The organism is Enterococcus sp. JM9B (assembly GCF_009933265.1).
Classification (GTDB): Bacteria; Bacillota; Bacilli; order Lactobacillales; family Enterococcaceae; genus Enterococcus_C; species Enterococcus_C songbeiensis.
In genome coordinates this window covers 12,781-70,451 of sequence record NZ_MAEK01000034.1, presented here as the reverse complement: position 1 = coordinate 70,451, position 57,671 = coordinate 12,781, and the positions used below count along the sequence as shown (strand labels likewise).

At 40.4% G+C, this 57,671-nt stretch carries 53 protein-coding genes, 1 pseudogene and 1 riboswitch (1 of these 55 running past the window's edge); of the genes and pseudogenes, 11 read left to right on the top strand and 43 right to left on the bottom strand.

Translation table 11 applies throughout. The features are described from left to right. The 3 genes from BAU16_RS11065 to BAU16_RS11055 form a co-directional block, all read right to left on the bottom strand. Positions 1–393: the 5' portion of a QueT transporter family protein gene (locus tag BAU16_RS11065; RefSeq protein WP_161527091.1), read on the bottom strand. The gene continues 117 nt to the left of window position 1, outside the view; 393 of the gene's 510 nt are visible here — the first part of the coding sequence; it begins with the start codon at positions 391–393; the stop codon falls past the left edge of the window. A 164-nt stretch (positions 394–557) separates the two neighbouring features. Then, positions 558–1,328 carry a 3-oxoacyl-ACP reductase gene (locus tag BAU16_RS11060; protein ID WP_442896823.1) on the bottom strand — a complete coding sequence of 257 codons (771 nt, stop codon included), beginning with the start codon at positions 1,326–1,328 and terminating at the stop codon, positions 558–560. Continuing rightward, a complete protein-coding gene (locus BAU16_RS11055; protein WP_048604524.1) occupies positions 1,307–1,531 on the bottom strand; it encodes a DUF2829 domain-containing protein in 225 nt (74 codons plus the stop codon). The genes BAU16_RS11060 and BAU16_RS11055 overlap by 22 nt, the downstream gene beginning before the upstream one ends. 212 nt (positions 1,532–1,743) lie before the next feature. Here BAU16_RS11055 and BAU16_RS11050 point away from each other — a divergent pair, with 212 nt between their 5' ends. Further along, positions 1,744–2,475 (top strand): MIP/aquaporin family protein, encoded by a 732-nt coding sequence (locus BAU16_RS11050; protein ID WP_048604525.1) that lies wholly within the window; start codon positions 1,744–1,746, stop codon positions 2,473–2,475. 48 nt (positions 2,476–2,523) lie between these two features. Here BAU16_RS11050 and BAU16_RS11045 read toward each other — a convergent pair whose 3' ends face one another. The 4 genes from BAU16_RS11045 to BAU16_RS11030 are packed head-to-tail and all read right to left on the bottom strand — an operon-like array spanning position 2,524 to position 5,961. Continuing rightward, positions 2,524–3,420: a metallophosphoesterase gene (locus BAU16_RS11045; protein ID WP_161527089.1), complete on the bottom strand. Its 897-nt coding sequence runs from the start codon at positions 3,418–3,420 to the stop codon at positions 2,524–2,526. Between the two features lie 3 nt (positions 3,421–3,423). Then, positions 3,424–3,795 carry an iron-sulfur cluster biosynthesis family protein gene (locus BAU16_RS11040; RefSeq protein WP_048604527.1) on the bottom strand — a complete coding sequence of 124 codons (372 nt, stop codon included), beginning with the start codon at positions 3,793–3,795 and terminating at the stop codon, positions 3,424–3,426. Positions 3,796–3,843: 48 nt separating this feature from the next. After that, positions 3,844–4,410, bottom strand: coding sequence for a GNAT family N-acetyltransferase (locus BAU16_RS11035; protein WP_161527088.1), 567 nt, complete (start codon positions 4,408–4,410; stop codon positions 3,844–3,846). A gap of 6 nt (positions 4,411–4,416) precedes the next feature. Further along, on the bottom strand, positions 4,417–5,961 hold the full coding sequence (locus BAU16_RS11030; protein ID WP_161527087.1) for an amidohydrolase: 1,545 nt from the start codon (positions 5,959–5,961) through the stop codon (positions 4,417–4,419). Positions 5,962–6,100: 139 nt separating this feature from the next. On the opposite strand from BAU16_RS11030, the gene BAU16_RS11025 reads away from it, so the two are divergent. Then, the gene (locus tag BAU16_RS11025; protein ID WP_048604530.1) at positions 6,101–6,550 is read left to right on the top strand and encodes a YueI family protein; all 450 of its coding nucleotides are present in this window, start codon (positions 6,101–6,103) and stop codon (positions 6,548–6,550) included. Positions 6,551–6,567: 17 nt separating this feature from the next. Next, positions 6,568–6,975 (top strand): hypothetical protein, encoded by a 408-nt coding sequence (locus BAU16_RS11020; RefSeq protein ID WP_048604531.1) that lies wholly within the window; start codon positions 6,568–6,570, stop codon positions 6,973–6,975. A 53-nt stretch (positions 6,976–7,028) separates the two neighbouring features. Here BAU16_RS11020 and gshAB read toward each other — a convergent pair whose 3' ends face one another. The 12 genes from gshAB to BAU16_RS10960 form a co-directional block, all read right to left on the bottom strand. Then, entirely contained in the window at positions 7,029–9,281 is a 2,253-nt protein-coding gene (gene gshAB / locus BAU16_RS11015) for a bifunctional glutamate--cysteine ligase GshA/glutathione synthetase GshB (RefSeq protein WP_161527086.1), read from the bottom strand. Positions 9,282–9,538: 257 nt separating this feature from the next. After that, positions 9,539–10,546, bottom strand: coding sequence for a signal recognition particle-docking protein FtsY (ftsY, locus tag BAU16_RS11010; protein WP_048604533.1), 1,008 nt, complete (start codon positions 10,544–10,546; stop codon positions 9,539–9,541). A gap of 15 nt (positions 10,547–10,561) precedes the next feature. Continuing rightward, on the bottom strand, positions 10,562–11,392 hold the full coding sequence (locus BAU16_RS11005) for a Cof-type HAD-IIB family hydrolase (RefSeq protein ID WP_048604534.1): 831 nt from the start codon (positions 11,390–11,392) through the stop codon (positions 10,562–10,564). After that, positions 11,393–14,980, bottom strand: coding sequence for a chromosome segregation protein SMC (gene smc, locus BAU16_RS11000; RefSeq protein ID WP_161527085.1), 3,588 nt, complete (start codon positions 14,978–14,980; stop codon positions 11,393–11,395). A gap of 21 nt (positions 14,981–15,001) precedes the next feature. Then, on the bottom strand, positions 15,002–15,688 hold the full coding sequence (gene rnc, locus BAU16_RS10995; RefSeq protein ID WP_048604536.1) for a ribonuclease III: 687 nt from the start codon (positions 15,686–15,688) through the stop codon (positions 15,002–15,004). A gap of 398 nt (positions 15,689–16,086) precedes the next feature. Beyond that, positions 16,087–18,186 carry a DUF5054 domain-containing protein gene (locus BAU16_RS10990; RefSeq protein WP_161527084.1) on the bottom strand — a complete coding sequence of 700 codons (2,100 nt, stop codon included), beginning with the start codon at positions 18,184–18,186 and terminating at the stop codon, positions 16,087–16,089. A 4-nt stretch (positions 18,187–18,190) separates the two neighbouring features. Continuing rightward, positions 18,191–19,027, bottom strand: a complete 837-nt coding sequence (locus BAU16_RS10985; RefSeq protein WP_161527083.1) for a carbohydrate ABC transporter permease — start codon at positions 19,025–19,027, stop codon at positions 18,191–18,193. Beyond that, the gene (locus BAU16_RS10980; protein WP_161527082.1) at positions 19,027–19,917 is read right to left on the bottom strand and encodes a carbohydrate ABC transporter permease; all 891 of its coding nucleotides are present in this window, start codon (positions 19,915–19,917) and stop codon (positions 19,027–19,029) included. The genes BAU16_RS10985 and BAU16_RS10980 overlap by 1 nt, the downstream gene beginning before the upstream one ends. A gap of 167 nt (positions 19,918–20,084) precedes the next feature. Next, on the bottom strand, positions 20,085–21,335 hold the full coding sequence (locus BAU16_RS10975; RefSeq protein WP_161527081.1) for an ABC transporter substrate-binding protein: 1,251 nt from the start codon (positions 21,333–21,335) through the stop codon (positions 20,085–20,087). Positions 21,336–21,352: 17 nt separating this feature from the next. Then, the gene (locus BAU16_RS10970) at positions 21,353–23,770 is read right to left on the bottom strand and encodes a glycosyl hydrolase (protein ID WP_161527080.1); all 2,418 of its coding nucleotides are present in this window, start codon (positions 23,768–23,770) and stop codon (positions 21,353–21,355) included. A gap of 13 nt (positions 23,771–23,783) precedes the next feature. Continuing rightward, positions 23,784–24,686 carry an ROK family protein gene (locus BAU16_RS10965; protein WP_161527079.1) on the bottom strand — a complete coding sequence of 301 codons (903 nt, stop codon included), beginning with the start codon at positions 24,684–24,686 and terminating at the stop codon, positions 23,784–23,786. An 11-nt stretch (positions 24,687–24,697) separates the two neighbouring features. After that, positions 24,698–26,398 carry a class I mannose-6-phosphate isomerase gene (locus BAU16_RS10960; protein ID WP_161527078.1) on the bottom strand — a complete coding sequence of 567 codons (1,701 nt, stop codon included), beginning with the start codon at positions 26,396–26,398 and terminating at the stop codon, positions 24,698–24,700. Positions 26,399–26,532: 134 nt separating this feature from the next. On the opposite strand from BAU16_RS10960, the gene BAU16_RS10955 reads away from it, so the two are divergent. The 4 genes and pseudogenes from BAU16_RS10955 to BAU16_RS10940 form a co-directional block, all read left to right on the top strand. Next, positions 26,533–27,255 carry a GntR family transcriptional regulator gene (locus BAU16_RS10955; RefSeq protein WP_161527077.1) on the top strand — a complete coding sequence of 241 codons (723 nt, stop codon included), beginning with the start codon at positions 26,533–26,535 and terminating at the stop codon, positions 27,253–27,255. Between the two features lie 35 nt (positions 27,256–27,290). After that, positions 27,291–27,887, top strand: coding sequence for a class I SAM-dependent DNA methyltransferase (locus BAU16_RS10950; RefSeq protein ID WP_161527076.1), 597 nt, complete (start codon positions 27,291–27,293; stop codon positions 27,885–27,887). 225 nt (positions 27,888–28,112) lie between these two features. After that, on the top strand, positions 28,113–29,042 hold the full coding sequence (locus tag BAU16_RS10945; protein ID WP_161527075.1) for a cation transporter: 930 nt from the start codon (positions 28,113–28,115) through the stop codon (positions 29,040–29,042). A 53-nt stretch (positions 29,043–29,095) separates the two neighbouring features. After that, a pseudogene (locus BAU16_RS10940) lies at positions 29,096–29,338 on the top strand (helix-turn-helix domain-containing protein); the annotation flags it as partial. A 96-nt stretch (positions 29,339–29,434) separates the two neighbouring features. Here the strand turns inward: BAU16_RS10940 and pknB are convergent. The 13 genes from pknB to BAU16_RS10875 form a co-directional block, all read right to left on the bottom strand. Beyond that, a complete protein-coding gene (gene pknB, locus BAU16_RS10935; protein WP_161527074.1) occupies positions 29,435–31,570 on the bottom strand; it encodes a Stk1 family PASTA domain-containing Ser/Thr kinase in 2,136 nt (711 codons plus the stop codon). After that, entirely contained in the window at positions 31,567–32,307 is a 741-nt protein-coding gene (locus BAU16_RS10930; protein ID WP_137605932.1) for a Stp1/IreP family PP2C-type Ser/Thr phosphatase, read from the bottom strand. Before BAU16_RS10930 ends, pknB begins: the two co-directional genes overlap by 4 nt. Positions 32,308–32,322: 15 nt before the next feature. Then, the gene (rsmB, locus tag BAU16_RS10925; protein ID WP_137605931.1) at positions 32,323–33,678 is read right to left on the bottom strand and encodes a 16S rRNA (cytosine(967)-C(5))-methyltransferase RsmB; all 1,356 of its coding nucleotides are present in this window, start codon (positions 33,676–33,678) and stop codon (positions 32,323–32,325) included. Then, positions 33,671–34,624: a methionyl-tRNA formyltransferase gene (gene fmt / locus BAU16_RS10920; RefSeq protein WP_161527073.1), complete on the bottom strand. Its 954-nt coding sequence runs from the start codon at positions 34,622–34,624 to the stop codon at positions 33,671–33,673. Before fmt ends, rsmB begins: the two co-directional genes overlap by 8 nt. Next, positions 34,617–35,108, bottom strand: a complete 492-nt coding sequence (gene def, locus BAU16_RS10915) for a peptide deformylase (RefSeq protein ID WP_161527072.1) — start codon at positions 35,106–35,108, stop codon at positions 34,617–34,619. The genes fmt and def overlap by 8 nt, the downstream gene beginning before the upstream one ends. A gap of 11 nt (positions 35,109–35,119) precedes the next feature. Continuing rightward, positions 35,120–37,522: a primosomal protein N' gene (gene priA / locus BAU16_RS10910; RefSeq protein ID WP_161527071.1), complete on the bottom strand. Its 2,403-nt coding sequence runs from the start codon at positions 37,520–37,522 to the stop codon at positions 35,120–35,122. Between the two features lie 225 nt (positions 37,523–37,747). After that, positions 37,748–38,053: a DNA-directed RNA polymerase subunit omega gene (gene rpoZ / locus BAU16_RS10905; RefSeq protein ID WP_161527070.1), complete on the bottom strand. Its 306-nt coding sequence runs from the start codon at positions 38,051–38,053 to the stop codon at positions 37,748–37,750. Positions 38,054–38,057: 4 nt separating this feature from the next. Continuing rightward, positions 38,058–38,672, bottom strand: coding sequence for a guanylate kinase (gene gmk / locus BAU16_RS10900; protein ID WP_161527069.1), 615 nt, complete (start codon positions 38,670–38,672; stop codon positions 38,058–38,060). Between the two features lie 182 nt (positions 38,673–38,854). Then, positions 38,855–39,136 carry a hypothetical protein gene (locus tag BAU16_RS10895; protein WP_048604555.1) on the bottom strand — a complete coding sequence of 94 codons (282 nt, stop codon included), beginning with the start codon at positions 39,134–39,136 and terminating at the stop codon, positions 38,855–38,857. Between the two features lie 56 nt (positions 39,137–39,192). Then, a complete protein-coding gene (locus BAU16_RS10890; RefSeq protein WP_048604556.1) occupies positions 39,193–40,077 on the bottom strand; it encodes a YicC/YloC family endoribonuclease in 885 nt (294 codons plus the stop codon). A gap of 79 nt (positions 40,078–40,156) precedes the next feature. Next, complete coding sequence (locus BAU16_RS10885; protein WP_048604557.1) at positions 40,157–40,375, bottom strand: YdbC family protein; 219 nt, start codon at positions 40,373–40,375, stop codon at positions 40,157–40,159. Positions 40,376–40,378: 3 nt separating this feature from the next. Continuing rightward, the gene (locus tag BAU16_RS10880) at positions 40,379–42,031 is read right to left on the bottom strand and encodes a patatin-like phospholipase family protein (RefSeq protein WP_161527068.1); all 1,653 of its coding nucleotides are present in this window, start codon (positions 42,029–42,031) and stop codon (positions 40,379–40,381) included. A 98-nt stretch (positions 42,032–42,129) separates the two neighbouring features. Further along, positions 42,130–42,849, bottom strand: coding sequence for a class A sortase (locus BAU16_RS10875; protein WP_137605926.1), 720 nt, complete (start codon positions 42,847–42,849; stop codon positions 42,130–42,132). Between the two features lie 241 nt (positions 42,850–43,090). On the opposite strand from BAU16_RS10875, the gene BAU16_RS10870 reads away from it, so the two are divergent. Further along, a complete protein-coding gene (locus BAU16_RS10870; protein ID WP_048604559.1) occupies positions 43,091–43,864 on the top strand; it encodes a hypothetical protein in 774 nt (257 codons plus the stop codon). A gap of 43 nt (positions 43,865–43,907) precedes the next feature. Here the strand turns inward: BAU16_RS10870 and thiT are convergent, their stop codons facing one another. The 3 genes from thiT to BAU16_RS10855 all read right to left on the bottom strand — a co-directional run bounded on the left by thiT (position 43,908) and on the right by BAU16_RS10855 (position 46,832). Continuing rightward, entirely contained in the window at positions 43,908–44,489 is a 582-nt protein-coding gene (thiT, locus tag BAU16_RS10865; protein ID WP_161527067.1) for an energy-coupled thiamine transporter ThiT, read from the bottom strand. Positions 44,490–44,548: 59 nt separating this feature from the next. Beyond that, positions 44,549–44,650: riboswitch (TPP riboswitch) on the bottom strand. 198 nt (positions 44,651–44,848) lie between these two features. Further along, entirely contained in the window at positions 44,849–45,145 is a 297-nt protein-coding gene (locus tag BAU16_RS10860; protein WP_048604561.1) for a rhodanese-like domain-containing protein, read from the bottom strand. Then, on the bottom strand, positions 45,120–46,832 hold the full coding sequence (locus tag BAU16_RS10855; protein ID WP_272927846.1) for an FAD-dependent oxidoreductase: 1,713 nt from the start codon (positions 46,830–46,832) through the stop codon (positions 45,120–45,122). Before BAU16_RS10855 ends, BAU16_RS10860 begins: the two co-directional genes overlap by 26 nt. 289 nt (positions 46,833–47,121) lie before the next feature. Here BAU16_RS10855 and BAU16_RS10850 point away from each other — a divergent pair, with 289 nt between their 5' ends. Beyond that, a complete protein-coding gene (locus tag BAU16_RS10850) occupies positions 47,122–47,382 on the top strand; it encodes a metal-sensitive transcriptional regulator (protein WP_161527138.1) in 261 nt (86 codons plus the stop codon). Positions 47,383–47,396: 14 nt separating this feature from the next. Then, complete coding sequence (locus BAU16_RS10845) at positions 47,397–47,711, top strand: DsrE family protein (protein WP_161527065.1); 315 nt, start codon at positions 47,397–47,399, stop codon at positions 47,709–47,711. 27 nt (positions 47,712–47,738) lie between these two features. Here BAU16_RS10845 and BAU16_RS10840 read toward each other — a convergent pair whose 3' ends face one another. The 8 genes from BAU16_RS10840 to BAU16_RS10805 all read right to left on the bottom strand — a co-directional run bounded on the left by BAU16_RS10840 (position 47,739) and on the right by BAU16_RS10805 (position 56,095). Next, positions 47,739–49,169 (bottom strand): glycoside hydrolase family 1 protein, encoded by a 1,431-nt coding sequence (locus BAU16_RS10840; protein ID WP_161527064.1) that lies wholly within the window; start codon positions 49,167–49,169, stop codon positions 47,739–47,741. Positions 49,170–49,175: 6 nt separating this feature from the next. Next, a complete protein-coding gene (locus BAU16_RS10835) occupies positions 49,176–50,273 on the bottom strand; it encodes a PTS fructose transporter subunit IIC (protein WP_237579240.1) in 1,098 nt (365 codons plus the stop codon). A gap of 4 nt (positions 50,274–50,277) precedes the next feature. Beyond that, positions 50,278–50,598 (bottom strand): PTS fructose transporter subunit IIB, encoded by a 321-nt coding sequence (locus BAU16_RS10830; RefSeq protein ID WP_161527063.1) that lies wholly within the window; start codon positions 50,596–50,598, stop codon positions 50,278–50,280. Positions 50,599–50,610: 12 nt separating this feature from the next. Beyond that, positions 50,611–51,060, bottom strand: a complete 450-nt coding sequence (locus BAU16_RS10825) for a PTS sugar transporter subunit IIA (RefSeq protein ID WP_161527062.1) — start codon at positions 51,058–51,060, stop codon at positions 50,611–50,613. Between the two features lie 92 nt (positions 51,061–51,152). Then, complete coding sequence (locus tag BAU16_RS10820) at positions 51,153–51,311, bottom strand: CAT RNA binding domain-containing protein (protein WP_161527061.1); 159 nt, start codon at positions 51,309–51,311, stop codon at positions 51,153–51,155. Between the two features lie 415 nt (positions 51,312–51,726). Then, a complete protein-coding gene (locus tag BAU16_RS10815) occupies positions 51,727–54,606 on the bottom strand; it encodes a DEAD/DEAH box helicase (RefSeq protein ID WP_161527060.1) in 2,880 nt (959 codons plus the stop codon). A gap of 1 nt (position 54,607) precedes the next feature. After that, positions 54,608–55,012, bottom strand: coding sequence for a (deoxy)nucleoside triphosphate pyrophosphohydrolase (locus BAU16_RS10810; protein ID WP_161527059.1), 405 nt, complete (start codon positions 55,010–55,012; stop codon positions 54,608–54,610). Between the two features lie 180 nt (positions 55,013–55,192). Further along, a complete protein-coding gene (locus tag BAU16_RS10805) occupies positions 55,193–56,095 on the bottom strand; it encodes a helix-turn-helix domain-containing protein (protein WP_161527058.1) in 903 nt (300 codons plus the stop codon). Between the two features lie 92 nt (positions 56,096–56,187). Between BAU16_RS10805 and BAU16_RS10800 the strand changes: the two genes are divergently transcribed. After that, a complete protein-coding gene (locus tag BAU16_RS10800) occupies positions 56,188–57,423 on the top strand; it encodes a S41 family peptidase (RefSeq protein ID WP_161527057.1) in 1,236 nt (411 codons plus the stop codon). Positions 57,424–57,671: the final 248 nt, after the last annotated feature.

Genomic DNA, 57,671 nt, shown 5'->3' with positions numbered 1-57,671 from the left:
TAAAATAGTCAACTGACCGGCAACGGTAAACATAGAGACAGCAAAAACCAGCGCTGTGACCACCATTTTATTTTTCATTGATTTCATCCGCTTTGTCAGCCATTGATTAAACAACAGCACAAAAAGCGTGCAGATACTCCCTACCACGACATCGATCAATCCATTGGGTGAAGCGATGTTGGCGATTGCCACGCCAACGGTTACTGCCCAAATGTATCGCTTATTGTACAACGCCAGATAATTAAACATTTCTGATAAGCGAATTTGTACCGCACCAAAACTGATGACTGCCAGAAAAACCGTGACTACCACATATAAACTGGCAACCAGCGCCATCTTAGCAGTTTCTTTCGTGGTCCAGCGAGAAGCTGAACGTACCTCGTGATTATTCATTTTTCGACACTCCTTTACAAGTCAATGACTTGGTAATAACTGCGACCAAAGGATTGAAGTGCCGCAGTGCGGAAATTTTCCGCTATCTTTTATCTTAATCAAAAAACCGCATCTGGCAAGAGCAGATTGCCAAAAAAGATTGGCTTCGCTGTTTTTTTCTTCTTTTATTTTAACAGCCAGCCGCCATCGATCGGCAGGATATTTCCCTGAAGGTAGCTAGCCTGTTCACTAGCCAAAAATAAGGTTAGATTGGCAACCTCTTCCGGCTGTGCCCAGCGTTTGACTGGTGTTTCGTCGGCGACCCATTTGGCCATCTTTCCTTCACCGGCAAAATCCGCTGCATTCATCGGTGTTTGAATTGCACCAGGAGCGATTGCAGCAACGTGAATACCGCTGGCTGCGTAATCCAGCGCTAATTGCTTGGTAAATCCGGCAATCGCATGTTTAGAGGTTGTGTAGGCAATTCCGCCACCACCAGCCACAAGACTGGCAATAGAAGCCATGTTAATGATCGTCCCATTTTTTCGGGCAAGCATCGTCGGCAAAACGGCTTTTGTTAAATGGAACATGCTATCCAGGTTTGTTCCTAAAATATGACGCCATAGTGTTTCGTCGGTTTCCATCAGCGGACGGTAATCGTCCAAAACGCCGGCGGTATTCAGCAAGATATCAATCCGACCAAATTTTTCCAGACATTGCGCAACAGCTTGTCGGCAAAATTCGGCTTCTTCAAGATCACCCATTAGAAAAAACGAGGTGGCGGGGAATTCTTCCTTTAATTCGGCTCCCTGTGGTTTTTTATCCACACCAAAAATGATTCCTCCGGCAGTTAGAAAAGCTTTTGCCTGTGCCAAACCAATGCCTGAAGCTACTCCCGTTACGAAAACGACTTTTCCGGTAAATTCGTTTGGCTTCATGGGGTCACGATCTTCCAATCCTCTGCTAAAATGTCACAAACTGTCGGTGCAAAACTTGAAAAACCTTCGTCTGAGGTTTTAATCAATAGATACGGTGTTACTGGATGTCCTTCAAATTCATCCCCGGCAACGAATGTCACGTATAATTCAAAACCACCCCAGCCTTCCCGGATGATTTTTGCTCCCTTTTTTAGTTGGGGTAAAATCTCTTCAAATGTCATCTTTTTTTCCTCCTTTTTTCTTTGTTCCCACTATACCTTTTCCCTTCACAAAAAACAATTTGCAATTTTAATGTATTTCTACTTGAAAATTTTCAGAAATTTTGGTTACATAGTAATGTTTGGTGTTTTCCGAGCGATCATTTGATTTTTTCTATTTGCACTGATTGCATTGCTCTGCATCACTGACAAAAAATATTAGGAGGAAGTATATTTTGGATTATTCATTAATGACTCGTCTGGCAGCGGAATTTGTCGGAACTGCTCTGTTAATTATGTTAGGAAATGGTGCAGTAGCAAACGTAGACTTGAAAGGCACAAAAGGATATGGCAGTGACTGGATGCTGATTGCTGTAGGGTATGGCTGTGGGGTTATGATTCCAGCTATGATGTTCGGTTCGATCAGTGGAAACCACATCAATCCCGCTTTTTCGATTGGTTTAGCCGTAGCCGGTATGTTCCCTTGGGCAGAAGTTGTTCCTTATATCATCGCACAATTACTTGGTGCCATTGTTGGTCAATTAATTATTGTTGCCTGCTACAAACCGTATTACGATCAAACAGAAAATCCTCAACACATTTTGGGAACTTTCTCGACAATCAATAGTGTTGGTTCAAAACTCAACGGATTCGTTAATGAATTTGTTGGTTCATTTATTTTGTTTCTTGGTGCCATCGGAATCACGAAAGCACCTTTCTTCCAAGACAATTTGGGAACAGCCCACTTTGCTTTAGGTTTCTTGGTTTGGACACTGGTTGCATCCTTAGGTGGACCAACTGGCCCCGGCTTGAACCCAGCTCGTGACTTCGGTCCTCGTTTGGTTCACGCTTTACTGCCTTTGAAAAATAAAGGCGATTCCCAATGGAGCTATTCATGGGTACCCGTTGTTGCGCCGATTTTAGCCAGCATCGTTGCAATTCTATTTTATAAAGCACTCTTCTTATAAAATTTAGCCAGAAAAAGGCGTGAAAATCTGCGGATTTCCACGCCTTTTTTAGTAGGGGACAAAGGTGATTGCCTGCTGAATTTCTTCTACCAGATGTTGTTCTTTGTATGCATCAAAAAGCGGCTGGTTTTGTCGAATAATCCCGCGAAATTTCAAGGGATTTATCTGATCAATCAACTGGTATTCCGACATAAACTGTCGGGTCAGCTGCCATTCATAAAAATAGCCGAAGGGACGACAACTGTATTCAATCCCATTAATCGTTTTGTCGGCAAAACGCCGATGAGTATGCCCAAAAATCACTTGTTTTACATTTGGATAGTGATCCAAAACTTCCCCGATAGCTTCTGAACCCAGAAAAGCATTCAGGGCATTCCATCGTGAAAAACTAGGATCGGTTTGATAAACGATAAATTCCCGTCGCGGCACAAAATGAGTCGCCAAAATAATTTGTTTCTTTTGTTGAGACAACTGATCCAAGGATTGTCGCAATTGCGTGATGATTTGTTGCGTAATCTCAGGATCGCTGGCTTTTCGCTGAATCATACGGTCATACCAATACAATCGCTTCATTCGCAAAATCTTTTGTGGGTCCAAATTTGTTGCATACTGGTAATCGTACCAGCCATTCATCCCTAAAAGAACAGTATTTTCAGAAAGAGGTAGTGTTCGAAAATTCAAAAAGCGTGCATCGTCAAATTCTTCGATCCCGCTTTCTGAGAGATCTGCCATTTCATGATTGCCCCAATTAAAGGTCGTCTGCCAGTGTTGTTGAAAAAAATCAAACACGGCCAATGCCGCATGAATGTGATTGGCGGTATCGCCGGCAAAATGTACTCGGGTGGTTTGAGCAGCCTGCAGGACCCCAGCAATTTTTTCCAAATCTTCAGTGGTCAGGCGATTGATATCTACATGCAGGTCACTGATTACGGCAAGTTTTCCCATTTTTCAGCCTGCAAACTTCTGATCGACGGAAATGATCGGAACATTATCTGCCAATACACCACTTTTTCCTTTAAGCTGAATCGTTCCATAGGCAGAATTAAAAACAGCTTCGACTTCTGGTTCCAAATATTTTTCTGCGGAATGCTTAAAATAAATTTCCCCAATCTCAGTCGTCAATCGTTCGTCATAGATGGCCGTATCACTGCTGTGTCCTTGCGCCACCAGTAAAAAACGAAAGCTGACATCCAAACGACAAGTGATAGCCGTTGCGGCAAACGGTCCTTCTCCATCTTCAAAATCAAGAAAGAGCCGATCACCGGCTTGTTTTTTATCAGTCAGTTTTTTCTGAACTTCTTTGCTTAAATGTAAAATCATACGCTTCCTCCTTTGCTTTTTCACAAATAAAAATTTAGAAAACTTCTGTTAAACGATGGCTTGTTGCATCCAACGCTCGTGGGTGATGGCGTGAATCGCCACATCCAGAATTTCCCCTTTACGGATTCCGGCAGAGGCAAGGACCCCTTCTTGCTTCATCCCAATTTTTTCCATCACCCGCTTGGACGCCTGATTCCGAACATCCCGCAAAGCAAAAATCCGTGCCAGATTCATTTCTTCAAAGCCTAATTTCAACAAGACTTGCACCGCTTCCGGCACGTAGCCTTTTCCCCAATAGGTTTTGTTCAGTACATAGCCAAGTTCGGCGGCACTTTTTTTGACCCGCAGATCAATCGTCCCAATCAATTTTCCCGAACCAGGTTCTTCAATGCCATATTTGCCAAAAGGAGCCGCCATAAAATACGTAGCAATGGCTTTTCTCGTGTCTACAAGCGTTTGGTGGGCCAAAAAAACAAAACGAGTGGTTTCTTCGTCACCGGCATAGGCAAACATGTCTTGGGCATCTGCCAATGTTACTGGACGCAGGCGCAGACGTGGTGTCACTATTTCCTGATGCTCTGCAAAAACCAATGCCCTATTTTCTTCTTGTTCCATAAATTTTCACACCTGCTTTCCTTGTAAATACAATGCCTCGACTGTCAGAGCCGGCCATTTTTCCGCCGTTTCTTCAAAAATATCTTCGGATAAGACAATGAAATCCGCCGATTGTCCGACTGTCAGTTTTCCAGTGGCCGTTGTCGGAACAATTGCTGCCGCAGCCGTTGTATAAAGTCCCAGAGCTTCTCGTAAAGAGAGACGCTCCTCCTGATTTAAGTCTTCACCCTTTGCTCCTTTGCGGGTCACTGCCGCGGTTAAACTCGTCAATACATCATCCGGCGCCAGCCATGCAGTTGCCGGAGCATCGGAAGAAAGTGCGGTTGGAATGCCGCTTTTTTTCATACTCTTTAACCGATACGTTTCCCGCAACCGTTTGGTGTCTAAGTTTTGAGAATAAGACGCATATTCTGCATACAAAAAAATAATTTGTGTGACAAAGGCAAAATTCATTTTTGCGTTGGCAAATGCTGCCAATAGTTCATCGGATAATAGCGTGGCATGTTCAATTCGAACGGAAGGAATCGCAAGCCAAGGTTCTTTTTTTCCTAACGTATCTAAAATCAACTGAAGAGAAGCATCTCCCATCGCATGAATCGCAATTTGGCAATGATTGGCTTTGGCAAAATCATAGGCATTAAGTAAATCTTCCTGCGTGTTGATGGTAAAACCAGTCGTTTCTGAATTTTTAAAGGGTTCCTTCATATGGGCAGTTTGGTTGGAAATCGTGCCGTCCATAAAAAGTTTGATTCCTGCCACATGAACCTGCGGATGGGTAGCTTGCGGCAGGTTGCCGTTTTTCACCTCATCCCAGGAATAATACAAATAAACTGTTTGTGGCAGGCCTTGACGACACGCCTCACTATAAATCTCACCGTAATCAAACGGCTGGCGTAAACTGATCATATCGGAAATCACACCAATTCCTCGCTGCCGGTAATGGCTGCCCAACTGTAAGGTACGAGCAACTGCCGCCTCAAACGTCTCCTGATTTTTGACTTTTTTGATCAATTGACTAGCACCATTTTCAATCATGACCCCATTGGGCGTGCCGTCCGAAAACCGCCCAATCTTGCCTCCAATCGGCTCCGGTGTTTCCTGTGTGATTCCCGCCAACTGCAATGCTGCAGAATTGACGACACAAGAATGGCAGTCAGAACGCATCACATAGACCGGCTGTGTCAAGGAGACTTGATCCAAATCGTGGCGAGTTGGCGTACGTCCTTCGGCTAATTTTGATTCGTCATATCCCCAGCCTTCAATCCAGCCACTTTGATTGGGGGAAGCCTCTTTTAAGGCAGCGATCATTGCCTTGATACTAGTCACATTCGGCGGTGTGCATGCTACCCCGTTTAAGGTTTCACTGAGCCAAAGGGGGTGCGTGTGGATATCCCAAAAACTCGGTAAAACCGTTTTTCCTTGCAAATCAATGACTTCATCTGCCGCAGCTTCCGGCTGATTTCCCAGCCAGATCACTTTCCCGTTTCCCACCATCATCGCTGAAACAAAACCTTCTTCTTGATAAATTTTGCCGTTGATAAATAGCTGCATAAAAGAAAATCTCCTTCTTGGCTTTTTCTTTCATTATACTGAAAGCAGAAAAAAACTCACGTCTCATCCCTTATTTCTGTCATTAAACTCCGATGGAAATCATGGTATAATAAAGTATCTGAATGAGAGGGGGAAGAAAATGGCTGAAGATCAGTTGCAACAGCATTTAGATAAGGGACGGTATGGCGCACCTTTAGTCAAACCCGAAGAACAGCACAAATACATGGGAACTTTTCGTGAACGCTGCTACCTTAGCATGACCATCGCCGAAATGAAAAAGAAAACAAACCAAGAAAAATTGGTGCTTGAATTGGACAAACACCAAGATGTCACGATTCTTTTAAATGGACAGCTCCCGGCTACTCTACAAGGAGAATACATCCAATTAGCAACCAAACATCAAGCCAAGTTTACGATCGTCAATGACGTGGACAACAAGCCCGACTCTTTCGGTTTGCTGCTCACCGCCAAAGAAGCGGTCAATGAACCAGAGATCGATGTGGAGAAAAAATATCCAGAAGAACCCGTGAAGGAAACGGAGCCGGAAGACCCCGACAAAGAAAGTTTTTGGAAAAAATTGTTTCACTAATGTCAGGAGGAATTTGTATGCCCAGCTATACGGTTTTAAAAGAAGAATTGTTGAAAGCGCTTGATACTCACATTGATATTTTGAAAGACGTTTCTACTATCGATTCAGAGCATTTGGACGGAATTACTTTCATGATGCGCAGCTTCGGTTTCATGCTTGACCGCGCACCAAAAGTTTTGCAAGAAGAAGACCCGGAAGAAATGAATTACCTGATGTTTCAATATTACAGCTTGTTGACGGAGCTGAAATACAACCTTGCTTTGAATTTTTCTTACGCCCAGCTGAATCATAAAAGTCTATTGGCGATCGTCAATGATTTTCCAACTACTTATGAAAAAGAAATGAAGCAGTGGTGGGAATCCTTGACTGGTCTGGAAGTGGAAGAAACCAAGCAAACCATTGAAATCAAAAGTTTTGAATTTTAAAAAAATCCTTTGTCAGTCGCCGGTTGGAAATGGCGCCTAACAAAGGATTTTTTTTAATTTATTTCTGGAAAGAGAAAATTCAGAACCTTCAGCGTTAACCGTTGTCCTTTACCGGCATAAGGATACACGTGCATATGCATCGCCGGATTAAAGTTGGCTTCGATAATTCCGTAAGCCTGCTTTTCATTTGCTGGATGGGTTTTATCCGGGATCACTAGGTCGATACCACTGATTTTCGCCCCCAATGCGTTGACGGCGGCTACAGCGATTTGTTTGTAATCGTTAGAAAATTCGTCGGTGACATCGATGGAATCTCCACCCGTAGAAACATTGGAGTTTTCCCGCAGATAGACCACGACCTCTTTTTCCGGTATGCTCTCTGGGGTGTAGCCTTGCGCTTTTAACATCAGCTTCTCGACTTCTCCTAATTTGATTAATTCCAGCGGTGCCCGGTGATTCGTCCCCCGCAATGGATCCCGATTTTTTTCTGCCACCAATTCCGCGATGGTTTGCTTACCGTCCCCCACAATATTGGCGGGTACCCGCAGCATAATTCCCTGAACTTTGCCATCTAAAACAAAGAAACGATACTCTGTTCCCGGCAAAAATTCCTCCACTAAAATTGCGCGGTCTTCCGCAAAAGCAATCGCAACCGCCGTTTCATAATCTTCTTCACTGACTCCGTCTTTGAAAATCGAAATTCCCAAACCGTAATTCGTCGATTTTGGCTTCACTACGATCCCTTGCTTGGCAAAACGGGGATAGGCCCGCAAAGCTTCTTGCTTCTCCGTGAACTCTTCTCCCTCCGGCACTCGAAAACCGGCTTGTGCCAACACTTTTTTCGTCACCGTTTTATTAGCCATCATCAATGGAACGACATAGCGATCCTTGCTAGTCATATTGGCATTTTTGACATATTCCACATGCTCGGCAAACTGCAACTTCAAAAATTGATCCTGTTCGTCTAAAACTTCCACGAGAACTCCCTTTTGAATCCCATCAAACATAAAAATTTGTGTAGACAATTCCATTTGTCGAAATCCTGCCAGCTGATAAGGTTTTTTCCAGGCATTTTCATGGTTTTGCTTTGCTAAAGCGGTGGCTACTGCCGTTTGTGATGTTTCTTGGCTGGCATGGTACAAAGCTGCCGCCAGTGTTTGACTAGGGTCTTGCAGGGCTTCCTCCATAAATTGGAAAAAATCAGCCTTCAACGGTAAATGCAGTGCCGCTGCCATTTGTTTCATCTCAGAAAGAATCTGTTGCCCTTCTGCCAAATATTCAGTCGCCGAAGCGGGATGTTCCAATGCGACGCGATTATTTCTTTCATTGCCTTCTGCAACCCATTCATCGGCAGTTTTTTCTTCTTCCTTCCACAACATGAAAAGCATAAAAATGTGTAGAAAATCTACCTGCTCCTGATCGATTCCATAAGGGGCAAAGGGATTTAGGTCGATGTTTCGCAATTCAATATAGCGAATACCGGTCTCTTTCAAATCGGCAACTTTTTTTCCCCCACGCAAACGAACCGGTGCATAAAATTCTTTTTCCTCCGAAAGTTTGCCTTCTTCCACCATTTGCGCAATATTTTCTAAATAGGTCGGCAAACTACTATAAGAAACTTGTACATTCTCATGATTGGTATACCCATACTCACTGCTGCGAATACTGCGAACAGGTTCTTTGGGACCATCCTTTAGGAAATAACGGGCTTCACTTACCGGCGATGCGCCGTATAAATAAGTAATCAGCCAACGATAACGCAAATAATTACGGGTTACCCGTAAATACAACTCCGTCTTAAACGCTTCACATTCGCTGATTTCTGTCTGCTGGTCAAAAAGCGCCATAATCAGCTTTTCGGCAAATTCAAAATTGAAGTGGATGCCGCTGACCATTTGCTTGCGCCGACCATATTCTTTTGCCAGATATCGGCGATACAGCACGTCTTCAAAAGCATCCAGTTTTGCCAAAATAATTGCTTCTTCTTTTTCCGGCAATGCTGGCGGCATACTCAAAGGCCAAAGCATCTCAGACATAGAACGATAGGCGACATCATGGATTGCTGCCAACCAGCGCATCAATTCGCTGGAAGACGTAGCGACCGGAGTAATCAGCTCCATTTGTGTTTCAGCAAAATCAGTTTGGATATACGGGTGATACGAACGATTACCCAAGATTTGCGGATGGTCGGTCGTTGCCAAATTTCCCTCTAGATCGATTCGCTGACTTTCCTTTTCTACACCAAACCGTGCTTGCAGCAGGTAGGGTTGGACGAATTCATTTTTTAATAGTTGTTGATAATTCATATATTTGCATCCTTCGCTGACTTCTTTTGCTCACCGCTGCTCATTTTTTCTGTGCAAAGGGAACATTCCCTCACAGTATAGAGGAAAAAAACGAGAAACAAAACGGAATTGCTCAAGATTTTTTTATCTAAGTTGTTCCCATTCTACCATAAAATAAAAAGGAGCAACCCAGTGTTTTGATAGAAAAAGCAATGGTATGAAAAAACACCTCCTTCTCCAAACAACGAAAAATCGTCTTGGAAAAGAAAGTGTCCTGCTTATTCGTCTTGCAACAATCCTTTAAACAGCCCAACGACAAATTCATTGGGATCAAAAGGTTCTAAATCGTCGATTCCTTCTCCCAGACCAACTAATTTGACCGGCAGATGCAATTCGTTACGAATCGCCAACACGATGCCGCCTTTTGCGGTTCCGTCCAATTTAGTCAAAACCAGTCCAGTAACATCGGTGGTTTCTTTAAACTGCTTTGCTTGAACCATCGCATTTTGTCCCGTGGTGGCGTCTAACACTAGCAAAACTTCATGGGGGGCTTCCGGAATTTCCCGTTGGATCACCCGTTTGATTTTTTCTAGTTCATTCATCAGATTGATTTTGTTTTGCAAACGTCCCGCTGTATCTACCAGCAAAACATCCGCCTGCTGTGCCTGAGCTTTTTTGATTGCGTCAAAAACAACGGCTGCCGGATCACCGCCGGCTTTTCCACGGACAACTTCTACATCGGCCCGTTCTCCCCAGACCACCAGCTGATCGATCGCACCGGCACGAAACGTATCGGCTGCTGCCAGCAACACTTTTTTGCCTTCCTGCTTGTATTGATGGGCCAATTTCCCGATGCTGGTCGTTTTCCCTACGCCATTGACACCAACAAACAGCATGACTGTCAATCCTTCTGGCTGCAGATTCAGGTCGTTTACTTCATTCACACCTTCTGCTTCATACAAATCAACCAGTTTTTCAATGATTGCATTTTGGATTTCTCCCGGCTTCTTCGCATTCCGCAACTTGACTTCCTGCCGCAATGATTCGCTGATTTTGATGGCTGTCTCAAAACCGACATCCGCACCAATCAACGTCTCTTCTAATTCTTCAAAAAAATCCTCATCGACTGTCCGAAAATTGGCAAACAGTTCATTCATTCGTTCGCCAAAGGTTTTTCGGCTTTTTTCCAGTCCTTTGTCGTATTTTTCCTGAACCGCATCTTGCTCTTCCACCGATTCTGTCGTTTCGCCGGTAAAAGCTTTTTTGATCTTGTCAAAAAATCCCATGAGACCCCTCCTATTTTAGGATAAAATTTCTTCTGCTTTATTCAGTACATAATTTTCAATAGCTAAAGCAACTCCGTCGGCTTCGTTGGAAGCTGTGACGATTGTTGCTGCTTCTTTCACGATTGGCACCGCATTATCCATTGCCACTCCGATGCCGGCATACTGGATCATCGGCAAGTCATTTTCTTCATCCCCAATCGCCATTACTTCGGCTTGTTGAATGCCCAAATCTTTTGCCAACAAAGCAATTCCATAGGCTTTGGTGATTCCCTTTGGCATGAATTCCAACAAATTGTTCCGGGTTTTGATGATTTCATAGGCTTCCCGAAAAGCTGCCGGAATTTTTTTGATCTGTTCATCTAAAAATTCTTGGTGATAGGCAATGACTGCTTTGTTGTACAGTCGATTTTCCGTTAAATCGGCGATTTCACACGGACGACAATCCAACAACGGATTCAGTGAACCGTAAATCGATGGATGGTTGGTGGATGTCGGCAAATTCAAGACGATTTCATCCGACAACACATCCAAAGACAGATCCAATTTTTCTGCTAAAGTGATTAAATGCTGCACATCTGCTAGTTGCAGTGCCGCTTTTTCCATTACTTCACCAGTATCATTTTTTTGGACAAGCCCACCGTTAAAGGTGATGCTGTAATCTCCGGCATCCTTTAAATTCAATTCTTCCAAATAAGGACGAATCGCCCGCAATGGCCGTCCGGTACAAATCACGACCTTGATTCCCCGCGCTTTAGCTTGGGCCAAGATTCGCCGATTTTTTTCCGATATTTTTTTCTCATTATTCAATAAAGTGCCATCTAAATCGATAGCGATCAATTTAATCAATTAACTTACTCCCTTTTGCTGGATTTTTCCGCCTTCATTGACTTCTTCCAACCGAACCGAAACGATCCGGGAAACCCCAGACTCTTGCATCGTCACTCCGTACAACACATTTGCAGCTTCCATCGTTCCTTTACGGTGAGTTACCACGATAAACTGCGTGTCATTTTGAAACTCACTGAGGTAGCGACCAAACCGATTGACATTGGCCTCATCCAGTGCCGCTTCCACTTCATCCAAGACACAAAACGGAACTGGACGTACCTGAATAATTGAAAACAGCAAAGCAATTGCCGTCAACGCTCGTTCGCCACCGGAAAGCAGACTTAAATTCTGCAATTTTTTCCCTGGAGGCTGAGCTTCAATCTCAATACCGGTATTCAACAAATCAGTCGGATCAGTCAACAACAGCTCTGCCCGACCGCCGCCAAACATATTGGGAAAAACTTCCTTGAACTTTTGACGAATACCAGCAAAAACCTCTGCAAAGCGGATTTTAACTTCCTCATCCATTTCCGACATCGTATCAAACAATTGATCCTTTGCCGCTACGAGATCGTCCCGCTGACTGGTCAAAAATTCATGACGTTCGGCAACCTGCTGATACTGCTCAATGGCGTTGAGATTGACTGGTCCCAACCCTTCGATTTCCTGTTTTAATTGTTTAATGTCCTGTTTGATGCTTGCTTTTTCCGCTAAAGAATAGCTTGGATAGGCAGCAGCTGCAGCTTCAAAGGTCAAACTGTATTCCTCTTGTAAATAATGCAGCAGATTGTCCAATAAAACATCGGAACGGCTTTTCTTCACTTCCGCCTGCGTTTTTTGTGACAAAAGTTGCTTTTGCAGTTGATGTTGTTGACTAATTTTTTCGTCTGTCTCGCTGATTTTCACTTGAATCAATCGCCGGTCTTGTTGCCGTTGCGTCAGTTCTGTTTGAATTTCGTCCCTTTTTTCTCGAAGGGATTGGACTTGTTTGTCCAGCGATTCTTCCGTCACTTCATGACTGGAAACATCCATCGTCAAGGCTTCCAGTTGACTTTTTAAGACTTTCTCCCGCTGTTCGGTTTCCCCAAGACGTTCCTCGTTGCTTTCCAACTGTTGGCGAAGATGAGCAATCTGTTCTTTAGCAACTGCCATTTCAGCACGTAGTTTGGCTAATTTTTGACTGGTTTCCAATCGTTTTTCTTCAATCAGATCTTCTTGCGCACTAAGCTGCTGGATTTCTTGATTGATGGCTTCGCGCTGTGCTTCTACTTCTTTTTGCCGTTGCAGATAATCAGTCTTTTGTTCCTCATATTCGGCTAAAAAGAGCTGGATTTCACGATTTTCAAACGCAAATGCCGCTTGTTCTTTTTCCAGTCGTGCCAATTCATGGGTCACGTTTTGCACTTGATTTTCCAGTTCTTGTTCCTTCAGACGGGCCGTTTCACCTGTCGTCCGCAAAACTTCCACCTGAGTTTGGTTTTCCTTGGCTTTTTTTTCAAAACGCTGCACTTGTTTTTCTGTCGTTTGCAGTCGTTGTTCAAAACTAGCGACCTGCTCGATCAAAAGCTGCAATTCGTTGGTTTGGGTAAATAAACTGCTCTGCCCTTTTTTATTGGTTCCCCCGGTCATCGACCCGCCGGCATTCATGACGTCTCCTTCCAAAGACACCACCCGATAGCGATAATGAACAGCTCTTGCCAAAGCATTTGCACTGGCTAAATCTTCGGCAATCAGTACACTCCCCAACAAATTTTCGCAGATTTTTCGCAGTTCATCCGACACCTGCACCAAGTCACTGGCAACCCCCAGATAACCGGCGACACTGGCAGCTTGATTTTCCACTGCCGCAGAAACTTTACGAGATTGAATCGTCGTCATCGGTAAAAAGGTCGCTCGACCCCCCCGTTGCTGTTTTAAAAACGTGATTCCGTTACGGGCATCCGCTTCTTTTTCAACAACGATATGCTGTGCCGCACCACCCAGTGCCGTTTCGATGGCTGTGGTATACGCAGTGGGTACCTCAATCAATTCCGCGACCGCCCCCACGATTCCAGTAAGTTGTTCTTTATGTTTCAGAACGTAGCGAACACCTTGATAAAAGCCTGCATAACTTTCCTGAATCTCCTGCAGGCTCTTTTGTTTCCCCCGTGCCTGTTGTAACTGGCTCATCAGCTGATACATCTTTTTTTGTTCCTCAGCAAATTGCTGTTGAGACTGTTTAGCAGCCTCCTGTAGTTGAAGGTATCGACTGCGCTGCTCCTTCAGGGTTTGTTTCGCCGACTGCAATGCGGTCTGTGTTTGTTGCTGTTGTTGACGGAATTCTTCGATTGTTGCCGTCAGTTGTTCTTGTTTTTTTACCGCCTGCTGATTTTTCGCAGTTTCTTGCAAATATTGTCGTTCTAAATGCTTCAATTCATTACCGACATTCGCATGTTCCTGCATTTTTTCTACATACTGCCCGCGTAATTCTTCGATGACTTCCTTCGTCGATTTCTGATACTTCTCAAATTCCGTTTGCATCTGCAACGTTTGTTCTTCTAGTAACTGAAATTCCCGATTTTTTTCCGACATCTGATGGATTAAGGTCGTCTTGCTTTCAGACAGTTGGTCAAAGCGCTCTTGATTTTCCGCCAAAGCGGTTTGGTATTCCTGTGAACTCTTTTGTGTATGCTTTGACCGTTCAAGGAGAACTTCCCGCTGTCCCTCTGCTTGTTTTAATGCTTCGGTTAAATGCAGTAACTGCTGATTGGCTTCCTCTAACCATTCGTCCAATTGTGTCCGTTTCCGTCGCTGTACTTGAACCTGTTCTTCCCCCGTTTTCAAAACAGCGGCAAGATGGTCAAGCTCTTGATCCACTGTTGCTAGCGCCTCAGTTGCCTGCTCCCAGTCTGCCTTGCTTTCCTTGATTTCTGTTACCGTAAAGGCAACATCTACCTTCGTCAGTGCTGCTTTTAAACGCAGAAATTCCTTGGCTGAGCGGCTTTGTTCTGCCAACGGTGCCAGTTGTTCTTCCAGCTCATAGATGATGTCTTGCACCCGACTAAGATTGTCTTCGGTTTCAAACAACTTCTGTTCCGCTTTTTTCTTTCGTTGCTTATATTTCAAGACTCCGGCGGCTTCTTCAAAAATTCCCCGCCGATCCTCTGGTTTGCTGCTGAAAATTGCTTCGACCTTTCCTTGTGAAATAATCGAAAAGGATTCCTTGCCCAATCCTGAATCCATAAATAAATCTTGGATATCCTTTAACCGGCAGCTTTGTTTGTTGATAAAAAAATCACTTTCTCCCGTTCGGCGTAATCGGCGGGTCACGCTGATCTCCGTATAATCCATCGGCAAATAGTGATCACTATTATCTAAAATGACAGTCACTTCCGCAAAATTCAGCGGCTTACGGGAATCGGAGCCAGCAAAAATAATATCCGGCATTTTTCCTCCCCGTAAACTTTTAGCAGATTGCTCTCCTAAAACCCAGCGAATCGCTTCCGTGATATTGCTTTTTCCGCTACCATTCGGACCGACGACGGCTGTAACACTATTTTCAAAATCAATGGCTGTTCGATCCGCAAAAGATTTGAATCCGGCAATTTCAATTCGCTTTAAATACACGAAAGCTTCCTGCTCCTTTCCTTACCCAAGATGTGCCAGAGCGTTTGCTGCAGCATCTTGTTCCGCTAATTTCTTTGATTTTCCTTGGCCTTGACCAATTAATTTTCCGTCACAATAAACTTCTGTCCCAAAAATTCGTTCGTGAGCAGGACCATCTTCTTTGATTAAACGATAATCAATCACGACATCCCCTGATTTTTGAAGAACTTCTTGCAACCGCGTTTTGTAATCCATCTCATGTGAAAAAGCACCTGCTTGAACTTTAGGAAAAACTACGACTTCCAGGAATTTTTTTACGGTTTCCAAATCTTGATCCAAGTACAATGCACCTAGAAAAGATTCAAATAAATCACATAACAAGGAAGGACGTGTGCGCCCACCGGAAATTTCTTCTCCCTTGCCTAATTTGATATACGAATCAAAATTGCATTCCCGCGCAAATTGCGACAAACTTTCTTCCCGAACGATGGCTGCCCGTAATTTTGTCAACTTTCCTTCCGGCAGCGGCAATTCGCGATAAAGATATTGCGAAACCAATAATTCCAATACTGCGTCGCCTAAAAATTCTAAACGTTCGTTATCTGACAATTGCAAATGACGATGCTCATTCACATAAGATGAATGGGTAAAGGCTTGTTCCAATAAATTGACATCGTGAAAAACGATGCCGAACTTTTCTTTTAGTTCTGTTGTCAACTGGTTATCCATGAATCACAGTCCTTTGATTTTTATTCGACACTCTCCTATTATACTGATTTTTCGCCATTTAGGAAATGTTTCAAGAAAGAATTCCCCCGTCTAAAGGAAGACTTTCTTATCTCGTCGAAACAAAAAAGATAGGTCTGCGGGTAAATAGAAAAATCAAGTTCATTTCTTTGCCGAACTATCAGGCTACTGCGCTTTGCAACGATTACTTATTAGTCGCATATAAATTATCAACAAGTACATCGTTTCTTCTACTAAAAAAGTAAGCAAACTAACGAGTTCCCGCTACTTCGCTTACTTATTTTTTGATTTTTAGATAAATTGGGTTTGTAAATACCTGTCACAATGATTCTTTGCTCCTGAGTATCTCATGTCGTCATCTAGCTTACTATTGTCATCTTTTAGCAGCCAAAAGTTTTTATTGGCGCTAACTTGAAGGTTACTTCTGCTAGAAGATTCCCTTCATACCAAGCTGGAAAATTGGTCCCCCAAACATTATTATATAAATTTATAAATAGTCCATCATTTAAAGAAGAACACTGATTATCGAAATTCAACAACTTTCTTTCCCCGAATGAAAGCAGAGGCGTATATTTAGAAATCATTTGATAGTTTCCATCTGCCGACGAATAGTGTAACGCAGTTTGATCTAGTGCATGCATCTCTCTATTTCCTCGACTGATTACATGGTACGGTGATAAAGATTGTCCAAGTTTAGACATTTTCCAGTTGTATGGATTAGCTACATTTAAACTTGTTTCTAACCAATAGCTTTCTGGCATTCTATTCCGTTTCTTTTCCTTTGCGAGCAATTGCAGTGTTAACTCATTTCTTGTCAAATTAAATAAATATTGAAGAGTTATTTTCTGAGGTAATCCATGAAAAGCACTTGGCCCTTCTTCAAAGGATAAGGACATGTGGACAGCTACCTGATTGTTATCTTTTTTTATAGTAGCTGCCTCACAATACGGTTTTAACCAGCGATGCTGTATTTCAGGAATCGCTTCTATACCTCTTTTGGCAAAATCTACAAAAACCCAGCTTCCTGTGTCCTCATTAATACGACTATATTGATTAAGGTATTTTTGGAAATCTATCGCATCATATGCTTCATAAGATAATTCACCAAGTTTATGGTTAAGCGCAAGCAAACATTTTCCTTTTAAATTAAGCTTCTCTATTGCACCAGATGCCCCAAAAGCCACCTCAAAATCGCCAAACTGATAGATTTTCCCTATAGTCAAACGTTCTTTAAATAAATCAGCTTGTGAAATCATCGGCAAATACATTTCAGAAAAAGCTTGCTGCACTTCCTGACGATGCATCTGGGATAAATGTGCAATTGCTTTATCAAGATATCTCCGTTGCTCCAGCCATGAATTTTCATATTCTACATAAGAAGCTCGCTCATTTGCTTCGCCATTCCTAACATACATATTAATAGAGGTCATTAGCTGGCTATAGGTCAGTGATTCAAAGCTTTCTTTAAAATCAAAGATACTTTTGCTACGAGCCTGTTTAAAATCTTCGATTAAATAATTATTATAATCTGGTAAATACAAATTGGCATTGACTCCCCAAGTATGTTCTGGGATTAGAAGTAGTTCTCCCGAAAAATCCGTATATTCTTTGCTATTCAGCTTCATTGAACCTTCTTCTAGCCAGTTATTTCTCAAATCAAGCAGCAGCTTAAATTTAGCCATTTTATCTGGATCGGAAACACCCCCATGAATCCAACTATCCCCAATTTCATCGGATATAACAGGAAGACTTGCTTTCTTTTTCCATACATATTGGGCAAAATTATCTAAAGTTGAAATCACAATTTCTGTTCCCGGATATTTTTTCTGCAGTTCAGAAAGAATTTCTTTTACTTCATTCGCATCTCTTGGTGGCCCATAATTATCATTACTATGAGCGAAATAAAGACCTTCCTCCCAATCCTCCTTGACAAAATCACCCCCATAGCTCCCATCATAATGAACAATCACTTCGCTGCCGTCTCCTGCTTGCCAAAGAAATATTTCTGGTACTTCAGGCACAGCAGAGCTCGGATTGACCCCAATATGAAAATATTTAATTCCAACTTGCTTCAATTTAGGAACTATTCCAATGGTATGACCCGGTACGTCAGTCATTTTTGCTGAGATTGTCTTTCGATTGAAGCGCTTATCTAGTTTTTGAGAAATAGACAATCCATAGACAAATAACTTTTCGTCCATCAATTCTGTATGAGTAGTAAAGGGTAATCCATGCCAACAGATATTGCCTGCTTCAATTGCTTGGATAACGGCTGCTCTTTCATTTTCGGAGATCTGTTCGTTGTTCAAGAAATAGTCAATCAGCCAAGATCCCGTTGTCCATATAAAATCTGGATATTCCTGACTAATTTTAACTGCCCGGGGAATAAAGTCTTCCATGTACTGCTGAATAACAGCTTCAGATTGATCAGTAAACCCAATATCTAAGTGTGTTTTGAAAACAACATGCAATTTTTTCATAATACTATTTTCCTCCTACAACAAAGCCAGTCTCTAAGTTTTTATTTAATAATGCATAGATTAAAACAGTAGGAATTGAGGCCAAAGCACAAGCTAATAGAACAGCCGGTGTATTTGTTGTAGCACCATTTGGTCCATTCAATTGTGATAAAACAGTCATAATTGGTCGAATATTTGCCGATTTACTAAAAGTTAAACCAAATAGCAAGTCATTCCAAATAAATGAAAACTGAAATAAAAAGAGAGCGGATATTGGTGCCTTAGCCATCGGCAAATAGATTCGATAAAATATTTGAAAATCTGTGGCGCCATCTATTCTAGCTGCCTCACTTTGTTCATTACCAATATCATTAAAAAAGTTTCGCAATACAAATGTGCAAAATGGAATTGAAATTGCTGTATAGAAAATAATCATTCCAATTTGGGTGTCATAAAGACCAAATTGTGCAAACATTTTATACACGGGTACTAAATACATTTGGAACGGAAAAATTGTGCCGCTATAAATCAGAATAAACCAGAAAAACCTACCTTTAACTTTTAATTTAGTAATTGAGTAAGCAGCTAATGCTGAAAGTACAATAGCTAAAATTGCGGAGCTTATCCCATATAATAAACTGTTGCCGACACCTGCACTTAAGGATACCCGTTCCGAAATGAATTCTAGTGAATTAGCAATAGAGAAGCCTTTCGGTATATCCCAGAAATTTCCTTTATTATATTCTGCTCCTGATTTCACACCATTTACCAGAACAAAGGTAAACGGAAAAATCCAGATAAAGGATAGGATACATAAGGAAATATTCAAAAATTTACTTTTCGATTTATTTAATCTTCCCATTACTGCTCCTCCTTAAATGTTCGTCTCAAATAAAAAATGGAGATGAATAACACAATCAACGATAGAACAGTAGCCACAGCAGAACCATAACCGTATGCTCCATTGATAAAAGTTTCTTTATACATTGTTACTGCTAATGTTTCCGATGTTCGATATGGACCTCCCCCGGTCATTAGCCAAATACTATCAAATGTTTTAAAACTATTAATTAATGCCATCAAAATGACAATTATCAAAGTAGGTTTCAAAAGTGGAAGTACCACATTTCGATAAAGCTTTAACCCTGATGCCCCATCTATCTGTGCCGCCTCAATAGGTTCAGCCGGAATATTGTTTAGACCGACAATTAGCAGTATCAGATTCGTTCCGATACCCTGCCACACGCTAGCACCGATCATTACAAAGGTATTAACATATGGGATACCGAGCCAGTAGGAATTATTTTGTGCCATTCCTGCAAGCTCTAGCAATTTCGGTAATCCATAATTAGAAAGTAACGATGTCATAATTAATGCTCCGATAGTTGGAGAAACTGCGTTTGGCAAATAGAATAAATTTTTAAAAATTGTACCCCATCTACTTTTAGAAATAATAATCGCTAAAAATAATGGGATTAATACAGGAATAATCAAAGCAGCAAATACCCAAATCAATGTGTTAATCATTGATTGTACAAAATATCCATCTTTAAATAATTGGAAATAATTAGCTAATCCTACAAATTTTATCTCCGATAATCCGTTCCACTCAGTAAAACTAAGTCCCAAAGTAAAAACGGCAGATGCGATAAAAAATACTGTAACCAAAATAGCGGCTGGTAGAATATAGAAGTACGGAATCCATTTCTGTAAATTCTTTTTTTTACTAACATATTGCTCACGTTGTGCCATTGTCACTACGCCCCCCTAATTTTGCAATCAAAAAACGGCTGCAACACAGAATATTTGATAAATAACTGAACATAATATGCAATATAGATAAATTGTGTTAGTTAATTTTTTGGCTGGTTGATATTATTTATTTATCTTAATCCTCTTGTGTACAGCCTTATCCATATTTATTGAGCGTCTTCCCAGGCTTTTTGTATCGTTTCCAAACTTTTATCAACTTGATCTTTTGTCGGATTCGCAGCTATCTTCCAGTATTCATCAATAGATAAATTAACAACGCTTGGTGTAAACTGTTCATAGTAGCGCAGTTTTAGGCTAAAATTGTCTTCATCGCCAGCACTCTCAGTTAGAAATTTGCTAATCGGATCATTGAAAGAAACATTTGTTGTAGCTGACATTCCTGTCTTATCAGCATATTCTTGTTGTACATCGGTTGAAAAATACGCTTTCAAAACTTTTTTTGCATTATCTTTGTTATTGCTATTCTTCCCAATAACTAACGGCGCCACTTCATAAAATATCGTTCCCTTAGTATCTGTTTTTTCCGTTGGTAAATTAAAAACTTTCATATTTTCCCCAGATACCATACCATATTCTTGATTCAAACTAGTCAAAAGATTCGTTGCTTGATACATCATCGCAATTTTTCCGCTAGCAAAATCTTTCACTTGATCTTGTTCTACATCAGAAAAATAACCTTTATCAATCATGTCTGCCCATTGATAGAAAATTGCCTTTACACGATCATCTGTAAATTTCACCTCACCACTGGTCCATTGATCATATAAATCAGGATCAAGACTCCCCATTAGCGCCTGTGGCCAACAAAATGACTGCCATGTGTTACCTAGTCCAATTGCTACCTCACCATTTTGGGTTAGCTTCTCACAAACGTCCAAGAATTCAGCAAAGGTTGTTGGTTCTTTAATACCATATTTATCAAAAATCTCAGCATTGTAATAAATGCCATTGTAAAGAATATTCAGTGGTGCACCATATATCTTTCCATCTACAGACAAAGCATCTTTAATCTGATCACTGACCCCTGCCTCAACATATGCATCCCATTGATCAGAGATATCTTCTATCAAATCATTGGCTACTAATTCCTTTAGTTGGCTACCAGTCCACCATGTAAACAGGCTCGGAGCCTGACCTCCTTGTAAAGATTGTTGAATATTCGTTTGATAAGCACTTAAATCTGGTGTATTAACATATTTAACATTTACTCCCGATTGTTCTTCTAATATCGGAACAATACTTTTCGCTGCTCCGGTTCCTTCACCTTTATCATTTAAAATTTCTATCGTATCTCCATTGCCAGTTTCTTTACTAGAATCAGAACCTTTTCCACATGCACTAATACTCAATAACAATGCTCCGGTCAAAAAAAATGTTAACAGATACTTCTTTTTCATGAATATTCCTCCTTTATTTAAATGGGTACACCAATAATTCCTTGTGATTGCTCTGCCATCAATTCCTTTGTTGTAGCTACATCAAATGCTGCATCAAATAAGTTAATTGAATAGTTAAATTCGTAAAATCCTCCTAAATCTGCTTTAAAGTTTGTCTCCCAGAAATTATTCATTACCCACGAATAAGCTACTTCTTGATTCTTGTCATTGCTCCATCCATTCGACAGCCTTATTTCGTGAGCATCAAGTTCACCAAAAGTCACCAATGGTGCATCTTGACATAGAATCATAAGTGTTTTGCCCTGATTATTATAGGTAATTCCATTTTGTGTAAGATAGAATTCCATATTAGTTCCCGGTAATTGATCAATTCCAGGTCTTATCATACAACCAGATTTATCAACGTAACACTCGGCATCTGGTAATTTAAATGGTAACGATACATAGATATTTTCTGGACTCCAGATACTTTGTTTATGGATTCTAATTGTTGCATCAATACGCTCTATCAACTTGTAAACTTTAAGATAAACTGAATAAATTTCAGTTCCCAACAATTGAAAATCTAATAGAAGACCGGTGAACAGCTGACCATCTTCAATAATTTCCATATTTTTTAGTTTAGCAGCACTCCGTTCAACAAAAATGCCTTTACGATTTCTTCCCATCAAACGACGTTCTTCTACCGGATTCGTTCGAACAGGCGTCTTTTCATAAATTCCGACAAAGGGTGCATAGATATTTTCTGAGTGAAGAATCGATAGATCAGCCGCTCTTAAAGTAATATTCTTTATCCCTTCCGTATGATCCAAGTCAATTGACCATATATTATTTTCAATTTTCCAGTTATTTGCTACTGGCTGATTCGTCAATAGCTGAATATCTTGAATTCCCTCTGAACCACGAATAAGATTTAAATCATACAATTGAGGTGCCTCATCCACTAATTTCAGTTGAATGATTCTTTTCTCCTCAGCTTTAAGTTTTACTAACACCTTGACTTCAGTAGCCCTAGCAGTTTGTTGTGCTTGTGTTGGTAATTCTTCATTGGTTGTCGTATCAATTGCTACGATATTTTTGATGTTAAACGCGTTGATATAGCTGCCCTCAATATCTTCCCAATGCTCCACTAGAACAGTCGCAATCTCTTGGGTTTCTCGCAAATGCGGATTAATGATTTTATACAATTTTTTCCTATTTGGTGAAATAGACACTTCCCCTTGTTCCGCAAGAAGATTGTCCAAGGCCTTAGATATAGCAACATGTGCCTGAGTTGCATAGCCAGTTTTTCGGTATTCCAAGTCGTTAACCAGTGTATTCCACGGTTCTGAGATAGAAGAAGAATACCCCCAAGTATGTTCCGCATACATCATTAAATTATCTTGGGCTTTTTCACGTAACTCTATATTTTCAGTTAGTGTTTGTTTCTCTAACTTATCAACTAAATGATATTTTCTTTGAGCATCTTTATAAATTTTTGTAGCCGTAGGTGTAGAACCAACTCCATCTGCCCACCAGTCATTCCAGTCACCCGTATAAACAGGAACATCTTCTTTTTTGGCTATTTCAAAAAATTCTGTCAGAGTTTTCATTTCTAATTCAATTTCTGTGCCAAAATTTTCATTCCACCATTGAATGGATTCCATTAATTGACCATTTGCTGGTGCGTTATCCGTTAATACTCCTGAAATCATTATAGGAACATAATCATAGACATAGCCACTAGCCTTTAAGGAGTTGACATACCGGTAAATTCTTTCATGAGTAATCTCTCTTTGATCCAAGTCTGTACGGTTCTCAAACTCATCTTTCAAGTGATAAGTAAATCGTGTGTTAGGAATTAACAAGAATTCATTTCCTAACATATAATGTCCACCGTTCCAAACAAAAAGTTCCTCACCCTCAGGTGTCTGCCATTTAAATGGTCTCTGTTGGTATCTTAAGGGCGCTAATCCATGATGACCATGTACACAGGAAAATAAATTTCTAATGCCGCTCCGATAAAGAGCCGTGGAATACCCCCAGCTATAACCATTTACATCAGCAGTCATAGCTGATCTACCCGTAAAGCCTATTTTCTTTGCCCAAGCTACTCCTTTAGTCAATTTTTCTTCCAAAATGTTGCTATCAACTAATTCCGTCATATTTAAATAGTTTAGTGAAACATCAATTCTTCCAGTCGCAACATAATGATAGAAATCTTTTTTTTCAGTGTCATTTGAATGATTTAAAAAATTTTCTACCTGCCAAAAATTTTCACACGTCCATTTGAAGCCTTTCCATTCTGGATGTTTCCCATCATCAATTGCACGATTAAGTGCAATAACTTGTTTAATAAAATCAACATGATAGCGTTCAATTTTTTCCTGACGGTCGGTATAACCAATATCTGTATGGGAATGTGAAATCAAATAGATCTTAAACTTATTTTTCATCCTTCTTTTCCTCCTATTTATCTAAAAAAATAAACAAACCTTCCAGTGTCCTTAACGTCGTATCTTCGCTGATTCTCACTGTGATTTTTTGATTTTCTTTTTCTAGTACATGAATCAGTGAGTCTTTAAAATAATTGAAACTTTTGCTTATTTGTCCGCCAAGCACTATTTCATCTGGACAGAAGCTTGAAACAAAGGGTGAGATTGCTTCTCCGACCGTACTTCCAAAATCATTAAAAACTTCTAAAGCAGCAGAAGTGTCTTCCTCTGCTTGTTTAAATAATTCAGCTCCAGTCAAATTATTGAAATAGTAATGCTGAATAATCTTCTTTAACCCTCTGGCTGACACATAATCATCAATAATGCTATCTTTAAATGGCTGATTATAAATCATACCTATTTCAGGTATCCCTTTTGTACCAGCAACAACTTTTTTATTTTCAATAAAGGTGGAACCTAACCCAGTTCCTAGCGTAAAATAGGCGCCTTTTTTTACCCCAGAATAATGATTCTCACCAAAAGCAAAGGCTTCGGCATCATTTTTGAAAAAAATCATTGCGTGCTTAATTTTTCTGTTTTCTTCTTTTTGTTGTATTTTTTTGAATTCCTGTAATAAATTGATCTTGTACAATGAAGCAAACTTTCCTAGTCCTTTAATCAAACTGATCCCATTCTCGTAATCAAAGGGGCCTGGAAATGCTACTGCGATCTTTTCTACATACCAGTCATTCTCATCATAATTAAAAAGCAAATCCGAAAATACATACTCAAAATTTTCTACTATTTTTTCCTTCGATAATTCTGATTTTGCTGGATAATAATGGATTTCTGTATATTTATTTTCAAACTCGGTTGAAAATAAAGCTCCTTTGATATAGGTTCCCCCAACATCCAGGCAAATTGATACTTTTTTCATCTAATCATCCTCTATCTAATGTACGCTTTCATTACCTTGCAAGGTTTATTCTCGTCATCTGGAGTGAGAATAAATTCCTTGATTGCCTCTGGGATAATGAACGTTTCCCCGTAAAAAACTTCAAACGGTTTAAAATCATCTTTTGGTGAAGTGATGATGATCCGCTCTCCTTCAACCAAATTAAGCATATTGACACTACCAGCTGTTGACTGAAGGATTGGTTTATCAAATGTCAGCCGACGAGTTTCGATAGCTTCTAATTCATGCAATCCTGTTTTTTCTTCTGTAAAAGTTTCTTCTTCATGAAGTATGGTGATTGCATTAAATAGTTCTTTTCTTGCAAATGTTTCATCGAACTTTTCATTGATAACATGTTTTCCATGATCAATAGCAATTGGTCGTGGCTTTCCGTCTAAATCCGTTCTTCCCCAATCCCATAGTTTAAAAGTGAAACGATTTGGTGTAGAGCTGATTTCTAAAACGACACAGTTTCTTCCGCTTGAATGAACCGTTCCCGCCGGAATCAACAAATGGTCATGCTTTTTCACCGGAAACTTGTTTACGAATTTTTCCGTATCAAAACTCCCTGATTCTTGTGCTGCCTCAAGGGAAGCAACCAACTTATCTCTCTCCGTTTGATCCTTCACTCCAAGATACACACAAGCATCGTCTTTACAATCCAAAATATAGTAACTTTCATCTTGAGTATACTTGGCACCAAATTTTCTATAGGCATAATCAATTGTCGGATGAACCTGTAAACTTAAATTTTGCCCATTCATTGTATCCAAGAAATCAAATCTAATAGGAAAATCTCGTCCGTATCTACCGAACACTCGATTGCCCAATAATTTTTCGGGATACATATTCACTAAGACCTGAGCCGGCATTTCAACTTCGATACCATTGATATTAGCAATAATACTATTTTCCTCTGGGACACCATCAAAACTCCAAGCAAGATTTATTTTATCTTGACCAACAGAAAATTTTTCCTGCATCCAATCTCCACCCCAAATTCCCGGATCAAAATAAGGAACCAAGCGAAATGGTTGTTTGGTAAATGTTAAGACCGCCGTTCTTAAATCTTCTGTTCTAATCAACTTAGGTCTGTCGCTAACTGTGGCATCAATATAATATTCACTCTTGTCTAACAAATAACTTCTTCTATAATCACCTGCAGGCCAATCAAAATAATACGCTCGTTTCAACTTCTCAGAGAAGCCTTCTTCTCTGTAGCCCATCCAATTGTTTAATCCTTTTTTATATCTTAGTTGAACCTCCCAACGTGTGATATCTGCATAAATAAGGGTATCATAGTGAATAATATCGGCTGCTCCCACGCCTATTACGATAACGTTTTCATCTATCGACTGAAGAAAGGGGTGCTCTTTAATTTTTTTGAAATCAAAAAACTCATTAAAATCCTTGTGGGAAAAGCGACCAAAAGACTGATCTTCTGTCAAATCATCCTGAATAATTGTAAAAATCTTTTGTTTTGAAAGAAACAAATTATCAGTATCAATCACTTTATACTCCGAGTAGTGTGTTTGGATTTCGTCAATAAAAATTTTTTTGTCTACTCCTGGATAGGTTTCAATGGCGATTCGTTTTCTATGCCCCATTTTCAATAATTCAGAAAAAATTGCTTTCTCTCCAATTGTTACTTCTAAAGATGTTGGTACTTCTACATTAGGACGTAATCTATACATAATTTTTCTCCTTGTATCTTTGTTATGACAATAGTATAATACTATCGTAAATCGCTTACAATATTATTATGTGTATATTTTTAAACCTTGATACATCTACATTTTCAGTTAATGTCATAACATTAGGAGGGCATATGAGAACTACAGCTGAACCATTATACATTCAAATTGCTGAAGAAATGCGACATAATATTCGCATCGGAAAATGGAGTGAAGGAAAAAAAATCCCTACAGAATTTGAACTTTGCGATGTTTTTCATGTTAGTCGAATCACTATAAGAAAAGCCGTTGAAGAATTAGTCCGAGAAAATCTGTTGACTCGAAAAAAAGCTGTAGGTACTTTTGTCAAACATAGAAAATTGCTTGATGATAGTCAAAATTATACAATTGTCAAAAGCTTTACTAAAGAAATGCTAGAATTAGGTATCCGCATTGAGACCTTAAAAGTGAATGTTATCGTTTCACATGCTGATTATACGATCGCTAACTTTCTAAAAATTTCACCGGGCGAAAAAATTATCATTCTAAAAAGATTACGTGGCATCAAAAATAAACCTATTGGGTACTTTATTACTTATTTCAAATATGAAGAGTTCTTTTCATTAGATATCAATAATTACAAAGAGTCATTTTATGAATACTTGAATTCACTGGGAATAAATATCACGAATAATAGTGAAGTTGTAGAAGCAATTCTTCCAACAAAAGAAATTTCAAGTATTCTAAAAGTCAGCAGCAGTACACCCATTCTAAGAAGATGTCGTTTTACTTCAGATGCGCATAACCATTTCTATGAATACACAGAATGTTATTATATCGGCAGTGAATACAAATACTTCATCGATTTTACTGCCTAACCCTATAAATAAAAAAACAAGATAGGAGTTATACCATGACCCAATCCATTTTTGATCACATAGCAGAAAACTACGATACACCTGACAGAATTGCACTCGCTAATGTAATTGCAAAAAAAGTTAAAGAGAATTTGAAAGAAACAACAGACAAAACCATGATTGACTACGGCAGCGGAACTGGCTTAGTCGGATTACAATTGACAGAGCAAGTCCACTCACTACTGCTTTTAGATGCTTCCGAAAAGATGACTAGCATTGCAAAAAAGAAGCTCGCACAGCAAAGTTTTCCTAACGTTCAAGCGCAAACGATTGATCTAACAAAAGAAAACAGTCCTGTAAAAACGGATATTCTTCTCGTTTCTCTTGTATTACTTCATATTCCTGACACAAAGCAGATTTTACAAAAACTTTATGATACTTTAGAAAACAACGGGCGTTTGCTGATTGTTGATTTTGTAAAAAATGAAGCAATTCAGCATCCATTAGTTCATAACGGTTTTTCTCAGGACGAATTAGAAACCCAGCTGCAATCAACTGGGTTCCACTCTATTCAATACGATGTTTTTCACCAGGGTGATTCTCTCTTTATGAATCAAGCTGCATCTGTCTTTTTGGCAGAAGCCGTAAAATAAAAAAGGCTGTTGAAATGACCCGCAAAAAAAAGTTGGACCAAAAAGCTAACTTTGGAGGGTTACTATAAATACAACTTTCCGAAGCTTCTATAAAACAAAATCATTTTTATTTACTATGTTTTTTAATAAAGTCGATTATTCATTCTATTTTAGATATTGCGAAGCTTCCTTTTCTATGTCAAAATGGTTATATGTTATTTAATTCATTTTTAGAAAGAGGTTCCCGTGTCTGAAAAACAAAACATCAAAAAATTTTTACTGCAATCGATTGTCGCTGGCAGTTTATATGGTAGCTTTGCCCTTGCCTTTGGTTTGCTCGCCCAGGCAAATGTCTTGCTTTTAGATGGTAGTTACACGCTAATTGGTGTGTCCATGTCCTTGATTACACTTTACGTTGCAAAATATATCGAGAAACAAGATTTTGACAAATTTCCTTTTGGTAAGGAATCCTTGATGCCATTGATTATCTTTGTCCAATATAGCATTGTTTTGGTCATTTCGCTTTACGGTGTCATGGGAGCGGTCAATACCCTGCTGCATCCCCCGCTTACCGCTAATTTGTCGGTTGGTTTATTTTTTTCCTTATTTGGAACTCTCTACTGTTTTGCTTTTTGGTCTCGTTTCAAAAATCAAAAAAATAGCCATCCCTTTTTTAAATTAGAGATGGAACAATGGCGTTTTGCTTTCTTTTTTAGTCTGGGAGTTTTTTCTTCTTTTCTTTTGTCTGAACTTTTTTCCCTTGTTGGTCTGTCTGCAATCGGTAGGTATATTGACCCTATTTTTGCTCTCTTGATTACTATTGCCTTTATCCTCAAAGCAATCCAAGAGCTGAAAAAAGCCATTTTGGAGTTAACTTCTGCTACACCAAAAAAAGTTCTGCGGGAAAAACTGCACCAGCTGATCGACAACCGCCTACAAAAAGAAGATATCGACTCTTACCTTTTACGAACTGCAAAAGTCGGCAATCAATTGATCGTTGAATTGGATGTAATCATTCAGCCTGATTCCTTTTTGGATACCGTGACTCAGCAGGATCATTTACGAAAAAATCTTCTTCAACTGGTGGAAACAGCCGCCGCTGATTGGAAGCTTTGGCTAAATGTCAGTTTTACCGCCGACGTCCGTTGGGCAATCGGAGAAGAAAAGGCAAACTGATCGACTAAAAATCCTTTTCACTGCCAGCTATCAAAAAATGAACACAGCAGCAGTTAGGAGAACTCGTCCACGTGTCAAAGGTTTCTATTTCGGGGTACGAACGGGGAGATCGCAGCCCAGACCGCGAAACGTTGACTGCCTTAGCAGACTATTTTGACGTGTCCATTGATTACTTGCTGGGACGGGAACAAACAAGTGATTTCTTTTCTGACAAGCAAAAAAAATCGCCAGCCAAATCGACGAAAATACCACAAAAGAAGAACTGGAAGACATTTTGGATTACATTTCTTTTGTAAAACAAAAACATGCGAACAAAAAACAGAAGCCGTGATTCTTCAACAAAAAAAGTGAAGCAACAACCGCACTTGATGCGACTGTTGCTTCACTTTTTATTACGAACCTGAAGAATAAATAATTTTTACTGTGGATCCTTTTTCTACAGAACCGCTTGCCGGCTCTGTTCGGATTACTTGATCTTTGGCAACAGTTGAACTTGCTTCGGTCGATTCCGTATATTTCAAACCCAACTCTCTCAAATAGGTTCGAGCATCGCTCTTGGAATATCCACTGATATCATCCAACGTGACTTTATTGGAACCGCTGCTGACAGTCAGTATGATCTGCGTATCGCCAATAACGACTTCCCCATTTTTATCAGGGGATTGACTGATGATGCTTCCTTCGTCGACTTTGTCACTGGCTTCTTCTTTGCGGGTAATCTGATCGTCTGAGATACCCTTGGCAGCCAGACTGCTTACCGCGCTTTCATACGTAGAACCAACATAATCCGGCATTTTGATTGGTTTTGGCGGTTCTTTTCCAAGACTCACAGTCAAGGTGATTTTCGTTTGCCCCGGAATTACTTCACTGCCGGCATTAGGTGATTGATCCATAATTATTCCTGCATCAACCGTATCGCTGTATTCTTCCTCTTGCTGAATCTGCCCTTCTTCGATTCCCAAAGTTGTCAACTCACTAACGGCATCCGAATAGCCGTATACTTGGCTGACAAAGTCCGGCATCTCCACCGGTTTTACACCTTGACTGATGACCAATGTCACCGAATCTTCTTTCGGTGACACCTTTTCTCCGGCCTCTGGAGATTGGCGAATGACTTTATCTTTTTCCACTGTATCACTGTATTCGTATTTTGGTTCGATGTTCTTTTCAGGAAAATCCAGATTTTTTAAATCCGTCAATGCCTCATCATAAGTCCAGTCCTCATAATCCTTCATTTCGATGGTTTCACTGCCGGAACTCAAATAAATCGTTACTTCAGTGCCTTTTTTCACAACATTCCCGCTGATTGGGTCCGTCTTGACGACTCGACCTTCTGCAACTTCATCACTGGCAATTTCTTCGGTTTCCGTTGCCGGGGTCAAGCCGACTTCCCGCAGTTTTTCCCGTGCAGCTGCTTCAGTAATACCGACTGTATCCGGCACAGCAATTTCCCGCTGTCCACCACTGGAAAGAAAGGCTACCAGTCCGCCAGCTAATGCCAAAATCAATAGAACGAGAAAAACCAATAACCATTTTCGTTTCTTCTTCGATTTTTTTGGTTTTTTTGATTCTTTCGATGGTTTCTCTTGTGGCTCTTCGATGTTTGGTTCCGGTTCTTTCGTGAGCATTTCATCAGAAATCGGTGTAAGTACTCGTGTAGCATCTGCCATTGCATGAGGCTGCCAACGAGGTTCATTCAATCGTTCCGGTGACAAGACGGTATCTAAGTCTGCACTCATTTCTTCTGCTTTTTTATAGCGGTCCGCCGGTTCTTTGGCGGTAGCATGCAACACAACATTTTCCAACGATTGAGGAATATTCGGATCATACATTCTCACAGAAGGAATTTCCTCTTGAAAATGCTTCAATGCGATGGTCACTGCGGATTCTCCATCAAACGGCACATTTCCCGTCAGCATTTCATACAAAATGATTCCGATAGCATAGATATCCGACTGACTCGTTGCCATACTGCCCCGTGCCTGCTCTGGTGAAAGATAGTGCACTGAACCCAACATCGTATTGGTTTGTGTAATTGAGGTTTCCGAGAGTGCAATGGCAATCCCGAAATCGGCGATTTTGATCACGCCGTCTTCATTGATCAGAATATTTTGCGGCTTCAAATCCCGATGGATGATTCGGTGTTGATGAGCCAATGCGATTGCAGACAAAATCTGCTGCATGATTTCTACTACGGTTAAATAGGGAATCGGGTAATGGGATTGAATATAGCGTTTCAAATCCATTCCTTTGACATATTCCATCACAAGATACTGCATTCCGTCTTCTTCGCCAACGTCGTAAACCGTGACGATGTTAGGATGGACCAGCTCCGTTGCTGCCAGCGCTTCTCGTTGAAAACGGCGAATCGCGGTCTGATCATTTTGGAAGTCAAAGCGCAAAACCTTGACTGCAACTTCTCTATCCAAAATCAAATCGTGGGCCAGATAAACATTCGCCATTCCACCACTGCCGATATTTCCAAGAATTTGGTATCGTCCACTTAGTTTTTTGCCGATTTCAATCATGGGCGTTCTCCTCCGATTTCAATCAACAATACCGTAATATTGTCGACACCACCGGCTGCATTGGCTTTGTCGATCAGCACTTGGATTTTTTCATCCAGCACTAAATCCGATGCCAAGACCTCCGTGATTTCTGCCTCGCTGACCATATTTGTCAGTCCATCTGACGCCAAAAGCAGGTAATCATCCACTGCCAAGAAATGGGTATCCACATCTACCTCGACCTCTCCCGGCATGCCGACAGAGCGGGTCAATACGTTTCTACGGGGATGATTTGCCGCCATTTCTTTGGTAATCTCCCCAGACTTCACCAGTTCGTTGACCAATGAATGATCTTCCGTCAATTGGATCAATTCTCCCTCTCGGAAAAGATAGACCCGGCTGTCACCGACATGACCTAACGTAAACTGGTCATCAAATAAAATGACTGCTACGACAGTAGTGCCCATTCCATTCATTTGGGGATTTTCTTGTCCCTTTTCAAAAATCGCGGTATTTTCAGCTTGGATTTTTTCTACCAGCCATTCTTCTGCGGTATCAGAATCCTTAATGCTTCCCTGTGCCCAAGCATCCCCTAACTCGTGGACTGCTTGTTTACTAGCAACATCCCCTGCCAAATGACCACCCATACCGTCCGCTAACAAAGCCAACGTATAGCCGGCTTTATTTTTGAATACGGCGGCGTAATCTTGATTGGTATTGCGCTTTTTACCAACATCGCTACGAAATCGAATTTCCATTGTGTTCACCTTTCGTTACTTTTTTCGAAGACAGCTGATAAAAAAGCCGTCCGTCATAAATTGCTGCGGATAAATCGTCAATAGATTTTCTTGAAGTGTCTCTCCAACGAGCTCATTGACAGCGACAGGAATTGACTCAAATTCAGGATGATCTGCCAAAAATTTAGCCACTACCTGCTGATTTTCTTCTTCTGTTACTGTACATGTACTATATACCAAAATACCGTTCCTCTTCAAGGTGCCGGAAACACTCGCCAAAATTGCCAGTTGGATTTTTTGCAGCTGCAGAAAATCTTCCGGTTTCTTATGGTATTTAATATCCGGTTTGCGGCGCATCAGCCCTAATCCAGAACAAGGAGCATCCACTAAAATCCGGTCAAAACTTTCCGGCGGGAACTGTTCATGGGCCTGCCGTGCATCCATCTTTTCCCCTACAACTACATCGTCAACACCTAAACGTTGCGCATTTTCTTCAATCAATTGGACCTTGTGCTGGTGAATATCCAAAGCAATTACTTCTCCACCCTGTTCGTGTTCCAAAAAAGTGGCAATATGGGTTGTTTTTCCTCCCGGTGCCGCACATGCGTCCAATACTTTGTGGTGAGGCTGCAATTGCAAAGCTGGGGCAACCAGCATCGAGCTTTCATCTTGTGCAGTCAACAATCCTTCATGAAACAAAGTACTTCCTGCTAGATAGCCTTTTTCTGCAACCACGCCATAGGGAGAAACCACGCTGTTTTTGGCGATGATTTCTTCTTCAGCCAAATTTTCCAACACCGCTTCTCTGGAAATTCTCCGCAGGTCGACTCGGGCACTGACATGACTTGGGGTAAATAAAGATAAACCTAAACGACGGGTTTCTTCTTCACCCAGCTGTGCCACAAATTTTTGAGTCAACCATTTCGGCATACTGATTTCTGTCGCCAAGCGTTGGATTGGGTCAGAAATTTCAGAAATATCTGCGACTCCTTGCCGCTGCACATTTCGTAAAACAGCATTGATAAATTTGCTCACCCCGACACTGCCTTTTGCTTTGGCGATTTCTACTGCTTCATTTAAAATCGCATGGCTGGGCACTTTATCCAGATAAAGCATTTGATACAAAGATAGACGCAGCAGACGTTGAACCCACGGCTCCACTTTTTTTGCATCTTTGATAAATTTTTTTAAATAAAAATCCAATAAAAGCTGACGGCTGATGGTTCCGTAGACTAATTCTGTCAATAAACGACCATCTTTTTCATTCAAGCGACCGTTTTTGATGCCCTCATTGATTAGCAGATTGGAATAGGCACCACCTTTTTCCACCCGTTCTAAAATCTGCAATGCCGTGTACCGAACGGAACGTTTTACTTTGGGGGTTCTAGCCATTGACAACGCCTACCTTCTTGCCGACGGTAGCGGTTTGCCCTACCCCATTTAAAAATGCCTGAATGGTTTGTTTGGCTTTTCCTGCTGGCTGTAACTCATTGATTGCTAAAACCGTCTGCTTCCCGCAGGCGATCCAAAGCTGTTTTTTGTCACGATAGATAATCGTTCCCGCTTCGGCTTCTGTGGTTTCTTCCAGAGGCGTGACTTGCCATAATTTCCAGCGGGTATTTTCAAAAGTAGTAAAGGCAATCGGCCACGGACGCATCCCACGAACCTGCTGATCAATCTGGGTTGCCGTTTTTTGCCAATCAATGGCTTCTTGTTCCCGAGTGATATTCGGCGAGAAAGTGACCTGACTTTCTTCTTGAGGGATTTTTTCCAGTTTCCCGGCTATTAATTGTGGCAAAGTTTCCAACAAAAGATCCCGACCAACGAGACTTAATTTGTCAAACATTGAGCCCACATCATCTGTTTTACTGATAGGAATTTCTGCTTGGGCGTAAATTCCGCCGGCATCCATTTTTTTGATCATTTCCATGATCGTCACACCAGTTTTTTCTTCCCCATTGATGATGGCATAATGAACTGGCGCCCCGCCACGATATTTTGGCAGCAAAGAGGCATGAACGTTGATCGCACCAAGGCGGGGGATCTGCAATAATTTTTCTGGTAAAAATTGTCCGAATGCCGCCGTCACGATCAGATCTGGCTGCAAGCGGTCGATTTCCGCCATTTCCGGTGAACCGGAGATTTTTTCTGGCTGCAGTACTGGAATACCGTGTCTTAACGCCGCTTCTTTTACGGGAGGCGGTGTGATGGTTTTTTTGCGCCCGACTGGACGATCTGGTTGGGTAACGACCGCTAAAATTTCATAGCCCTCTGCCACCAAACCATCTAAAATCGGCACGGAAAAGGCGGGGGTGCCCATAAATACAAGTTTAGTCATTTTCATGTTCCTCCATGTATTGGTCTAATTCACTTTCAGGAATTTTGTCGATTATTTTTTCCGTAAAAAGAATTCCGTTTAAATGATCGATTTCATGCTGCATCGCCCGTGCCAAATAATCAAAGGCTTGGACCTCCATCTCGTCCCCTTCGCGATCGTAATAACGGACAGTGATCTCTGCTGCCCGCTCAACGGTTCCATACACATGGGGAATACTCAGGCAGCCTTCTACGTCAATGGTCGTGCCGTGGCTTTCAATGATTTGAGGATTGATTAGTTCAAAACAATCTCCTTCTTCGACTTCCACCAGAGCAACTTGAATCGTTTTTCCTATCTGAGGTGCGGCAATGCCGACACCATCATGAGCCACCATCGTTTCATAAAGATCATCTAATAAATCTACCAGCTCATCCGTGATGGATTCAATTGGCTGACAGGGGGTCTTCAACCGCTTATCCGGCTGAAGAATAATTGGGTATCGCATGGACTGCTCCTTTAAATAAAGTGTAGGGGTTCTTTGTCAATAGTCACCAAAAGTCCTTGTCGTTGTTCCTTCTGACTGACTGTCAAAATCTTCTGCAAGGCTTGGGCTAGCTTGGGTTCATTTTTGTACTTGATAATCAATTGGTAGTAGTAGCGGTTTTTCACCCGCAGAATCGCTCCCGGAGTTGGTCCCAACAGAATGCTTTGGTTCCCAACTGTCTGCTGAATCTCCCGAGCGATTTGAAACATCTTTTGTGCCGCCTGTTGTTCTTCTTCATGACTGGCGGTAAGTTTCACCGTGAAATAAAATGGCGGGTAGCCGCCACGATGACGAACGATCATTTCCTGCTGATAAAAAGTTTCATAGTCTTGAGCCTGCGCCAACTTGATTGCATAGTGCTCTGGATTAAAAGTCTGGATAACTACTTCACCGGGCTTTTGTGCGCGACCTGCCCGACCACTCACCTGCGTCAACAATTGGAATGTCCGTTCACTGGAACGAAAGTCTGGCAGATTCAATGCGGTGTCTGCATTTAAGACACCCACCAAAGTCACTTCCGGAAAATCCAATCCTTTCGCAATCATTTGAGTGCCTAATAAAATATCGGCTTTTCTTTCACCAAAAGCAGCTAAAATTTTCTCATGGGCGCCTTTGCGCCGAGTCGTATCGACATCCATTCGCAAAATCCTTGCTGTTGGAAAAACATCTTTTAGTTCTTCTTCCACCTTTTGGGTGCCGGTTCCATAGTAGCGAATCCGATCTTCGCCGCAATTTGGGCAGCGGTGAGGAATTCGTTCTTCATGCCCGCAATAGTGACAGCGCATGGTCTTGGTATCCATATGAAGTGTCAACGAGATGTCACAGTTCGGACAAGGCAAAACAAAGCCGCAATCCCGGCACATGATAAACGAAGAATAGCCTCGCCGATTCAATAGCAAGATCACCTGTTCTTGGTTTGCCAAACGTTGGTTGATTTTTTCCTTCAACGTCAGCGAAAAGGAACTGGTATTTTTCTTCGCAAATTCTTCCCGCATATCCACCACTTCAACCGTTGGAAGATTGGCTGCCGGATTTGCCCGCTGGGTGAGAGTTAGCAATTGGTAGACTTTTTTTTGCGCCCGTGCCCGCGATTCCAATGATGGAGTAGCACTGCCCAAGATGACAGGACAATGATGGTAGGCTCCCCGCCAAATAGCTAATTCCCGCGCGTGATACCGTGGGGTTTCTTCCTGCTTGTAGGTAGCTTCATGCTCTTCATCCACAATAATGACACCAATATTTTCTAGGGGAGCAAAAACGGCTGAACGAGCTCCCACAACGACCTGGGCTTCTCCTCGTTCAATTTTCCGCCACTCATCATACTTTTCTCCTTGCGACAAACCGCTGTGTAAAACAGCAACGGCATCTCCCAATCGACTTTTGAAACGGTGAACCATTTGTGGCGTCAACGCAATTTCCGGTACCAGCATGATTGCCGTCTTTCCTTTTTGCAATACTGAAGCGATGGTTTGCAGATAAACCTCGGTTTTTCCGCTACCGGTGATTCCTTCCAACAAAAAAGTTTTGGCTTCGCCTTGTGCTTCAGCACTCAGCACCGCTTGAACAGCGTATTCTTGTTCTGCATTTAGTTGTAACGCCGTCGTTTTTTGAAACTGATGGTCGCTGAAGGGGTCCCGGTATTCTTCCACTTCTTCAAATGCCAACCAGTGATTTTTTTGTCCTTGATTTAATTGAGCGGTCGAAATTCCAGCTTCCGTAAAAAAGGTGACGGGAAGTAATTCCTTTTGCTCCGCTAAAACCGTCAGCAACTGATGCTGACGAACAGCGGTTTTTCGCAAGGTTGTTTGATGAGCCGCCGCTTCTTTATGATCCAACAAGCTGCGAACCATTCGTCTGGTCTTGACGTTATTTTTCTTTTTGACTAAATATTGGATATCAACAATTTGTTTTTCCCGTAAGCGCATCAGTGCCGGCAAAATACCTTTTTCCTCTGCTGCTGACCACGAAATAACCCTCTCTTCCCCAAAAAAAGAGTTTGCCGTTTCATTGTCTTCCGCCAATAAAACGATTTGCTTTTCATAAGAGGCCTTTAAAACACTAGGCAGCATCGTTTGCAGGCAGGTGATTTTAAAGGCAAATGTCGTTTCTTTCATATAATCGGCTAATTGCAACAGCTCTGTGTTCAAAACCGGTGCCAAGTCTAAAACCCGAATGATGGGTTTCAACGAGTCCACACGATCAGAGATGGTTTTGTTTACTACAAAGCCTTGAATATGTCGATTGCCATTACCAAATGGAACTTCCACACGCATGCCCACTGTCACGACATCCGCTAGTTCATCCGGAATGTAATAGGTAAATGGTTGATCGGTCTGCATCGTTGGTACATCAACAATGACTTCCGCTAATTCCATGCATGGGTCCCTCCTTGTTAATTAGTGATGTTTCTTTGCTTTTTGACTCTTGCTTTTGCGGTTGTTCCTCGTCCAAAACTTGGTCCACGCAAAGCATCTTGCTCTATTTTACTAGAGAAATGGTCCTTTGTCTGTAGCTTGGCGCGGCTGAAATAAAAACTTAATTTCCCTTTTTGCACAAAAAAGAAAGATGAAAGCCAGTTTCAGCTTTCACCTTGAAAATGTCTATAATTTTTGTTCGTCGCGAATCCGTGCTTCCAGTTCTTTTTGACTTCGATCTTTTTGTGCTTCTTTTTCTTCCTTTTCCATTTTCAAACGTGCTCGTTTGATTTCTGGATGAGGATCACTGATAACAGTTCTTGCATCGATTTCTTCCAATGCTTGTCCGACACTTTTAACAGAATCGAAGCTATCCAAGGTTGCTTGCCCGCCGGCATCTAATTCATGAGCTCGTTTGCTGGCAAGGATTACTAGGGAATACTTGGAATTTACTTGATTTAACAATGAGTCGATAGAAGGTTTCAACATCATAAGACTACATCTCCTTTAACATTCTGATATATTTTCCGATTACTCGATCAACACGATAATGTTCGCTTTCAATGATCTTTTTGATTCGTTCCACAGCCTTTGGTACTTCGTCATTAACGACGGCATAGTCGTACAGCGCCATCATTTCGATTTCTTCTCTGGCCACCTGCATGCGCTCTTCGATCACATCCGGTGCATCTGTTCCCCGACCGACGATTCGTGATTTCAATTCATGAAGATCTGGTGGGGTCAAAAAGATGAACACACCATCCGGCACTTTTTCTTTTACTTGCTGTGCGCCTTGGACTTCGATTTCTAAAAAGACATCTTTGCCGTCATCCAGCGTTTTTTGAACATAGGAAAGCGGGGTGCCATAGTAATTACCGACATACTCGGCGTACTCCAGCATCTCTCCTGATTCGATCAATTTTTCAAATTCTTCTCTTGTACGGAAAAAATAATCTACACCTTCTACTTCCCCTTTTCGCATTTCGCGAGTGGTCATGGAAACAGAATAGTGAAAATCATTGTCCTTGCTTTCAAAAATGGCTTTGCGTACAGTGCCTTTTCCAACACCTGAAGGCCCGGATAATACGATTAATAAACCTCGATCTGACATAGGGACGTCCTTTCACTGGTCATTTGCTTAACGTCTATTTTGCACTTTTTTTCTGTAAGTTTCAAGAGTTACTTTACTATTATAGCGGTATTTTCCACAAAAAGCCACTTTTAAAAAAATGGCAAAAAGAGAGAAGCCTGTTTTTCCAACAAGCTTCCCATCTTTTGACAAACAACCAATAATCAAAAACCCATATTTGATAAGGCGTTAATCACACTGGTCAATTCGTCTTTGCGCTCCATCGCTTCGTCAATCGGGTCTTTGACTTCTTCGATATCAATACGGGCAAGGTATTGCCGTTTGACTACGATATACGTCTCATTTACCAGCAACTGCAATTCATCCTCCGTGATTTTCACACAGGCGTCTTCCCAAGCGTCAAAGGGATCTTTTTCAGAGGGAACCGTTCGTTTGATGATTCCGCGACCGCTTAATCCTTGAAATGTCACATCATAATACTTCATTTTTTGTTCCTCCTCTTTCTTCGCATTAAACTTCTTTGATAAAAGTAAAGCTGGTTTTATTCAATATTTTGAACTTGCTCACGAATTTTTTCCACGATTGTTTTCATCTGTACGACCAATTCTTTGATTTCAATCGGACTGGATTTTGAACCAATCGTATTGATTTCTCGGTTCATTTCTTGAATCAAAAAATCAAGCTCCCGGCCAACCGGGATATCCTGTGCGACTAGAACGGCAAATTTTTTCAAATGAATCGCCATACGATCAATCTCTTCGTGGATGTCGCTGCGTTCCAGCAGTAACACCATTTCCGTCAGTAGTCGTTCCTGATCAACACTTTCTCCCAAATATTCCTGCAGTTTCTTTTCAAATCGCCCCCGGAAATCCGTTTCATATTCGGCTGAAAATTGCATTAAATCTGCTAATCGATTGGACAACTCGGTACCATTTGCCGCAAGCACCTGCCGTAATTGCTCCCCTTCCGTTGTGCGGGAGCGGACATTTGCGGCCAAGGCTTGGTCAATTGCCTGCAAAACCAACGATTCCAACAACTCATCTTCTGCCTTTTTTTGCTTGACCTCGACAAAATCCGGCAACACCGCCAACTCTTCCAACAACCGTGCCGGTGAAAAATCCGTTTCCCCAAAGCGTTCTTTGCTGCCTTGCTGCAGTTCTTTGACCAGTTGCTCGATCAAGGACCAGTGCACTTGGATTTCTTTGTCCGTGTCACCTTTTTCGGTCAGAGTCACGTAAATTTCTACCCGTCCTCTTTGCAGATGTTCCTTTACCTTTTGCCGAATTGCTCCTTCAAAACTGTTCAGTTGCTTAGGACTGCGCAGCTGAATATCCAAAAAGCGGTGGTTGACACTTTTGATTTCTACTTCGATTTGATACTGGTCCGATTCGCTGATTGCTTTACCAAAACCGGTCATGCTTTTCATGGACAAGGCTCCTTCGTATTCATTTTTTACTAAAAGATTTCCCCTTTTCCTGTTGGTTAAAGAAGAGGACTGCTTACCGTTACATTGCCTGAATTGTTTTTTTCAACGCATCAAATTCTTCGTTGCTCAAGGTGACACCTTTCCCCATCTTTTCATGTTCCGGGCTCCAATCCCGCAAATCAAATTTTGGCGGACGGCCGTTCCAACTGACTAGATTCAGCTCTTTTCTCCACCCTTTTGGATTCTCAGATAAAACTGCGATTTCTTCTACGATCTCGTAACTAAATTCTTGCGCCATGTTTTATTCTCCTTCGTCTAAATACATCAAAAATCTTGCCGCAATCAGCGGAATCGGCAGCCGCTCCAATAAATGGACCGGCAACTCCTGTCTTTGTTCCCGGAACATTCGGTAAAAATAAATGAATTGATTGACTTCTGACCAAGCAATCAATCGTTCCCGATACATCCGCAGCCATTCTTGAACCGAATAAACACCTTCAAGGGGCTCTTGTTTTTCCAAAGCGGTGAACAAAGCCCGACAAAAATCTGTTTTTCGATAAACGTGTGCCGGCTCCAAAGACAGCAGCAGACCCATCCATTCCATTAGCGCCAGACCGGCTGTTTCAAAAGTAACCTTGCCCTGATAAAACTTACGCATTTTTTGCCACGTTTCTTTTCTTTTAATCAAGCGCCACAGTCGAGGTTGCGTTTTACGGATTTTTTGGCAAAACTGCTGCCAATCGTTTTCCAGATTTTCTTCGTTAAAAAAAGTATACCAGTAGCCTTGAAAACGCGCAAAATACTTTTGGGTCTCATAATAGCCTAACTGATAATTTTTTTTGGACCGATCCCCGTCAAACACTAAAAAACTGCCCAGCGTCCATGGGGAATGCAGTTCAATAACTGCCACAGATTGCGGGACAGCGGTTTTTTTGACAAAACCCGGTCCCTGCACATCCACCAGAATACATTCCGTTGCCCCTTGCGCAAGCGCCACATCCACCGGCAAATTATTCCGATAGCCGCCATCCATGTATAGTTGCCCGCCAATCTCCTTGGCCTTCATTGCCGGATAAAAAGAGGCCGACGCAATCAGCCAATCCAAGCTTTCCGGCAAATTTTGCCAATCAAAGGGCACCACTACCTCAAAAAAATCCGGCAATCGGGTACTACAAACGTATAGCTGAATTTTTTGTCCTTGGTCTTTTTCTGGAGAAAAATTTTGCTGGATCAACTGCATTAACGGCTCCGTGCTTGTTCCGTTTTCCCGCAAAGCCGTCGCAGTCAATGAACGAATCTGATTCAACAAAGCCACTAAGGTGCGACTTTCTGCCGCTGCCGCCGGAAATTGCAGCACTGAGCCGGTGTTGATCTGCCACCAAAGATTTCGTGCCGCTTCACTGTCACCTTGCAGAATCAATCCGCCATTCAGCGCCCCTACAGAGGTGCCGGTAATCAATTGAATGGCAACTCCTTGTTCCTTTAATGCCTGCCACACGCCGATCTGATAAGCTCCCCGCGCACCCCCACCGCCAAGAACCAATGCAGTATGATACTGGCAACGTTTGACGAGTGTTTTTCCTTCAACGGTATAGCCATAAACCGTTAACCAACGCTGCAAAGTCTTTTCCACTGTGACCTTCAACTGGATTTGTTTGCTGAAATTTTTTTTGGCAAACACTTCAATGCTGTCAAACGTTTCCTGCCAAGTCACTTTTTCTGCCGGATGCTGCAACAAATTGGTCACCACCAACGCCTCTTCGTGAAGAGTGCCGCTTAAATAAAAGGTATGCTGCTGCACGGTGATTTGCCAAGCGGTTCCCTCTTTGACCGCCTGTAAAAAGCCCGCCCGTCCCGCAGAATGACTCGTAAAAAAAGGCAGTGCCAATTGACTTTTCTGAAAATTTGTTTGGTATTCAATAAATTCTGAAGGATAAATTCGTTCAATAATCATCAAATTCCCTCCCCTTTCCAGTATAACAAAAAAGCAGATAGCTGAAAAAAGATGCGAAGAAAACTGTTTAAAGGTTTCATTCGCATCCGTTATTCAAATCAATAGGTTTTTTGTTCTAAGTTAAAGGCATCTTTCATTTCTTTGGTCGCCTCATTAATGGGGGTAATTTCTTGTAATTCGCCCTGCACAACGATTCGATTGGTGCCCGCATCATCGTTACAAGTAATCAATGTTGCCAATTTTTTTCCGGGAATGATGTCCAGCCACTCCACCGCTGTTGGGGCGACAGTTTTTTTGATTTGGGTTTTATAGGTGTACACCTTGCTCAAGTCCGTCAGATAAAAAATATCACCGACTTTGACATCTTCCAACGGGCGAAACAGCAGTCCTTCTTCCAATGCCCGGTGACTGGCAAGGGCGTAGTTGCCTTCTCCCATTTTTTGCGCAGGGTCTAAAGTACCTGCTCCCCACAACAGCGCCTCATTCGACAGTCCTTTAAAAATTGGCAGATTGACCTTGACACGCGGCACAGCAACTCCCCCAATCACCGGTAGACGTTTATTGCTGAATTGCGCCCGCAAGACCGCTTCCGGTGAAACGGATTCGATCGCATCAAAATCAAACGGCGCATCTGCCTCCAGATTTTTTTCCACTTCTTTTTGCGTCATCGCCGAAACGGCATACTTTTCTCCATTGGACTTGATCAAAAAATTCTTGATCTGATTACTGAAAACCAGTGCCAAACCAACGACCAATAATAAGACTAAAAGCAGATTGATCAGCCAATTTTTCACACGAGATTTTTTTTTCTTTGCCATCCTTTTACGCTCCATTTTTTTGATAGGCTAACTATATCATATTTTCCCATTAAGAGCCTACTTAAGCGTATTTCTCCCATTAAGGAGCAATCATTTGTTTTTTTAATAAAATGAAAACAAAAAAAGAAAAATTTCATAAAATTGTCCTTTTGTAATAAAATTTTAAAGGAAAAGAAACAAGCTTTTATAGCGGCTTTGTTGTAAAATAAAAGCACACAGTGAAAAGGAGGAGTAGGTGAAAATGACAAAAATGGTCTATGTCCATATCGACACAACCAGCAACGCCGTTTTGTCACGGGGAATTACGACCGCAGATTTCACTCGCGGAATCGTTCATCAACCCAAGAATATCCTACTGCTTGATCCCTCCAGTGACTATGGCGAATATGAAGCACATACCGGTATGAAAGTCCTGCGAGGCAGTGAGGCAATTGATCACTTTTTTACGACGATCAGTCGCGGGCGGGTGCAAGAAGAAATCAAATGGATCGATTTTAGCGACGGTTCTATGATCAAGGAACTGACGCCTCTTGAAATTTCTGAATTGTTGTATTTTGGTCACATGAAGACGCACCTCCATTCCCCATTTTTTTATAAATTACAAAATAATTTTGTTTACTTTGATCTCAAAGATGATTTAGCTCGGATTTATTACCGCTATTTGGATGAATTTTATCGCATCTTGGCCGACAAGCTGACTCGGATTGTTTTGGAACGAATCAATGATCGACGGTCTTTTTTCCGCAAAGCAACCTCTGTTGACAAGCTTTCGATTGAACGCTTAAAGGAATTGAAAGGCTTGTTTCAAGAAGGAACCCTCTTTTGCTTCGATCAGACAGAATTGATTGACAAAGAGTATCGAATTCCGATTTACATCGTAGAAGACGCCGGCTTGCGTAAACAAGAAAGCCAATACTTAGAAGACATGCGGGTCGCAACCTTGACCTATCATAGCGTCAAACGAACTTGGAAAATCGATTATGAAGACGAAGATCTTATTTTTTTGCCAAACTAAAAACGTTTCTTCAACGACAAAAGTCAATTGAAGAAACGTTTTTTTAGTTTGAGGAAAGAGAATTTGTCGCTTTTGGCGTAAATAATTGTGGCGCAAGAGTGTAACTGAGAACAACGACAACGGCTGTGGTCACTGCTGTTGCCAAACCAGAAGCACTGTTCATGACCAGCGAATACAGCCACGGTTTCATTCCCCACTGAGCGTAGGAACCCCAAAAGACCCAACCGGCAACAAAATGCCAGAAATAACGTGCCAAAGCGCCCACAAAGGCGCCTTGAATCAAAGTAAGCTTTATTTTATTGCCATTGCCTTTGCCAATTTCCCGTTTTAATTTCACCGCATACAATCCCGCCAAACCAGCAAAGGTAAAGGCGATAGGGTATTCGATCAATACTTGGATTACGCTGAGGTACCAAACCTTCCCCATCGGAAAATGCAATAGCCCCCAAATCGCTCCTGCCGCCAACCCCGGTTTCCAGCCTCGGCGTAGGGCAAAAATCGTCAAGGGAATCTGCCCCAACGAAATAGAAAAACTAGCACCGATATCCAGTGGAATCAGCGACAATACCATCGCCAAAGCGGCAATAATCGTTCCTTCCACCCATATTCTGATTGATTTATTCATAACAAAAAAACTCCTCCTTTTAGAACCGTCACAATTCACAAAGGAGAAGCATCATCTACTTCTATCTCCGTCACAATTCCTACGTTCGAATGATCGAAACAGGTACGAAGGGTTTAGAGTTTCCTCAATCTCAGCCCAAATGGACTCCCCTTTGCGAGCGCGTTCTATTTAATTTTTTGGTACGTGTCAAGAATACCATATTTTAAAAAAATTGAAAGAGATTTGTTTGGGAAACCCGGTTAAATTGTTTCATGTGAAACTTTTTTAGGTTACTAATAAATGACGACGAACAATCGGTTTTTTTGGTTGCTAATCGCCACTTTTTTTCGGCTTATCTCGTTGGGTTTATCGTTTTCTAATTATTCCAACCCACCTAGCCAAGCGGAGGTGCCACCCATCACATTCACCACACGATAGCCTTTTGCCGCTAAAAAGTTACAGGCCATTGTCGATCGTGAGCCGCTTTGACAAATGATGTAATATTCCTTGTCCGTGTCTAATTTTCCATAGGCTGATCCTAATTCACTCAAAGGAAAATTGACAGCTTGTGGTACATGTCCAAAGCGATACTCATGGGTTTCTCGAATATCGATGATTGCTAAAGACTGACGTTTTGTTTTTTGATAAAATTCAGGCATTCCGATTGAACGATACATTTTCAATTTCCTCCGGTCTGATTATATGATACAAGGCAAAGCCGCCGTCCAAACTTTTGGCACGAAACCCCGCCTGCTTTAATATTCTTTCTGCTAAATAACTGCGCATCCCGCTATGACAACTGACAATATATTCTTTAGCAGGATCTAGTTCCGACAATCGGCAGCGTAACTCATGTAACGGAATGTTGTAGGAATGCTTGAATCGCCCATTTTGCCATTCTTCTTTCGTTCTCACATCCAACAAAATTTTGCCCTCTGCTACTTCTTGCGTAAGCTCGTGCCATTGCAGCGATTCGCTGATGCCTTCTGCTAGATTCAAAGCGGCATAGCCCAACATATTTACCGGATCTTTTGCTGAACCAAAGGGCGGCGCATAAGTAAATTCTAATTCCGGCAGCATATCAATCGTCATTCCACCTTTGATGGCAGTAGCTAAACTGTCAATTCGCTTGTCCACTCCTTTTTCTCCCACACCTTGAGCGCCATAGATTTCTCCGGTCGTGGCGTTGAACACCAATTTCAATAAAATATCTGTTGCCTCTGGATAATAACTTGCATGATCTTTGCCGGAAACATGAACAACAGAGACATCAAAGCCTGCTTGTTTTGCGCTGCGTTCACTCAACCCAGTTGAGGCTGCCGATAAATTGAAGGTACGAACAATGGCAGTTCCGATACTTCCTTGATTTTTTCGAGGAAGTCCAGCAATGATATCCGCCACCTGACGACCTTGGCGATTCGCTGGAGAAGCCAAGGAAATCAACGCATCTTCGCCAGTGATTTGCTGTTTGACCACAATAGCATCCCCCACCGCGTAAACGTCTTGGGCGCTGGTCTGGTAGTGCTCGTCTACAACAACTCCATCATGAAATCCAATTTCTAGTCCAGCTTGCTCTGCTAATTGATTTTCCGGTCGAACACCGACAGACAAAATCGTAAGATCAGAGGAAAGAACTTGTCCATCTTCTAGAATAATTTTTTTACCCGCCTCTTCAAAGGCTGTCACCGCTTGAGATGTAATGACACGAACATCATTTTTCTGCAATTCATTTTTGACAAAGGCTGCCATCTCTTCATCCAAGGTTGATAAAACAAAGGGGGCTGACTCAACAATCGTGACTTTTAAACCGCGTTTTTGTAAACTTTCTGCCATTTCCAAACCAATAAATCCAGCGCCAATCACCACAGCATTTTCCGTTGTTTCGGTGATTCCTGCCATGATTTTATCTAGATCCGGAATACTCCGCAACGTATGGACATTCGAGGCTTCCGACAACCCTTTAATTGGTGGGATAAAAGGTTTTGCCCCTGGGGATAAAATTAATTTATCATAGGATTCGACCTTTGTACCTGCTTCACTTTTGACAGTAACTGTATGTTCTTCTGGTGAAATGACGGTTACCTCATGATTCGGTCGAACATCCAAATTAAAACGCGCCTGTAAAGTTTCCGGCGTTTGAATCAGCAATTCATTTCTTTCCGCAATTTCACCGGACACATGATAAGGCAACCCGCAGTTGGCAAAAGACACATAGGGTCCCTTATCCAAAACAATAATCTCCGCATCTTCCATCAAGCGGCGCAACCGAGTCGCAGCCGACATCCCACCGGCGACACCACCGACAATGATAATTTTCATCTCTGTTTCCTCCTTGTTTGTTCGAGTTTTTTTAAAAAGATTGATAATAAATATACCGCTAGTGGTATAAATAAATCAGTATCCCACAAGAAAAAGAACGCAATTAGACTGTTTTATTTGTAAATTAAAAATAAAATGAATTTTTTTTGATAAGAAAATAAAAGCAAATTCTTTTTAAGCTGTATACCTAGTAGGGTATATTTAAACTTAATAAATGGGCTTTGTCAACTCTCCCAATCGAAAAAAATTTTAATCAAGTCAAAACATTGACGGATATACCCTCGATAGGTATAATTCAATTAACTAATTTTGAAGGAGCGAGACGATGGCAACAATGACCGAAGAACAAAAAAAAATCATCAATCGTTTGCGACGAACAGAAGGACAAATTCGCGGCATTCAAAAGATGATGGAAGAGGAAAAAGAGTGTATCGATATTATTACCCAACTAAGTGCCGTACGTTCCAGCATTGATCGGGTTATGGGCATGATCGTGGCAGACAATCTAAAAAACTGTTTCGAAAACCCTGAAAAAGATCCAAAAGAACAAGCGGAAAAATTAGAACAAGCCATTAACATGATTATCAAAAAATAACGAGGTGGAACCCTATGAAAGTTGTTTTCCATATCGATGAATTAGAAAAGTGGCAGGAGACGGCACAAAACGTCAAAAATTTACTGAAATCATCTTCAGACATTACCATTGTAGTCTCGGTCAACGGCATCGCCATTAAAGGATATTTAGAGAACAAAAACCTTCCTTTTATTCAAACTAACGATGTGCAATTTCACGCCTGTAACAACGCCATGAAAGCAAATAAAATCAGCAAGGACGACTTGCCTGAAAACGTGGTCGTCGTCCCTGCTGGGGTTCTAGATTTGGTTGAGCTGCAAAGTGTCGGGTATGGGTATGTGAAGGCGTGAGGGGGAGTTATCTCACATCTGTAACTTTTAAACAGCCTTCCCATTTCCTCTAATAACTTCTTGGAGCCAATAAAAACTATCCTTTTTCAATCTTTTTCCGGTTCCTTTTCCGGAATCATCAATATCGACATAAATGAATCCATATCGTTTACTCATTTGTGCAGAAGCATTACTGACAATATCGATTGGCCCCCAAGTTAGACACCCCATGACTGGGACACCATCTTTGATTGTTTCTTTTAGTTGGTGCAGATTCTCTTTGAAAAATTCGATTCTATCTTGATCATGAATTTTTCCACCTTCAACTTTATCGTGTATTCCCGTGCCAAGCTCCATCAAAAATATCGGTAATTGGTACTGGTCATATAACTTGTTCAACGTATAGCGCAACCCAATTGGATCCTCCAACCAATCCCATGCGTTCTTTTTAATATGAGGATTATTAATTGCTGGATTAGGCCAATTTTTGATACTCTTTTTAGAAACGGTTCGATTGCCATAATAGGAAACACCAATAAAATCTGCTTGTCCTTTTTCAAATACTTCTTTGTCTTTTATTTGGAATCCGATATCAAACCCATTCTCATCAATATACCGAAGTATCGTTCCAGGATACTTGCCACGTACCAATACATCCAGATAATAGTTTTCAAACTGATTATTTAATTGTGCAGCTCGTATATCTTCCGGACTGCTTGAGGCAGGATAAGCATAGTTAGATAAAATCATCGCTGCGATTTGATTACTGGGATCAATCTCATGAGCCAATTTCGTTGCTAGACTAGACGCTAGCATTTTGTGATGCAACGCTTTTAATTTGTTTTCTAATGAATTTTCGACTAAATCGCTTGGCATGCCAAATTGACTAAAAGATTCTCGATGAATCAGATTCATTTCATCAAATGGTACCCAATACTTTACTCGCCCTTTAAAGTGGGTAAACAAAACTTCGCAATATCTCAAATAAAAATCAATGACTTTTCTTGAATACCATCCCTTATATTTCACGGATAAGTGCACCGGCATTTCAAAATGTGAAATTGTTATGATTGGCTCAATATCATTTTTGATTAGTTCGTTTATCAGATCATCATAAAAAGCCAATCCTTTTTCATTCGGCCGTTCTTCATCACCCATAGGAAAAATTCGTGCCCAGTTGACTGATGTTCGAAAAGAATTCAAACCGAGTTCTTTGAGCAAAGCAATATCTTGCGGATACGTATGGTAAAAATCAATCGCAGTTCTTCTTGGATAATAATTCACTGTATCTACAATTGCTAAATCGATTTCTGATGTTGACATAAGATCATTTTGTACCTTGCCTTCTTCATAAGCAATTAGGTCTGGCGGCGTTACTCCTTTGCCATCTAAAGTCCAATTCCCCTCTGTTTGTGTTGCTGTAACCGCCCCACCCCATAAAAAATCTAGTGGAAATTCTTCATTTGTATGCTTGACCATTTTCTATTACTCCCCCACTCTAAATTTATCAATCTCATCCAAATCATAGTTTTTATCTTTACCCACAAATTCTTTTATTGCTTCAGTCCTTCGATACTTTAATGCTTTTAGACCATTGACCATCATCGCAGTAACAACGACTCCAGCTGCAATACATAATAAGTATAGTGGAATATTGCTAGTAAACGGAATGGCTAAAAATGTTGATAGTGCAGTGTTTTGTGTTATTCCTAACAAAGTAACTAGACCGCTGGAAACAGTCGTTCCAATAATAATACTAGGTAACACACACAAAGGATCAGCTACCGCAAACGGGATTGCTCCTTCTGATATTCCTACCAGCCCCATAATAATTGCAGAACGTCCACTTTCAATTTCTTCTTCCGAATAATATTTTTTTCCAATAATCGTTGCTAAAAACATGCCAACAGGTGCAATAGAAACTGCAATTTCCATTGGTGTACTTATGGTATAGATTCCTTCTGCAAAAGCTGCTAACCCAAAAGTATTCGCAATTTTATTGATTGGACCTCCCATATCGACTGCCATCATTGCTCCAAGAATGACAGAAAGCAACACGGCATTACCACCACTCATACTCTGCAACCAACTAGTCAAAGCTTCGTTCATTGCAGCAATTGGTTTTCCTATGATATAGATTGTCAGAAAGCCAATGACTGTAGAACCTATTAACGGAATAAGGACCATCGTTTTCACGGGTGCAATTCGTGGTGGAAATTTTATTTTCTTCAAGAACAATATAAAATAGCCAGAAGCGATCCCTACGACCATTCCACCAAGAAATCCCGCATTTAATTGTTGTGCTACCATTCCTCCAATAAAAGCCGGACCTAATCCTGGTTTATCTGCAATGGAATAGCTGATATACGCCGCAATAATCGGTACAACCAATTCCAAACCGATAACACCCAATTGCCTCAGATCGCCCCAAATCGTAATAGTGTCATTCCACACATTCGATCCACCAAAGATTACTGAAAAAGACGCCATCAAGCCGCCTGCAACAACAACTGGCAACATATAAGAAACGCCTGTCATGAAATGCCTAGCAAGTTCCTTACCAAATTTTTTTATACTTGTCACTTTCTCAACCCCCAATCATATCCAAAGCACGTTTAAATACTTCTCTCCCATTTTTTATTACTTCTGAGGTACCGACTTCAACTATTTTCTTCTTTTCAAAACGTTCTTTGCCAACTACTGATGTATCGACTGCAAAAATCACTACATCTGCTTCGTCAATATCTTGTTGAGATAATGGTTGCTCAATTCCCATTGCCCCTTGTGTTTCAACCTTAATCTCGCAATTTTCCTTTTTTGCATACTTTTTTAAATTTGCTTCAGCCATATACGTGTGAGCAACTCCAGTAATACATGCTGTGATCGCTACGATTTTTACTTTTGCCATTCTCTTCACTCCTTAATTTGATAAAAGTTTGACTAACCGGTCAACAGACGTTTCCTCTCTAATTTTTTCAATAAATGAATCGTCCATTAACCTTCCAGATAGCTCTGCTAACATTCTTAAATGATCAGTTCCATTATCCGTTTGAGGAATAGCCATTAGAAAAATAATATCCACCGGTTCCCCATCTAATGAACCCCAATTAATTGGTTGCTGTGCTTTAGCAAAAATAAGAGTGGCTTTCTTGACAGTGCTTCCTTTTCCATGAGGAATCGCAAGATGATTTCCAATTCCAGTCGTGGTGTAACTTTCTCTCTCAAAAACAGCTTGAATAAATTCATTTTTATCAATTAGATCGCCATTTTCAAATAATAAAATAGCCAATTTTTCAATTGCTTCTTTTTTTGAACTTGCGTTAAAATCCATAATAATATTTCTAGCTGTAATAAATTCTTTCAAAGACATCGCCTACCTCCCTTCTAAATCAAAACAGACCCGATACACTCCACATACGTGAAATGGATCAAGCCTGCTTATCAGTTACCCTCCAGTAAATTTTATTCAATTTTTCGATACCGTCGTGCTTGTTCCCCATCAATAGCATCCCCTTGTCGTTTACCAAAACCGATACCGCGCTGCACCAATACCCACTCTCCTTTCCGTTCAATTTCTTTTACAATCACCGCATTATGCGACAACACCTGAACTACCACCATATTCCCACCCTTTCTGATAGTAAAAATCGACATAAAAAAAGAGGTACTAGACGACTGTCCAATACCTCTGACATAGCAAATAAACGAGCATTGACTTTCCTTGTTAAATCCCAAATTTCAGAGAAAAATTGCACTAAACCGGTAGAAATCCAGAAAAAAATTAGGTACAATTAACAAGGTTAGTGCTTGCACTAACTATGGCAACTTGATTGATCAGGTCCAACTGATTTTTCAAGGCCTTGCAGTTTAGTTCCCGCTAAACTTCAAGGTGCCTTTTTTTATTCAATTTAAACTATCTGGCTTCATTTTAATGAAAACGATTCCTTTTTGTCAAGCGAACATAAGGAATTTATTTCTGAAATATGAAAATAATTATGAGAAATAGAAAAAAACTACTTCATTCTTATCACATTTCTCATCTCTCCATTAAGGTACTCGTCAAAAATTTATAAAGATTCGGTTCAACTGGCTGATCCAATATAAACTCCATATCGACAATATTCACGTTTTTTTCGGTATTTATTGGCTTTTTCTCCTGTTTTATTGTCTCAATAATTGGTTTAATTTTTCCAAGATAGTAGAAATCAGTTTCTTTATCTCTATCATTATATTTTCTTTTTATGAAAAGATGCACATCCCAATTATCCCTATCTTTTAAAATAGCAACCTCTTTTGATTGAAGTGTTCGATTAGATTTTGTGAACCATTTGAAGATTCGTTCATCAATGAATTCATCCTCGTAAGCAATCTGAGAAGCCTTAAAATTTTTCCCTTTATCCAAAGTTACAAAAATAACAAAATGATTGTTGCTAAAAGTATATCCACCAATTCCTTGTTCATTTTGGCTGAATTCCATATTTAGCATTCGCAAAACATCTTTACGGCGATATTTCTTATACAAACTAAGTGATTCCAATAAATCATACTCTTTATTTTTTTCTAATGCGGTATCAATTAAATCCCCAAACATTTTACTAAAGTACATATTTTTCCGAGCAGTTTTAAAGAAATCTGTAATAGTAAGCGTATTTCTTGTTAGCTCAAAGAGTTGGCTCTCCTGATAAGTTCTGCGCAAATTCACCTCATAAAAGGTTAAATCTAAAACTTTTAGCATTGAATCAAGAGTTTCTTCACTGCAAGGAACCCTCTTCTCTAATAAAAGGTTCCTTATTTCAGTAATCGTCATACTCTCCCTTGAGCTATTAATAAATTCAGCTATAATCAATAATTCATGAGGACGAATGCCCGATAATAATTCTCGTGTAATAAATAATAATGCTAAATTCTCTTGCTCGGATAGTATTCCTTCTGCTTCTCCTATTTTCGTTAAAAAATTATAATAGGTTTTTTCTTTATTTGCGATAAGCTGTGGATCAATGCTACCAAATTTTTGAAAATCCAATAAATAAGGTACACGGTTCAATCGATTCTTTAAATCCTCATAACCTTTCTTGATTTCAACCATAGAATCAAGACTCGCTTCGTCAATTGATTTAAAAATTCGCTCCTTAGCAACCTGTTCAAAATTAATTGAAGATAAACCACTAATATAATTCGTATCAAAAGTATCTCGTCTAAGATTATTCTTGTTACGAGTATTATCGCCTGAAAACGCCATTGGAATCATATAATTATTCTTGTAGTTACCAATAAAATCAATTACTGTGACAAAATCTTTTGATGGATCTTTCCTTAATCCTCGTCCAAGTTGTTGAAGAAAAATAATACTTGATTGCGTATTTCTTAGCATGATAACCTGATTAATTTTAGGAATATCAATACCTTCATTGAAGATATCAACCGTAAAAATATAATTTATTTCACCGGTCTCCAACTTCTGTATCTCTGCTTCTCTGTCCCTAGTGGAATTTTCCCCAGAAAGATAGCTACTAGGTATGCCTCTATGTCTAAATAGTTCAGCCATTTTCTTAGCTTCGCTTTTCCTGCTACAGAATACCAACCCCTTGGGATTGTTTCGGGAACAACTATAATAGTTAATTTTTTCAATTAAAAAATCGACTCTCTCTTGATTAGTAAGATACTTTAAATCTGAGGTTTCATCAATAAGTAAACCATCTTTTTCATAATCAGTTACGCCAAAATAATGAAAAGGACATAGAAAATCTTCTTCAAGTGCCTCTTGCAGTCGAATTTCATAAGCAATATTGAAATCAAATAACTCAAAAATATTGAATCCATCTGTTCTTTCCGGTGTTGCAGTCATTCCTAACAAGAAATTTGGTTCAAAATAATCAATAACATTCAAATAAGACTGAGCACCTGCTTTATGCACTTCATCAATTAACAGATAGTCAAAATCATTTGGAGAAAATAATTCTCGGTATTCTTTTTTCGATATTGTTTGAATCGTCGCAAAGAGGTACCTAGCCTGAATATCCTTCTGTGTCCCTGATAATATACCAAAATCTTCCTCTAGCCCCCCTACAACTTCTTTGAACGACTCCATTGCCTTTTTTAAAATTTGTTCTCGATGAACAATAAATAACATTCTTTTCGGTTGCATTTGCGCTACATCAAACGCTGCTAGATAAGTTTTTCCCGTTCCAGTAGCTGAGATAACTAACCCTTTATCTGCGCCACTCTCCCTTAATTCTCTGAGACTTTCTAGAGCAGCCTTTTGCATTCGGTTCGGTGTAACATGATATTTTTCAGAAAAATCTTCGTTACTCTGTTCTACCAAGGGAACCACGGACTTTTTTATTTCATATATTTTCTTATATTCCTGAATCCAAAAACTCGTCAAAGACGTTGCCATTTCCCATTCTGATACAAGGTGTTCATATATTTGATGGATGATTTCTCCATGTTCATAAGAAGTTAAACGAACATTCCATTCATAATTTACCTTCAATGCATTAACAGTTAAATTTGAACTACCTATAATAAAAGAATGAAAATTTTCCCGTTGGAACAGATATCCTTTTGCATGAAAACCAATTTTTTCTGATACCCGTACTTCAAGATTTGGTATTTTTAATAGATCCTCAAACATATATGGTTGGTTAAAATAAAGATAGGTCGATGTTAACAGTTTCCCTTTGATCCCTTTCTTATTAAGATCGGCTAAACGTGACTTAATGACATCTAGCCCATCTTGTGTAATAAAAGCAACAGAAAAAAAGAAATTCTGACAGTTATCAATTTCATCTTGTAAGATATCTAGCAAAAATTCTTTTTTGCTTGGATTGTTTATGATTATCCTTGGATCATATTTTGAACTTTCGACTTGCCTATCAATAAATGCTTTTTTTAATGAGCGCTCCAATATATCCATCTTAGATACCTTTTGAATCCTTTTGTAATTTTTGAACAGTTGGAATATCTGCTGGTGCCCAATCTAAACTATTTAATTGTTCCACCGATAACCACTCAACAGCAACATGTTCAGTTAGTACAGGATTTCCCTTCTCTAAGTGACAAATAAAAGTTGTCAAATTTACTTGTCCGAAATCATATTCATAAGAGGTGCTTTTGAATGCTTCCTTCTCAACAGAGACAATTATTTTTAGTTCCTCTATTAATTCTCTTTTTAATGCTTCTCGCGCAGTTTCATTTTTTTCAATCTTCCCACCTGGAAATTCCCAAAGATTTGCTAACGCGCGTCCTGGTCCTCGCTTTGCACACAATATTTTATTGTCATCAATTAATATTGCACCGACAACATTTATCTGTTTTATCATTCTGAACACCCACTTATATTTTATAAATTTACGTCCACTCGATTAGGAGTATTTAACCGCATATATGATGTATCTTAATACAAGTTGCGCATTTTAAGTTTGCAATATATCTTTCCCAAGAATACCACATTCATCTCTAAAATTTACTCCCTTTTTTAATTTCGTCTTCTCTACATACTCCTACACCTGAAACAACTCCACCATTGTAACCAACTCCACAAAATCCGGGTAGCCATTCCAGCGTTTTCGACGCCTCCGCAAGGTTTTAGCCAGCTCATTTTGCTTTAAAATTCGGCATAATGACAAAGCAGTATCAAATTTCTGATTACACTGTTTTTCATCACCCATAATTTTCGCTAGGATACCTTGATGGAAAATCACTAAAATCTGCCCCATCACAGAATCGTTATTTTTAGATTCCTTTTCAACAATTTCTTGTATCTTTTCTGCCAAAGTAATCTCTCCGTGATAAACATAGTAGGAAAAAAGACTCAGTAAGAACCGAAAATAGACACTTTTTTGCGGATAAGTTTTAATTTTTCTTAAAATTGTTTGGGATTGAATACAAACACTCTCAACAGAAAGCAGAGGGAACAACTGCAAATAATCGTTAATTTCTATTAAAGTCCACTCTTGAATCTGAAAAAAATAGCGTTCCAAATACATTTGACCATAAAAAGATTTACCAGTCTCATCTTTCGGCGATTGCTCTTGATTCAGCCATAACACTCCCTGAATCAAATAATAGGAATGGTGTTGCCAATCATCCTCAAATTGACTGGCCTGTTTCAATTCTTCAGCCATCTCCTGCAGCCTTGAAAATTGAAAGGTATTTGTTAGTTGTCGGATTGTTCGTTGGATCCCTGTTTTCTGGGCATTTTCTTCTTTTTCCATCAACGCTTGAAACTCCCCGGCAGAAATATTGACCGCTGCCAGACATTTAAAAAATTGATCTGCTGTCAGCATGCTTTTCCCATTCTCAAATCGTGAAAGCTGGCTTTCTGAAATAGCAGTTCCACTGACTTGCCGAAGAGTTAGACCCTTTTGTATTCGTACTTGTTTAAATGTTTTTCCAAAATCCATTCTCATACTCCTTGCATTTATGCAATAAATTCGATTATTTTATTATATCTTTTCTATACTTAAAATACTAAAGAAAGAAAAGAGTAGTGATTATGGTACAAAATTATATAGATTATGCAAAGGAGATTATTTCCTTAACTCATGTGGATTACGCCGGTTTTCAGCGACAATCGTTGCCAAATGCGGGACGCTATTTAAAAAAAATAGAAAAATGCGCTACGTATAAAGAATTCTTTTATGAAACAGAAAAATTTTTACTCAGTTTTCAAGATCGTCATTTGGCAATAAAAGATCACACACAGCAAATTTGGGAGAATAATTTTCTTGTTCGACGGTTTGAGAATTCTCTTTATGTTACAGCTTGTGGAAAAAATTCTCCTCTGCCAATTGGAAGTGAACTCGTTGCCATTGATGGCAAATCCATTTCACAGGTTTCTCATTCTTTTCAAGACCTGCTTGATCCAATTCATGAGCGTCAAGACTTTCGCTTCATTCTAAATTACGCACAGGAAGTAACAGTGAGGAATGGCTCTTCCTATCAACTGGTAAAAGAAGTTCATCCCTTTTCCTACAACCCAGAATTTATCTATAAAAAAATATCTAATACGTGCAGTTATCTAAAATTAACTGATTTTGCAGATGATTCAGCAATCATCGAGTTACTTGAAAAAAATACAACTGACTTATCAAGCATTCCTCACTTGATTATTGATGTACGAATTAATCTTGGTGGATCGGATATAAATTATTTTCCGCTGTTGCCTTATCTTTTCACTAAAAATCGATCCATTAGCCAGTTAGTTGCACCGTCAGATTTTCTTTTTTTCAATGTAACCCAACGTTCCTATGATTTGCGAAAGGAGCTGTTTACAAACGAAGTCATAGAACAACTACCTGAAACCTTCCATCCATTTCTGAAAAAAGAACAGATTTTTTGGGAGCACCATCGGGGAATGGGAATGGTTCCCCGATTCAACGATTTTGATTATTCTTTTGAAGGAAAGTCCTATCCAAAAAAAATCGTGATTTTAACAGATGTCGCTTGCGGCTCTTCCGGAGATCAATTTGTAGAAACATGTAAACGGTCAGAGAAAGTGACTATCATCGGCCGCAATACATTAGGAGCTAATGATTATGCAAATTGTGTAGAGCAAAGCTATCCAGAATTTACGATTATGTATCCTACAAGTAAACATTCACGAGTGGATCGGGGAGCCGGTCTTCTGGGTAAAGGTGTGGTACCGGATATTCGTATTCCTTTCACGCGGAAACATTTAGTAAAAGATGTTGATTTAGCTTTTGCACTAGATTATTTAACAGAAAAATAGCCTAAACTAATTTTCTATAAACTAGTTTAGACCAACATAGTTTGATTTAAAAAATGGATATTGGTATCTCTGTACTGAGCAATCTGAAACTGATAATAAAGGAACGAGCTGCAAAAAAATAAAATAAGAATCAAAAGTTCTTAACAAATCTCTGTTTCTCATTTTGTTTTCTAGATTATTTGGAATCTCCATTTGATAGGCAGGTAGGCACATCAGATTTACAATATATTATGGCTCTATACTTTTTG

What these genes read in the sequence shown, in the direction of transcription:
- BAU16_RS11055 (WP_048604524.1), bottom strand. Translation starts at nt 1,531, where the DNA reads ATGACATTTGAAGAGATTTTACCCCAACTAAAAAAGGGAGCAAAAATC.
- BAU16_RS11045 (WP_161527089.1), bottom strand. Translation starts at nt 3,420, where the DNA reads ATGGGAAAACTTGCCGTAATCAGTGACCTGCATGTAGATATCAATCGC.
- BAU16_RS11040 (WP_048604527.1), bottom strand. Translation starts at nt 3,795, where the DNA reads ATGATTTTACATTTAAGCAAAGAAGTTCAGAAAAAACTGACTGATAAA.
- BAU16_RS11035 (WP_161527088.1), bottom strand. Translation starts at nt 4,410, where the DNA reads ATGGAACAAGAAGAAAATAGGGCATTGGTTTTTGCAGAGCATCAGGAA.
- BAU16_RS11030 (WP_161527087.1), bottom strand. Translation starts at nt 5,961, where the DNA reads ATGCAGCTATTTATCAACGGCAAAATTTATCAAGAAGAAGGTTTTGTT.
- BAU16_RS11025 (WP_048604530.1), top strand. Translation starts at nt 6,101, where the DNA reads ATGGCTGAAGATCAGTTGCAACAGCATTTAGATAAGGGACGGTATGGC.
- BAU16_RS11020 (WP_048604531.1), top strand. Translation starts at nt 6,568, where the DNA reads ATGCCCAGCTATACGGTTTTAAAAGAAGAATTGTTGAAAGCGCTTGAT.
- gshAB (WP_161527086.1), bottom strand. Translation starts at nt 9,281, where the DNA reads ATGAATTATCAACAACTATTAAAAAATGAATTCGTCCAACCCTACCTG.
- ftsY (WP_048604533.1), bottom strand. Translation starts at nt 10,546, where the DNA reads ATGGGATTTTTTGACAAGATCAAAAAAGCTTTTACCGGCGAAACGACA.
- rnc (WP_048604536.1), bottom strand. Translation starts at nt 15,688, where the DNA reads ATGGATAACCAGTTGACAACAGAACTAAAAGAAAAGTTCGGCATCGTT.
- BAU16_RS10990 (WP_161527084.1), bottom strand. Translation starts at nt 18,186, where the DNA reads ATGAAAAAATTGCATGTTGTTTTCAAAACACACTTAGATATTGGGTTT.
- BAU16_RS10985 (WP_161527083.1), bottom strand. Translation starts at nt 19,027, where the DNA reads ATGGGAAGATTAAATAAATCGAAAAGTAAATTTTTGAATATTTCCTTA.
- BAU16_RS10980 (WP_161527082.1), bottom strand. Translation starts at nt 19,917, where the DNA reads ATGGCACAACGTGAGCAATATGTTAGTAAAAAAAAGAATTTACAGAAA.
- BAU16_RS10975 (WP_161527081.1), bottom strand. Translation starts at nt 21,335, where the DNA reads ATGAAAAAGAAGTATCTGTTAACATTTTTTTTGACCGGAGCATTGTTA.
- BAU16_RS10970 (WP_161527080.1), bottom strand. Translation starts at nt 23,770, where the DNA reads ATGAAAAATAAGTTTAAGATCTATTTGATTTCACATTCCCATACAGAT.
- BAU16_RS10965 (WP_161527079.1), bottom strand. Translation starts at nt 24,686, where the DNA reads ATGAAAAAAGTATCAATTTGCCTGGATGTTGGGGGAACCTATATCAAA.
- BAU16_RS10960 (WP_161527078.1), bottom strand. Translation starts at nt 26,398, where the DNA reads ATGTATAGATTACGTCCTAATGTAGAAGTACCAACATCTTTAGAAGTA.
- BAU16_RS10955 (WP_161527077.1), top strand. Translation starts at nt 26,533, where the DNA reads ATGAGAACTACAGCTGAACCATTATACATTCAAATTGCTGAAGAAATG.
- BAU16_RS10950 (WP_161527076.1), top strand. Translation starts at nt 27,291, where the DNA reads ATGACCCAATCCATTTTTGATCACATAGCAGAAAACTACGATACACCT.
- pknB (WP_161527074.1), bottom strand. Translation starts at nt 31,570, where the DNA reads ATGATTGAAATCGGCAAAAAACTAAGTGGACGATACCAAATTCTTGGA.
- BAU16_RS10930 (WP_137605932.1), bottom strand. Translation starts at nt 32,307, where the DNA reads ATGGAAATTCGATTTCGTAGCGATGTTGGTAAAAAGCGCAATACCAAT.
- rsmB (WP_137605931.1), bottom strand. Translation starts at nt 33,678, where the DNA reads ATGGCTAGAACCCCCAAAGTAAAACGTTCCGTTCGGTACACGGCATTG.
- fmt (WP_161527073.1), bottom strand. Translation starts at nt 34,624, where the DNA reads ATGACTAAACTTGTATTTATGGGCACCCCCGCCTTTTCCGTGCCGATT.
- def (WP_161527072.1), bottom strand. Translation starts at nt 35,108, where the DNA reads ATGCGATACCCAATTATTCTTCAGCCGGATAAGCGGTTGAAGACCCCC.
- priA (WP_161527071.1), bottom strand. Translation starts at nt 37,522, where the DNA reads ATGGAATTAGCGGAAGTCATTGTTGATGTACCAACGATGCAGACCGAT.
- rpoZ (WP_161527070.1), bottom strand. Translation starts at nt 38,053, where the DNA reads ATGATGTTGAAACCTTCTATCGACTCATTGTTAAATCAAGTAAATTCC.
- gmk (WP_161527069.1), bottom strand. Translation starts at nt 38,672, where the DNA reads ATGTCAGATCGAGGTTTATTAATCGTATTATCCGGGCCTTCAGGTGTT.
- BAU16_RS10895 (WP_048604555.1), bottom strand. Translation starts at nt 39,136, where the DNA reads ATGAAGTATTATGATGTGACATTTCAAGGATTAAGCGGTCGCGGAATC.
- BAU16_RS10890 (WP_048604556.1), bottom strand. Translation starts at nt 40,077, where the DNA reads ATGAAAAGCATGACCGGTTTTGGTAAAGCAATCAGCGAATCGGACCAG.
- BAU16_RS10885 (WP_048604557.1), bottom strand. Translation starts at nt 40,375, where the DNA reads ATGGCGCAAGAATTTAGTTACGAGATCGTAGAAGAAATCGCAGTTTTA.
- BAU16_RS10880 (WP_161527068.1), bottom strand. Translation starts at nt 42,031, where the DNA reads ATGATTATTGAACGAATTTATCCTTCAGAATTTATTGAATACCAAACA.
- BAU16_RS10875 (WP_137605926.1), bottom strand. Translation starts at nt 42,849, where the DNA reads ATGGCAAAGAAAAAAAAATCTCGTGTGAAAAATTGGCTGATCAATCTG.
- BAU16_RS10870 (WP_048604559.1), top strand. Translation starts at nt 43,091, where the DNA reads ATGACAAAAATGGTCTATGTCCATATCGACACAACCAGCAACGCCGTT.
- thiT (WP_161527067.1), bottom strand. Translation starts at nt 44,489, where the DNA reads ATGAATAAATCAATCAGAATATGGGTGGAAGGAACGATTATTGCCGCT.
- BAU16_RS10860 (WP_048604561.1), bottom strand. Translation starts at nt 45,145, where the DNA reads ATGTATCGTTCAATCGGAATGCCTGAATTTTATCAAAAAACAAAACGT.
- BAU16_RS10850 (WP_161527138.1), top strand. Translation starts at nt 47,122, where the DNA reads ATGACCGAAGAACAAAAAAAAATCATCAATCGTTTGCGACGAACAGAA.
- BAU16_RS10845 (WP_161527065.1), top strand. Translation starts at nt 47,397, where the DNA reads ATGAAAGTTGTTTTCCATATCGATGAATTAGAAAAGTGGCAGGAGACG.
- BAU16_RS10840 (WP_161527064.1), bottom strand. Translation starts at nt 49,169, where the DNA reads ATGGTCAAGCATACAAATGAAGAATTTCCACTAGATTTTTTATGGGGT.
- BAU16_RS10830 (WP_161527063.1), bottom strand. Translation starts at nt 50,598, where the DNA reads ATGGCAAAAGTAAAAATCGTAGCGATCACAGCATGTATTACTGGAGTT.
- BAU16_RS10825 (WP_161527062.1), bottom strand. Translation starts at nt 51,060, where the DNA reads ATGTCTTTGAAAGAATTTATTACAGCTAGAAATATTATTATGGATTTT.
- BAU16_RS10820 (WP_161527061.1), bottom strand. Translation starts at nt 51,311, where the DNA reads ATGGTGGTAGTTCAGGTGTTGTCGCATAATGCGGTGATTGTAAAAGAA.
- BAU16_RS10815 (WP_161527060.1), bottom strand. Translation starts at nt 54,606, where the DNA reads ATGGATATATTGGAGCGCTCATTAAAAAAAGCATTTATTGATAGGCAA.
- BAU16_RS10810 (WP_161527059.1), bottom strand. Translation starts at nt 55,012, where the DNA reads ATGATAAAACAGATAAATGTTGTCGGTGCAATATTAATTGATGACAAT.
- BAU16_RS10805 (WP_161527058.1), bottom strand. Translation starts at nt 56,095, where the DNA reads ATGGATTTTGGAAAAACATTTAAACAAGTACGAATACAAAAGGGTCTA.
- BAU16_RS10800 (WP_161527057.1), top strand. Translation starts at nt 56,188, where the DNA reads ATGGTACAAAATTATATAGATTATGCAAAGGAGATTATTTCCTTAACT.